The 57,671-nt window shown below is 30.2% G+C and carries 62 protein-coding genes and 1 tRNA gene (1 of these 63 running past the window's edge); 10 read left to right on the plus strand and 53 right to left on the minus strand.

Going from position 1 to position 57,671, the window contains the following annotated elements; genetic code table 11:
* Both OWM07_RS07470 and OWM07_RS07475 read left to right on the plus strand, forming a co-directional pair.
* Positions 1-402 (plus strand): HAD family hydrolase (locus OWM07_RS07470; protein WP_423303061.1); only part of this gene is annotated, 402 nt, incomplete at its 5' end.
* Positions 399-1,259, plus strand: a complete 861-nt coding sequence (locus tag OWM07_RS07475) for a DMT family transporter (RefSeq protein WP_423303062.1) — start codon at positions 399-401, stop codon at positions 1,257-1,259. The genes OWM07_RS07470 and OWM07_RS07475, both read left to right, overlap by 4 nt.
* A 4-nt stretch (positions 1,260-1,263) precedes the next feature.
* Here OWM07_RS07475 and OWM07_RS07480 read toward each other — a convergent pair whose 3' ends face one another.
* The 20 genes from OWM07_RS07480 to OWM07_RS07575 form a co-directional block, all read right to left on the minus strand.
* Positions 1,264-1,719 (minus strand): nucleoside deaminase, encoded by a 456-nt coding sequence (locus OWM07_RS07480; RefSeq protein ID WP_423303063.1) that lies wholly within the window; start codon positions 1,717-1,719, stop codon positions 1,264-1,266.
* The gene (locus tag OWM07_RS07485) at positions 1,712-2,422 is read right to left on the minus strand and encodes an RsmE family RNA methyltransferase (RefSeq protein ID WP_423303064.1); all 711 of its coding nucleotides are present in this window, start codon (positions 2,420-2,422) and stop codon (positions 1,712-1,714) included. The genes OWM07_RS07480 and OWM07_RS07485 overlap by 8 nt, the downstream gene beginning before the upstream one ends.
* The gene (locus OWM07_RS07490; protein ID WP_423303065.1) at positions 2,410-3,174 is read right to left on the minus strand and encodes a metallophosphoesterase; all 765 of its coding nucleotides are present in this window, start codon (positions 3,172-3,174) and stop codon (positions 2,410-2,412) included. Before OWM07_RS07490 ends, OWM07_RS07485 begins: the two co-directional genes overlap by 13 nt.
* A complete protein-coding gene (locus OWM07_RS07495) occupies positions 3,162-3,938 on the minus strand; it encodes a 50S ribosomal protein L11 methyltransferase (RefSeq protein ID WP_423303066.1) in 777 nt (258 codons plus the stop codon). The genes OWM07_RS07490 and OWM07_RS07495 overlap by 13 nt, the downstream gene beginning before the upstream one ends.
* Before the next feature lie 7 nt (positions 3,939-3,945).
* Positions 3,946-5,142: a hypothetical protein gene (locus tag OWM07_RS07500; protein ID WP_423303067.1), complete on the minus strand. Its 1,197-nt coding sequence runs from the start codon at positions 5,140-5,142 to the stop codon at positions 3,946-3,948.
* On the minus strand, positions 5,139-5,321 hold the full coding sequence (locus OWM07_RS07505) for a hypothetical protein (protein ID WP_423303068.1): 183 nt from the start codon (positions 5,319-5,321) through the stop codon (positions 5,139-5,141). Before OWM07_RS07505 ends, OWM07_RS07500 begins: the two co-directional genes overlap by 4 nt.
* A gap of 116 nt (positions 5,322-5,437) precedes the next feature.
* The gene (locus OWM07_RS07510; protein WP_423303069.1) at positions 5,438-6,409 is read right to left on the minus strand and encodes a DctP family TRAP transporter solute-binding subunit; all 972 of its coding nucleotides are present in this window, start codon (positions 6,407-6,409) and stop codon (positions 5,438-5,440) included.
* On the minus strand, positions 6,406-7,746 hold the full coding sequence (locus tag OWM07_RS07515; RefSeq protein ID WP_423303070.1) for a sigma-54-dependent transcriptional regulator: 1,341 nt from the start codon (positions 7,744-7,746) through the stop codon (positions 6,406-6,408). Before OWM07_RS07515 ends, OWM07_RS07510 begins: the two co-directional genes overlap by 4 nt.
* 21 nt (positions 7,747-7,767) lie before the next feature.
* On the minus strand, positions 7,768-9,930 hold the full coding sequence (locus OWM07_RS07520) for a PAS domain-containing sensor histidine kinase (protein WP_423303071.1): 2,163 nt from the start codon (positions 9,928-9,930) through the stop codon (positions 7,768-7,770).
* Positions 9,917-10,396 carry a tRNA (cytidine(34)-2'-O)-methyltransferase gene (locus OWM07_RS07525; protein ID WP_423303072.1) on the minus strand — a complete coding sequence of 160 codons (480 nt, stop codon included), beginning with the start codon at positions 10,394-10,396 and terminating at the stop codon, positions 9,917-9,919. The genes OWM07_RS07520 and OWM07_RS07525 overlap by 14 nt, the downstream gene beginning before the upstream one ends.
* A gap of 2 nt (positions 10,397-10,398) precedes the next feature.
* The gene (locus tag OWM07_RS07530; protein ID WP_423303073.1) at positions 10,399-10,665 is read right to left on the minus strand and encodes a transcriptional regulator; all 267 of its coding nucleotides are present in this window, start codon (positions 10,663-10,665) and stop codon (positions 10,399-10,401) included.
* Complete coding sequence (gene rsfS, locus OWM07_RS07535; RefSeq protein WP_423303074.1) at positions 10,652-11,011, minus strand: ribosome silencing factor; 360 nt, start codon at positions 11,009-11,011, stop codon at positions 10,652-10,654. The genes OWM07_RS07530 and rsfS overlap by 14 nt, the downstream gene beginning before the upstream one ends.
* Complete coding sequence (nadD, locus tag OWM07_RS07540; protein WP_423303075.1) at positions 11,011-11,649, minus strand: nicotinate-nucleotide adenylyltransferase; 639 nt, start codon at positions 11,647-11,649, stop codon at positions 11,011-11,013. The genes rsfS and nadD overlap by 1 nt, the downstream gene beginning before the upstream one ends.
* Before the next feature lie 11 nt (positions 11,650-11,660).
* The gene (locus OWM07_RS07545; RefSeq protein ID WP_423303172.1) at positions 11,661-12,893 is read right to left on the minus strand and encodes a glutamate-5-semialdehyde dehydrogenase; all 1,233 of its coding nucleotides are present in this window, start codon (positions 12,891-12,893) and stop codon (positions 11,661-11,663) included.
* 10 nt (positions 12,894-12,903) lie between these two features.
* Positions 12,904-14,046 (minus strand): glutamate 5-kinase, encoded by a 1,143-nt coding sequence (gene proB, locus OWM07_RS07550; protein ID WP_423303076.1) that lies wholly within the window; start codon positions 14,044-14,046, stop codon positions 12,904-12,906.
* A gap of 12 nt (positions 14,047-14,058) precedes the next feature.
* A tRNA-Gln gene (locus OWM07_RS07555) sits at positions 14,059-14,131 on the minus strand.
* Positions 14,132-14,264: 133 nt separating this feature from the next.
* On the minus strand, positions 14,265-15,308 hold the full coding sequence (locus OWM07_RS07560) for a multiheme c-type cytochrome (protein ID WP_423303077.1): 1,044 nt from the start codon (positions 15,306-15,308) through the stop codon (positions 14,265-14,267).
* 121 nt (positions 15,309-15,429) lie between these two features.
* Entirely contained in the window at positions 15,430-16,068 is a 639-nt protein-coding gene (locus OWM07_RS07565) for a response regulator (RefSeq protein WP_423303078.1), read from the minus strand.
* The gene (locus OWM07_RS07570; protein ID WP_423303079.1) at positions 16,065-17,090 is read right to left on the minus strand and encodes a sensor histidine kinase; all 1,026 of its coding nucleotides are present in this window, start codon (positions 17,088-17,090) and stop codon (positions 16,065-16,067) included. The genes OWM07_RS07565 and OWM07_RS07570 overlap by 4 nt, the downstream gene beginning before the upstream one ends.
* Positions 17,065-17,439 carry a hypothetical protein gene (locus OWM07_RS07575; protein WP_423303080.1) on the minus strand — a complete coding sequence of 125 codons (375 nt, stop codon included), beginning with the start codon at positions 17,437-17,439 and terminating at the stop codon, positions 17,065-17,067. The genes OWM07_RS07570 and OWM07_RS07575 overlap by 26 nt, the downstream gene beginning before the upstream one ends.
* Positions 17,440-17,515: 76 nt before the next feature.
* Here OWM07_RS07575 and OWM07_RS07580 point away from each other — a divergent pair, with 76 nt between their 5' ends.
* Positions 17,516-18,685, plus strand: coding sequence for an MFS transporter (locus tag OWM07_RS07580; protein WP_423303081.1), 1,170 nt, complete (start codon positions 17,516-17,518; stop codon positions 18,683-18,685).
* Here the strand turns inward: OWM07_RS07580 and OWM07_RS07585 are convergent.
* Genes OWM07_RS07585 through OWM07_RS07615 form a run of 7 tightly spaced genes read right to left on the minus strand, consistent with a single transcriptional unit; the run spans position 18,678 to position 28,788 of the window.
* Entirely contained in the window at positions 18,678-21,110 is a 2,433-nt protein-coding gene (locus OWM07_RS07585; RefSeq protein WP_423303082.1) for an AAA family ATPase, read from the minus strand. The genes OWM07_RS07580 and OWM07_RS07585 overlap by 8 nt on opposite strands.
* Positions 21,110-22,231 (minus strand): metallophosphoesterase family protein, encoded by a 1,122-nt coding sequence (locus OWM07_RS07590; RefSeq protein WP_423303083.1) that lies wholly within the window; start codon positions 22,229-22,231, stop codon positions 21,110-21,112. The genes OWM07_RS07585 and OWM07_RS07590 overlap by 1 nt, the downstream gene beginning before the upstream one ends.
* The gene (locus OWM07_RS07595; RefSeq protein WP_423303084.1) at positions 22,219-22,695 is read right to left on the minus strand and encodes a bifunctional nuclease family protein; all 477 of its coding nucleotides are present in this window, start codon (positions 22,693-22,695) and stop codon (positions 22,219-22,221) included. Before OWM07_RS07595 ends, OWM07_RS07590 begins: the two co-directional genes overlap by 13 nt.
* Positions 22,696-22,701: 6 nt before the next feature.
* Complete coding sequence (miaB, locus tag OWM07_RS07600; protein ID WP_423303085.1) at positions 22,702-24,021, minus strand: tRNA (N6-isopentenyl adenosine(37)-C2)-methylthiotransferase MiaB; 1,320 nt, start codon at positions 24,019-24,021, stop codon at positions 22,702-22,704.
* Complete coding sequence (locus OWM07_RS07605; protein ID WP_423303086.1) at positions 24,018-24,770, minus strand: hypothetical protein; 753 nt, start codon at positions 24,768-24,770, stop codon at positions 24,018-24,020. Before OWM07_RS07605 ends, miaB begins: the two co-directional genes overlap by 4 nt.
* A complete protein-coding gene (locus OWM07_RS07610; RefSeq protein WP_423303088.1) occupies positions 24,767-25,975 on the minus strand; it encodes a hypothetical protein in 1,209 nt (402 codons plus the stop codon). The genes OWM07_RS07605 and OWM07_RS07610 overlap by 4 nt, the downstream gene beginning before the upstream one ends.
* Positions 25,960-28,788 (minus strand): anaerobic glycerol-3-phosphate dehydrogenase subunit C, encoded by a 2,829-nt coding sequence (locus OWM07_RS07615; RefSeq protein WP_423303089.1) that lies wholly within the window; start codon positions 28,786-28,788, stop codon positions 25,960-25,962. Before OWM07_RS07615 ends, OWM07_RS07610 begins: the two co-directional genes overlap by 16 nt.
* A gap of 124 nt (positions 28,789-28,912) precedes the next feature.
* On the opposite strand from OWM07_RS07615, the gene OWM07_RS07620 reads away from it, so the two are divergent.
* Complete coding sequence (locus OWM07_RS07620; protein ID WP_423303091.1) at positions 28,913-29,821, plus strand: AEC family transporter; 909 nt, start codon at positions 28,913-28,915, stop codon at positions 29,819-29,821.
* A 38-nt stretch (positions 29,822-29,859) separates the two neighbouring features.
* On the opposite strand, the gene OWM07_RS07625 is transcribed toward OWM07_RS07620, so the two are convergent.
* Positions 29,860-31,206 carry a TrpB-like pyridoxal phosphate-dependent enzyme gene (locus OWM07_RS07625; protein ID WP_423303092.1) on the minus strand — a complete coding sequence of 449 codons (1,347 nt, stop codon included), beginning with the start codon at positions 31,204-31,206 and terminating at the stop codon, positions 29,860-29,862.
* A 413-nt stretch (positions 31,207-31,619) separates the two neighbouring features.
* Between OWM07_RS07625 and OWM07_RS07630 the strand changes: the two genes are divergently transcribed.
* A complete protein-coding gene (locus tag OWM07_RS07630) occupies positions 31,620-31,859 on the plus strand; it encodes a hypothetical protein (RefSeq protein ID WP_423303093.1) in 240 nt (79 codons plus the stop codon).
* Positions 31,856-32,068 (plus strand): DUF2283 domain-containing protein, encoded by a 213-nt coding sequence (locus OWM07_RS07635; RefSeq protein WP_423303094.1) that lies wholly within the window; start codon positions 31,856-31,858, stop codon positions 32,066-32,068. Before OWM07_RS07630 ends, OWM07_RS07635 begins: the two co-directional genes overlap by 4 nt.
* Before the next feature lie 194 nt (positions 32,069-32,262).
* Here OWM07_RS07635 and OWM07_RS07640 read toward each other — a convergent pair whose 3' ends face one another.
* The 15 genes from OWM07_RS07640 to OWM07_RS07710 form a co-directional block, all read right to left on the minus strand.
* A complete protein-coding gene (locus OWM07_RS07640; RefSeq protein ID WP_423303095.1) occupies positions 32,263-32,643 on the minus strand; it encodes a DUF3783 domain-containing protein in 381 nt (126 codons plus the stop codon).
* A complete protein-coding gene (locus tag OWM07_RS07645) occupies positions 32,636-33,379 on the minus strand; it encodes a nitrilase-related carbon-nitrogen hydrolase (protein ID WP_423303096.1) in 744 nt (247 codons plus the stop codon). Before OWM07_RS07645 ends, OWM07_RS07640 begins: the two co-directional genes overlap by 8 nt.
* A complete protein-coding gene (locus OWM07_RS07650) occupies positions 33,369-35,288 on the minus strand; it encodes a TRAP transporter permease (protein ID WP_423303097.1) in 1,920 nt (639 codons plus the stop codon). Before OWM07_RS07650 ends, OWM07_RS07645 begins: the two co-directional genes overlap by 11 nt.
* Before the next feature lie 63 nt (positions 35,289-35,351).
* Positions 35,352-36,356 (minus strand): TAXI family TRAP transporter solute-binding subunit, encoded by a 1,005-nt coding sequence (locus tag OWM07_RS07655; RefSeq protein ID WP_423303098.1) that lies wholly within the window; start codon positions 36,354-36,356, stop codon positions 35,352-35,354.
* A gap of 105 nt (positions 36,357-36,461) precedes the next feature.
* Entirely contained in the window at positions 36,462-37,460 is a 999-nt protein-coding gene (locus OWM07_RS07660) for an MBL fold metallo-hydrolase (protein WP_423303099.1), read from the minus strand.
* Positions 37,460-38,998 (minus strand): bifunctional aminoglycoside phosphotransferase/ATP-binding protein, encoded by a 1,539-nt coding sequence (locus OWM07_RS07665; RefSeq protein WP_423303100.1) that lies wholly within the window; start codon positions 38,996-38,998, stop codon positions 37,460-37,462. The genes OWM07_RS07660 and OWM07_RS07665 overlap by 1 nt, the downstream gene beginning before the upstream one ends.
* Positions 38,998-39,513 (minus strand): cysteine hydrolase family protein, encoded by a 516-nt coding sequence (locus OWM07_RS07670; RefSeq protein WP_423303101.1) that lies wholly within the window; start codon positions 39,511-39,513, stop codon positions 38,998-39,000. The genes OWM07_RS07665 and OWM07_RS07670 overlap by 1 nt, the downstream gene beginning before the upstream one ends.
* Positions 39,510-39,830 (minus strand): TIM barrel protein, encoded by a 321-nt coding sequence (locus OWM07_RS07675; protein WP_423303102.1) that lies wholly within the window; start codon positions 39,828-39,830, stop codon positions 39,510-39,512. The genes OWM07_RS07670 and OWM07_RS07675 overlap by 4 nt, the downstream gene beginning before the upstream one ends.
* Before the next feature lie 19 nt (positions 39,831-39,849).
* Entirely contained in the window at positions 39,850-40,344 is a 495-nt protein-coding gene (locus tag OWM07_RS07680) for a deoxyribonuclease IV (RefSeq protein ID WP_423303173.1), read from the minus strand.
* Between the two features lie 11 nt (positions 40,345-40,355).
* Positions 40,356-41,351 (minus strand): class 1 fructose-bisphosphatase, encoded by a 996-nt coding sequence (fbp, locus tag OWM07_RS07685; protein WP_423303103.1) that lies wholly within the window; start codon positions 41,349-41,351, stop codon positions 40,356-40,358.
* Between the two features lie 8 nt (positions 41,352-41,359).
* Positions 41,360-42,937, minus strand: a complete 1,578-nt coding sequence (locus OWM07_RS07690; RefSeq protein ID WP_423303104.1) for a SpoIID/LytB domain-containing protein — start codon at positions 42,935-42,937, stop codon at positions 41,360-41,362.
* Positions 42,909-44,018: a flagellar assembly protein T N-terminal domain-containing protein gene (locus OWM07_RS07695; protein WP_423303105.1), complete on the minus strand. Its 1,110-nt coding sequence runs from the start codon at positions 44,016-44,018 to the stop codon at positions 42,909-42,911. The genes OWM07_RS07690 and OWM07_RS07695 overlap by 29 nt, the downstream gene beginning before the upstream one ends.
* Before the next feature lie 52 nt (positions 44,019-44,070).
* Entirely contained in the window at positions 44,071-45,144 is a 1,074-nt protein-coding gene (locus tag OWM07_RS07700) for a hypothetical protein (protein ID WP_423303106.1), read from the minus strand.
* A gap of 10 nt (positions 45,145-45,154) precedes the next feature.
* Positions 45,155-46,369, minus strand: a complete 1,215-nt coding sequence (locus tag OWM07_RS07705; protein WP_423303107.1) for an S-layer homology domain-containing protein — start codon at positions 46,367-46,369, stop codon at positions 45,155-45,157.
* A gap of 11 nt (positions 46,370-46,380) precedes the next feature.
* Positions 46,381-47,571, minus strand: a complete 1,191-nt coding sequence (locus tag OWM07_RS07710) for a CsgG/HfaB family protein (RefSeq protein ID WP_423303108.1) — start codon at positions 47,569-47,571, stop codon at positions 46,381-46,383.
* A gap of 99 nt (positions 47,572-47,670) precedes the next feature.
* Between OWM07_RS07710 and OWM07_RS07715 the strand changes: the two genes are divergently transcribed.
* Positions 47,671-48,060, plus strand: coding sequence for a nuclear transport factor 2 family protein (locus OWM07_RS07715; protein ID WP_423303109.1), 390 nt, complete (start codon positions 47,671-47,673; stop codon positions 48,058-48,060).
* A 24-nt stretch (positions 48,061-48,084) separates the two neighbouring features.
* On the opposite strand, the gene OWM07_RS07720 is transcribed toward OWM07_RS07715, so the two are convergent.
* Together OWM07_RS07720 and OWM07_RS07725 are read right to left on the minus strand one after the other, a co-directional pair.
* Positions 48,085-48,432, minus strand: coding sequence for a cupin domain-containing protein (locus OWM07_RS07720; RefSeq protein ID WP_423303110.1), 348 nt, complete (start codon positions 48,430-48,432; stop codon positions 48,085-48,087).
* 1 nt (position 48,433) lies between these two features.
* A complete protein-coding gene (locus OWM07_RS07725) occupies positions 48,434-48,934 on the minus strand; it encodes a 50S ribosomal protein L11 methyltransferase (RefSeq protein ID WP_423303174.1) in 501 nt (166 codons plus the stop codon).
* A gap of 175 nt (positions 48,935-49,109) precedes the next feature.
* On the opposite strand from OWM07_RS07725, the gene OWM07_RS07730 reads away from it, so the two are divergent.
* Complete coding sequence (locus OWM07_RS07730; RefSeq protein ID WP_423303111.1) at positions 49,110-50,129, plus strand: aspartate-semialdehyde dehydrogenase; 1,020 nt, start codon at positions 49,110-49,112, stop codon at positions 50,127-50,129.
* 289 nt (positions 50,130-50,418) lie between these two features.
* On the opposite strand, the gene OWM07_RS07735 is transcribed toward OWM07_RS07730, so the two are convergent.
* Genes OWM07_RS07735 through murJ form a run of 3 tightly spaced genes read right to left on the minus strand, consistent with a single transcriptional unit; the run spans position 50,419 to position 52,960 of the window.
* A complete protein-coding gene (locus OWM07_RS07735) occupies positions 50,419-51,045 on the minus strand; it encodes an MBL fold metallo-hydrolase (protein WP_423303112.1) in 627 nt (208 codons plus the stop codon).
* 8 nt (positions 51,046-51,053) lie between these two features.
* Entirely contained in the window at positions 51,054-51,494 is a 441-nt protein-coding gene (gene dtd, locus OWM07_RS07740; protein ID WP_423303113.1) for a D-aminoacyl-tRNA deacylase, read from the minus strand.
* A complete protein-coding gene (gene murJ / locus OWM07_RS07745; protein ID WP_423303114.1) occupies positions 51,491-52,960 on the minus strand; it encodes a murein biosynthesis integral membrane protein MurJ in 1,470 nt (489 codons plus the stop codon). The genes dtd and murJ overlap by 4 nt, the downstream gene beginning before the upstream one ends.
* A gap of 259 nt (positions 52,961-53,219) precedes the next feature.
* On the opposite strand from murJ, the gene OWM07_RS07750 reads away from it, so the two are divergent.
* The gene (locus OWM07_RS07750; protein WP_423303115.1) at positions 53,220-53,513 is read left to right on the plus strand and encodes an integration host factor subunit beta; all 294 of its coding nucleotides are present in this window, start codon (positions 53,220-53,222) and stop codon (positions 53,511-53,513) included.
* A gap of 59 nt (positions 53,514-53,572) precedes the next feature.
* Here OWM07_RS07750 and OWM07_RS07755 read toward each other — a convergent pair whose 3' ends face one another.
* From OWM07_RS07755 to OWM07_RS07775, 5 genes are read right to left on the minus strand one after another with little or no spacing between them, the layout of a single operon-like run.
* Positions 53,573-54,196 carry a uracil-DNA glycosylase gene (locus tag OWM07_RS07755; protein ID WP_423303116.1) on the minus strand — a complete coding sequence of 208 codons (624 nt, stop codon included), beginning with the start codon at positions 54,194-54,196 and terminating at the stop codon, positions 53,573-53,575.
* Complete coding sequence (gene coaBC, locus OWM07_RS07760; protein ID WP_423303117.1) at positions 54,189-55,376, minus strand: bifunctional phosphopantothenoylcysteine decarboxylase/phosphopantothenate--cysteine ligase CoaBC; 1,188 nt, start codon at positions 55,374-55,376, stop codon at positions 54,189-54,191. Before coaBC ends, OWM07_RS07755 begins: the two co-directional genes overlap by 8 nt.
* Positions 55,369-55,590 carry a DNA-directed RNA polymerase subunit omega gene (gene rpoZ / locus OWM07_RS07765; protein ID WP_423303118.1) on the minus strand — a complete coding sequence of 74 codons (222 nt, stop codon included), beginning with the start codon at positions 55,588-55,590 and terminating at the stop codon, positions 55,369-55,371. The genes coaBC and rpoZ overlap by 8 nt, the downstream gene beginning before the upstream one ends.
* Position 55,591: 1 nt before the next feature.
* Positions 55,592-56,203, minus strand: coding sequence for a guanylate kinase (gene gmk, locus OWM07_RS07770; protein WP_423303119.1), 612 nt, complete (start codon positions 56,201-56,203; stop codon positions 55,592-55,594).
* Positions 56,196-57,065 carry a YicC/YloC family endoribonuclease gene (locus OWM07_RS07775; RefSeq protein ID WP_423303120.1) on the minus strand — a complete coding sequence of 290 codons (870 nt, stop codon included), beginning with the start codon at positions 57,063-57,065 and terminating at the stop codon, positions 56,196-56,198. The genes gmk and OWM07_RS07775 overlap by 8 nt, the downstream gene beginning before the upstream one ends.
* 76 nt (positions 57,066-57,141) lie before the next feature.
* Here OWM07_RS07775 and OWM07_RS07780 point away from each other — a divergent pair, with 76 nt between their 5' ends.
* A protein-coding gene (locus tag OWM07_RS07780; RefSeq protein ID WP_423303121.1) for a slipin family protein crosses the window boundary here: on the plus strand, positions 57,142-57,671 show its 5' portion. It continues 229 nt past the right edge of the window; 530 of the gene's 759 nt are visible here — the first part of the coding sequence; the start codon lies at positions 57,142-57,144; the stop codon falls past the right edge of the window.

Below are 57,671 nucleotides of genomic sequence, written 5' to 3' on the forward strand. Positions count from 1 at the left end.
AAAGGATTGACAGGTTTACAAATGGTTAATATTGTAGATAACAAAATGAGGATTTACACAAATAATGTTACAGGGTCACTTTATAATCAAAATTACAACCTTGCAGTTTTCACAAATAGAGGACATTCTTTACACTACCTATTATCTCATTTCGATTTAGATAACTTCTTCAAATACAAAATCACATCTTTTGATGTAAAAAAACCAAAACCAGATCCTGAAGGTTTATTCAAAATTATTAATTTCTTCAAAACTGAACCAGAAAGAGTTTTGTATATTGGTGATACCATAAATGACCTTTTAGCTGCAAAAAATGCCAAAGTTAATTTTATCTCTTTTAAAAATAAATTAGAAGACTACCCTGTAATATATGACCATTTAGAAATCTTTGATTGTTTATGACCTATCTAAAACTATTATTTGCCACTATATTCTGGGGTGCGTCTTTTACTGCTGGAAAAGTAGCAGTAAAATATCTTCCAGTTTTTACTGTCGCATTCTACAGATTTTTTATTAGTTCTATTATCTTGATATTTATTCTTAAAAAACTAAATATAAACTTTACATTTAAATTTTTTAAAAAATGTGTAATTGGTGGTATCACAGGTGTTTTTCTTTACAACTACTTTTTTTTAAAAGGGTTACAGCTTACAGACGCTTCGAAGGCATCAATAATAGTGGCTTCAAACCCTGTTATTACTGCTCTTATCACTGGGTTGTTTCTTAAAGAAAAGTTAAGTTTAAAAAACTATTTAGGGGTCTTATTGTCATTTTTTGGAGTAGTTTTTATTATTTCAAAAGGTGAAATTTCTACAATATTTTCAAATCAACTAAATTTTGGAGATATTCTAATAGTTTTTGCAGCTTTTTCTTGGTCAGCTTATACCATTTTTGGTAAAATTGCCTTAAATAAAATATCTGCTGTTGAATCTACTACTTACGCTATTTTGTGGGGAACAATTTTTCTTCTCCCTTTTTATATTAACGATTTGTTCAATTCAATAATGATAGTTAATCTTAAAGTAATAATATCTTTAATCATACTTTCAATTTTTACTACAGTATTAGGCTTTCTATGGTTTTACGAAGGTATCAAGGGGATAGGTGCCACAAAAGCTTCGGCTTTTATATTTTTAGTTCCAGTGTTTGGTTCACTTTTTGGGATATTAATTTTGCATGAAAAACTAAATCTATCAATGATATTTGGCGGTTTTATGACACTTTGCGGTGTTTATCTAACAAATAAAAATTTTAAATAGTTGTTTATCTAGATTTTCTAAAAAAGTTTTTCATAAGCTTAGCTATTTCTTTCTCATATAAACCGTATTTGTATTTTACTTTATGGTTTAAAAAAGGGGTATCAAAGACTCTAATATTGGAAATAACTCCACCAAATTTTGGCTCTAATACCCCAAAAATTACTTCATTAATTCTACAATGGACAATTGCTCCTGCACACATTATACATGGCTCACATGTAACATAGAGTTTACACTCATTTAATCTCCAATCATCTAACACTTTAATAGCTCTATTTAAAGCAATTATTTCTGCATGTAACAAAGCATTCCCAAATCTCTCTTTTATATTTCTACCAAAAGAGATTACTTCATTGTCCTTTACAACAACGGCACCAACAGGCACTTCCCCCTCTTCAAAAGATTCTAAAGCCTGAGAAATAGCAAGCTTCATAAAATAATTATCATATTCATTAAACATATTTACCGCAATCAAGATAACTTTTTATCAAACCAGCAAAAACTACACCAGCTGTTTCAGCTTTTAAAATACCATTTATTGGTGATAAAAAATTAAAACCTTTATCTTTCAAAATTAACAAATCACTTTCACTAAAACCACCTTCAGGTCCTATAAAAATTGCAACAGATTTAGCTATACGATCTGGCAAATTTTTCTCTTTTACTTTTTCATAAAAACATATTTTCTCATCAGTATTTACTATAATATCTTTTAATTCTTTGAAATAATAAAGTTCTGGCAAAAAGTTATAGCCTGCTTGCATTGCACCATTTATCAATAATTTTCTTAATCTTTCCAAAGTCTTATTTTCCAATTTGACAACACTATTTTCAGATTTTACAAGAATAACTTTAGTAACCCCCAACTCCCCATATTTTTCAACTACCGTATCAAGATATTCCCTTTTCATCAGCGATTGAATCACAATAAATTCATAAAAAGGGAAATCATACTTTTTTTCTTTAATAAGCTCAATTTCAACATACTTTTTAGAAACATTTTTAATTTTGTAAAAACCTTTAGAATTTTCTGTATAAAGAATTAGTTCATCATTACAACTCAACCTTAAAACATTTTTTACATAATGAGCTTCATTTTCAGTCAATTTAATTGTAGGCTGACATCTATCTAAGTTTAAATATAAAGAATTTAATCGATGCAATCTATTACCTCAAAATCAAATTCCCCAGTTTTATCATCTACAATTACACTTGATAAATAATATCCATAAACACAGCCAGTATCAATATTGATAGAAATTATTTCACCCAGATTATTCTTATTTACAAAAGGTCTATAACCTTTTTCAATTTTCATAACTGGTGTATGCCCATGAATAATAATATAATTTTCTATTTTTTTATCATAAAAATCTATTTCCCTTGTCCAGATATATGGAAAAAGAATTTCTTTTTCTTTATCTGTAACAATATCTAAGTGAAGCTTTGGAATAATCTCTGCATTGAGACATCCTGCATGAGAAATAAAATAGTTCTCAACCCCTTTTATTATCATAAATTTCTCAAATGATTTAATAAACTCCAGATATTCCTTATATTTCTTAACAAACTTATCTCTAACCTCAACACCCCTCAGATGTTGGTTATACAAATCTTCATCAAATGATCTCAAAGTAGCCTTACCACCATTATAAAACCAGTCATATTCATTGTATCTCCCAGTTTCTTCAAAATAATCTATCATCATATCTTCATGATTTCCTAGTAAAAAAGTGGTTTTATATGCTGATGAAAACTCCTTTACTAGATTTAAGACATCTTTAGAAAAATTGCCTCTATCAATCAAATCCCCAACAAATATATATTGATCAATACTATAATTCTTAATCAAGCTATTTAAAAGCCTATCCAAAGTCCTAACACAACCATGAACATCACCAATCACTGCAAACATCTTCTTAACCTCGCACCCCACCAACCATCTATCTCCAGCTCTTTATCAATATAAAAATTTGAAGGTATAAACTGCTTAAAGTATTCATTCTCCCCTTTAAGAATACCTGATAAAATAATATATTCTTTAGCCTTTTCTTCAAAAAAACTTATAAGTTCTATTAAAATTGAACTAATAATATTAGCCACCACTACATCCACTTTATAATCTTTTTTTAATGAATCTATTGAACCACACCAAAATATAATATTTTTCACATCATTATTATTACAATTTTCTACTAAATTATTAAATGTAGCGAAATCGTTATCACAAGCAAAAACCTTTTTTGCTTTGCATTTACTTGCCAAAATTGATAAAATTCCACTACCTGAACCCACTTCCAAAACAGTTTTTTCTTCAACTACATCTTCTAATAACCTTGCAGCAATTTTGGTCGTAGGGTGATCACCAGTGCCAAAAGCCATCGATGGATTAATAAATATCGTATTTTCATTTTTTTTATTAAAATCAAATGTATAAAAATAATTTTCAGTCAATTTCCCCTCTTTTAAAAACTCTTTCCATTTGTTAACCCAATCATCATCAATAATATATTCAGAAAATTCAATATTTTTATCATTAAGAATCGAAGACAAATTCTCCTCTGAATATAAAACAATAACTTTATCTCCAGCAAATTCTTCTTCAACTGCATACATATTCAAATCCTCATCAGCCATAACTACATCATAATCTTTAATATCAATAACATATTTAAACATATTAACCTCATACAAAATATATCGTTATGATAGAAAATAAGCCAGTATAAATCATTATTTTTAATAATAATTCATTAACTCGACTTTTTCCAATTCCTAATTTATCAATATAGTTTTGTATCAATAAATTTTCAATTAAACTGAAAAAACCCAATGTAACAAAGGATAAATATGCAAATCCAAAAACATACTTATTTAAACTAAATTCATTAATTATAATTTTATAGAAAGGGTATAAAATTATTATTACTGCTAATGGGTCTAAAAACTGAATTAATATATAACTAATTAATAGTAAAATAATGATAAATACATACTTATCTGAAAAGATAGACAAAAAAAGATTAGAAAGCCTATAATCATACCCACCATAAACTATTAATATATTAATAAAAAACAACATAATAAGCAGAGAAATAATCACTCCACTTCTTTCTAAAACCTCATTAATAATCAAAAGATTAATCTTCATATCCCATTTCCCACTGATCAAAATATAACAAATTGTAATTATAATCAGCACTAACATTATTTCGAAAATAGAATATGGAACAAAAATCATATATATAAAAATAAAAAATAAAAATGTAAAAAATATTATATCCAGAAGTTTAAAATTTCCCCTTTTAAAAAAGATAACCTTATTTTTAAATAGCAAAAAATAGCCAAAAATAAAGAAAATAAAAGATAGCAAGTAAAAATATAGAAACACAGATTTTAAAGACAGTTTTAATAAAAAAGAATATACCAAGATAGGGATTGATATTGGTGAAACAAATGCAAAAATTGAGAAAAAATGGCTAAATACTAAAATGTCATCATTTTTCATGTCACTATTTCTTTTTAAAAAACTAATTATCTGTTTATTAGAAATAACCGCAGAAGGTAAAAACAGCGTTGAGGAAAATAATATTAAAAATAATCGCAAAAAGTTTGACTTAATTTTTCCCAGAAATTTTAATACACTATCAAATATTCCATATCTTATCAAAATCAAAGATAAAAAAATATACAATGGTATAGATATAAGCTCTTCTGAGCCAATTATCCTTTCTACTGAAATAGAAATCAGATACTTTATCTGCTCATAGCTCAAACCATTTTTAAAAGCTAAAAACAATGAAATTAAAAAGAGAAAACTAAAAACATTCATTCGCAATACAAAAGCTGTAAATAAAAGTAAAGCTAAAACAGCAAGAGTCATTTCTTACCCAAAGAAATTAATATTATTAATAAAATCATCAAACATATTAATATAATATAATTTGTAGAAACAAAGCCTATAAATAATACAACAAACAGAACATTAATAATTTTAGATTGTATTGCCTTTTCATCTGAATAAGAATACATTTTGCCACCACTTATAGCTACCACTGACATAGCAATTAGTACAAAATAATTAAAAAAATGTATTATTTTAAACTTATATATATATTGGTTAATGATATTTAATGTTAAGAATATATAAAATAAATAATGTAATATTATTGATGTTTTTACTCTAATTTTAATACCTCATTAATTAAATTTTCATTTACTACATCATAAAAATATGGATAATACCCTTTATAATACTCTTCCCACTCTTTTAATAACAGATCATCTAATACTAAAATGTTTAAATTAGAAAAAGTTTTCATTCGCATAAAGTTGTCAATATTTTTCTCTTCTGCTAATTTATATTCATAAATTGTCGTTGATTCTACTGCATCTTTAATAATCTCTTTGTATTCATCTGATAATGAGTTCCAAAACTTTCTACTTGTAATAAAAGCATAACCCAAAAACCCGTTTTTAGTAACTGTCAGATATCTTTGATATTTATAAAACCCCTGAGTATAAATATTGCTAAAAGTATTTTGCTGACCATCAATAACTCCCGATTTCAAATAATCAACTACCACATTAAAAGGTTTTGTAATAGGTATTGCACCAGTTAAAGATAATGATTTGTTAATAATATAACTCCCTTGTGTTCTTATTTTTAACCCTTTGAGATCTACTGGTCTATAAATAGGTTTATCCCTCGTAGTAATAACCTTAAAACCATTATCCCAAAAAGCCAATACAACATAACCTTTCTCTAATGCCCTTTTTTTTAAATAATTGCCTACAAAACCCACATAGGTTCTGTGTATATGATCTATTGATTTAAACAGATATGGGATGTCAAACAGCTGAAACTCTTTGACATCATCAGCAATCTTAGAAAAACTTGGTATAGCAAACTGTATTATACCCTTTTTTAGAGCACCTAAAGCTTCCCTATCATCAAAAAGCACCCCATTTGAAAAAATTTCAATTTTTACTACACCTTTAGTATGTTTTTCCACTTGCTCTTTAAAATATTTAACAGCAAGCCCCTTTGGGCTATCATCTGATACAACATGACTTAACCTAAAAACTTCTGGATAAAGATTTAAAGAAAAAAAGATAACAAACAAAACCGATAAAAAAAAAGTTCTCATTTTCCTAAATATTTATTAAGCTTTCTATGTAAAGTAGAAGTATCAATACCAGCAATTTTAGCTGCTTCACTAATCTTGTTATTGGTAAAATTTAGTAATTGTTTTAAATATTCCCGTTCAAAATCCTCTTTAGCTTCTTTATAACTTTTTATAAATTTTCTCGTCTTTTTCAATTCTTCGGGTATATAATTTATTGTCAATACATCAGAATCTTCAAGTGCCACACAACGCTCTACAACATTTTCAAGCTCTCTGACATTTCCAGGCCAATCATATTCATAACAAAACTTATAAAAATCTGATGAAATATTCCTTATATTTTTATTAAATTCTTTAGCATATTTTTTAGTAAAATAATCAATGAGCAAAGGGATATCCTCTTTCCTTTCCCTCAAAGGTGGTATATAAATATTAATTACATTTAATCTGTAATATAAATCCTCTCTAAAATTCCCCTTATCCACTTCATCTTTTAAATTTTTATTTGTCGCAGCAATGATTCTTACATTTATGTCTATTAAATCAGAAGAACCTAATCTTTTTATGGTTCGCTCTTGAATTACTCTCAACAGCTTAGCTTGAAAATTTAATGAAGTTTCAGTAATTTCATCTAAAAATATGGTGCCATTGTTTGCCTCTTCAAAATACCCTTTCTTTGTAGAATAAGCTCCAGTAAAAGCACCTTTTTCATACCCAAAGAATAAGCTTTCATATAAATTTTCAGGTATTGCAGCACAATTAACAGGTAAAAATCTCTCATTTTTTCTATCACTCAAATTATGAATTGATCTGGCTATCAATTCCTTACCTGTGCCAGATTCACCAGTAATCAAAATATTACTATTTATTTTAGATACTTTTTTAACAAGTGATAAAATATCCATCATCTTTTTGCTTTTTGCTATGATATTTTCGATACCATATATCTCACTGATATTTTTTTGTAATATTTTTACCTCAGTTTTCAGTTTACTATTTTCTATAGCTTTTTTAATTCTAACAGATATTTCCTCCAAATCTTCAAACGGTTTAGTAATGAAATCAAAAGCACCTCGTTTAATCGCTTCCACAGCCTTTTCTATTGAAGCATAGGCAGTCATCAAAACAACTGTCATATCTGGATATTCTTTCAAAACATAATCAAGGACATCCAATCCGCTCATCTCCGGCATCAATATATCAGTGATAACTACATCAGGCATAATTTTATCAAGGTTTTTCAAAGCTTCAATTGGAGATTGAAATTTATAAATTCTTATAGAATTATCATCCAAGAAAAGTGCTTCGAAAAAATCTAAAGTATATTTCTCATCATCTATTATCAAAATCTTATTCATCATCCCCCCTTATACAATTATTTAAATATAAATTGCAAATTCAGTGTAATTGTTCAACTCACTTTCTACCTCAATTTTCCAATTATATTCATCCACAATACTTTTAACAATAGCTAAACCAAGTCCTGTGCCTTTGCCAACCCCTTTTGTTGTAAAAAATGGATCAAATATTCTCTGTCTAATCTCCTCAGGTATCCCTTTGCCATTATCTCTAACTTTTAAAACTTTTCTTCCATTTTCCATATAAAATGTTATATCAACTTTGCCGCCTATTTCAACGGCATCAATAGCATTTGAAATAAGATTTATAAGTAATTGATGTAATTTTCCTTTATTTGCTTTAATAGTTGTATCACATTGAATATCTGTATTTACAACAACCTTTTTATCCTTAATTTTTGATCCCAAAATTTTTATTGCAAAATCTAAAGAATCCCTAATATCTACATTAGAAATATCACTATCTTTATGTCTGGCAAATGCAAGCAAATTACTCACTATATTTTTGGTATCCTTACTTGCCTCAATAATTGTCTTAACAAGCTTTTTTTCATAACTATCATCGGGCAATCTTCTCTCTAAAAGCTGTGCAAAGTTTAAAATACCTACAAGTGGGTTATTTATTTCATGAGCTACACCACCTGCCAACAGCCCAAGTGCAGATAATTTTTCCCTTTCAATCAATTTTGATTCGAGCTCCCTAATCTTTGTCATATCACGAATAATCATCAAATAATGAAAATTATCATCATTTGTTAGTTTTAAAATCGATAATCTAACTGGGATATTTATATCATTCTCAATATAAGTATCAAAATTTTCTATTATATTCTCATCATTAACCCTTTTCCACATATTTTCATTTTTAAGATAAAGTTTTATATTTTTACCTACAATATCATCTCCAAACAATTCATAAGCTCTTTTATTACCTGTTAAAATTCTAAAATTATTATCAAATGTAATTATCGCATCAGGTATATTTTCTAAAATATTTCTTAAATAATTCTCATTTTCCTGAACCTGCAACTGCAAAGTTATTATATCAGTAATATCCCTTATAAGCTCAACCACAGCAATAACATTATTGTTTTGATCTAACAAAGGCGATAAAATAACATCAAAATAATGAATATTATTTTCAGATTTATACTCTTTTCTAAACGATTCTATCTTTTTATTCTCAATAACACTTTGCATTTTGCACTCTTTGCAAACCTTCTCCTCATTCCAAATTATTTTATAGCATTCAGTAACACTCCCCTTTTGTGAATAACCTTTTATTATACTATTTGCCCAAACACACTCATAATTACTATTTATCAATGCAACACCTTCTCCCAATGCTTTTACGATACTTTCAAACTTTTCATGCTCGATTTCAAAAAGTTGTTCAATCTCTTCTCTTTCGTAATAAAATTTACCCGCATAATATCTTATTAAAATTAAAACCAGGATAAACAAAATACCAACAAAAATATCCTCAATAGAAACCCTTTCCATTTTATTCAAAATACGAAAATAGCTGATTTTCTCTGAAAATATATAAATTGAAGTGTTTTTAAATAGACTTGCTTCCGAAACTATATAGTCTCTATTGGCAAAACTATAGATAAAGTCCCCTTTTTGAAAAAATTTTTCATCAAATATTTTATCACTACTATAAAATACATCTTCCCCTTTTCTAATAACAAAATTGAAGTTTTTAGGTATGACAAGTCTTACAATTTCTTTTAAATTATAAATTTTAAAAATGTCATAATCATTATATTCATCTTTTACATGAAAAAATAAATATGGAATTTCACCAATAAATATTATTTGACGATCATCTACTTCCTTCAAAGTATTGATTAAATCTAATATTACTTTCCCGGTAGAATCGTAATAAACTGAATTTTTTTTAGTAATAATAATATTTTTTTCTTTGACTTGTTCACCTGCATCAATTTGTTTTGAAATTTCTTTCGCATCCAAAAGAAATTTTACATATAAATCATCAATATTTTTCTTAACTTCATCTAATAAAGAATTTTGATATGAATATGCGAAATACAATAATTTTGAATTACTTTTATAATCAACAAAAATCAGTGACCCAAAAATAAATAACAAAAATATTAACAAAAAGAGTAAAATCTCATAAGTTTCAAAATATTTGAAATATCTTCTAAGTAAGTCCATCAAACCCAAGTTTTTCCAAAATATGATAAACTACAATAGCAACAGAGTTTGATAAATTCAAGCTTCTCATCCCCTCTTTCATCGGAATTCTATAAAGTCTATCTTCATACTTTTTTCTGATATCTTCTCTCAAACCATAGGACTCATTACCAAAAATAAGTATCGTTTTATCAAAAGAAAAAGAATTTGAATCTATTATTTTATTATAATATTTTTTCCCAAATTTTGAAATAAAGTAATAGTTATATGTCAATTCTTCATATTCTACAAAAAAACTTTCAATAGTTTTAATCCAACACCAGTCAAGATAATTCCAATAATCCATTCCAGCTCTTTTTAGATATTTATCCGAAATGGTAAATCCGAGCCTACCAACAAGTAATAGTTTAATCCCAGTTATTGCACATAGTCGAGCGATATTTCCCGTATTATAAGGTATTTCTGGCTCAAATAGTGCCACTATCATTGCTAAATCTTAAACTCCGGTTCACTAATAAATGTTGACTTGCAACTTGGACATTTAGATGGCTTTTTAAAATGTTTTAAATTTGTAAACTTAAAACCACATTTTTTACAAACAGGATTTTTAACCTGAATTTTTACTCTCCCTTTTGAAATCTCTTTCAAATGTTCTATAATCTCTTTTTCAGGAAGAGATAATATCTTAGAAAGCTCTTTAACAGTAAAATAACCCTCTTTTAATTTATCTATTATCTCCTGTCTAATTGTTCCCACTATTTACCTCATTTGCTATTGATATCCTATCACAATCACCCCAAATAGATTCTAAATCATAAAATTTTCTTGTATCATCAGTCATTAGATGAATTATCACATCACCAAAATCTATACAAACCCATCTTGATCTACCAAGACCATCTACGGCTATTGGCAACAAATTTTTTTCATGCTTCATTACATATAAAAGCTCATCAGCAACAGCTTCCAAATGAACTTCAGATGTACATGTACATATAATCATATAATCTGCAATTGTTGAAACTGTTTGAATATTATAAATTACTATGTTTTCACCTTTCTTATTATCCAACACTTTATAGATTAATTTTAAAGTTTCCATCACACCTCCTGATATAATTTATTTTCTTTAATATAATTGATTACAACATCTGGTAAGTAATTAAAAATTGAACCATCCAAAAATTTTTCTCTAATCTCAGTGCTTGAAATTGGGATCTCTTCAATTTCATACAAAATAATATTACCATATTTTTTATCGTCAAATTTCGGAAAATAAACAATTCTCTTTTTTAATTCATCAGGGATTTTTTTTAGCATTGTATTAAAAGGCATCTCTTTCCTGTTTGCTACTATAAAATTAGCCAAATCAAATAATTTATCCCAATTTTGCCATGTTTCAATTGTTGCAAAGATATCACTACCTGTTAGAAAATAAAGGTAATCATCTTTATACTTTTTTCTAAAATAACGCAATGTATTAAAAGTATAAGAAATTTCATCAGATTTCAATTCATAATCTGAAACATAAAAATTCCCTTTAAGGCAACATGTCAGCGCTAATTTAACCATTTCAAATCTCTTTTCTGGCTCAACAAGCCCAAGATTTTTATGTGGTGGTATTTTTGCAGGAATAAAGTAAAATTTATCAACATTAAAATCTTTATAAACTCTCTTTGCAAGTTCCAAATGACCGTTATGAATAGGGTTAAAAGTCCCACCAAATAAAACTATTCTCAAAATATTAGCCTCTACTCTCTAATATGACCGTTGCCATAAATTATGTATTTTGTAGTAGTCAAATCATAAGCCCCCATTGGACCTCTGCAATGCAACTTTTGAGTACTGATACCTATCTCAGCCCCCAATCCAAATTCACCACCATCAGTAAATCTTGTGGAAGCATTTACATAGACTGCAGCAGCATCAACCCTATCTAAAAAAAGTTGGGCTGTAGTATAATTTTCTGTAACTATGGACTCAGAATGTGAAGATCCATATTTATTTATATGCCATATAGCCTCATAAACATCATCAACAACTTTTATTGATAAAATCAAATCTAAATATTCTGCCTCCCAATCCTTTTCATCAGCTGGATTTACATCAATAATTTTTCTAACCTTTTCACAACCTCTAAGTTCAACACCATATTTTTCATACTCACTCTTTAATTTTGGCAAAACTTCATTTGCGATATCTTTATGTACAATCAATGTTTCCATAGCATTGCATACACCTGGTCTTTGCACTTTTGCATTTATAGCAATGTTTATAGCTTTATCTATCGATGCATCTTTATCTATATAAACATGACAAACCCCTTTGTCATGCTTAACGACAGGTATCAAACTATTTTCCGTAACAAATTTTATAAGCCCTTCACCACCCCTTGGCACAATCAAATCAATATAATCTTTAGCTTTTAGCATATCTAAAATATATTTCCTTTCAGGGTCTTCTAAAATATAAACAATATTTTCATCCACACCTAATTTCTTTATCGCATCCTGTATAATTGAACCCAAAATCTTATTTGACCTTAAAGCCTCTTTCCCTCCCCTTAATACAGTAGCATTACCGGATTTTATGCACAAAGCAGCTGCATCTACAGTAACATTTGGTCTTGATTCATAAATTATGCCCACTACCCCTATTGGCACTCTAACCTTATAAATTTTCAACCCATTTGGTCTTTTATAACCTTTCTCAACAACTCCCACAGGGTCATCTTGTCCAACAATCTCCATAACCCCTTTAATCATAGAATCTATTCTTTTATCATCCAGCAATAATCTATCAAGCAAAGCGCCACTTAGACCAGCCTTTTGTCCGAACTCCAAATCGATCTGATTCTCATTTTTTATAATATCTCTGGACTTATCAATCATTTCTGCAATCATTTTCAAAATTTCATTCTTTTTTGCACTTTCAAGATACATTAATTGATACGATGCTTTTTTTACCTTTTCTAAATCAGCTATAAAATCCACTTTAACCCTCCAAAAAATCTGCTAAAACGAAATCATCTCTATGTATAACTTCATCACTAATTTTATATCCTAAAATATCAACTATTTCCGATGTTTTTTTCCCTCTAATTTTATCAACTTCTTGATAATTATACCTCACTTTGCCTCTACCTATTTCAACCCCATTTTTATCAACAACCTTTACTATATCACCAATATTAAACTTCCCTTTAACTTCCAATATACCACTGGGTAGTAAAGAAGTCTTTTTTACTATCAAAGCATTTTTAGCTCCATCATCGACCACTATATCCCCTTTTGGGATTGTTGCATAAGCAATCCATAATTTTCTCTTTTTTAAAGGGTCTTCTAAATGAGAAAAATAAGTACCTATCTCCTCACCATTTATAAATTTTATAATATTTTCAGGACTTTTTCCATTTATTATACCTACATAACAACCTGCATTAAGAGCTTTTTTGGCAGCCATAATCTTCGACTTCATCCCACCAGTTCCAACATTAGAAATAGAATCCCCTGCCATATTCAATAACTTACTATCAAAATACTTAATCTCTTTTATAAGTTCAGCATCAGGAAACTTTGTTGGGTCTTTAGAAAAAAAACCATCTACATCAGACAAAATTAGCAACAGCTCAGCACCGATCAAACCAGATATTAATGCAGATAAATTATCATTATCTCCAAAGGTATCAACAAATTTTATTTCTTCTATAACAACTGTATCATTTTCATTTACAATCGGAATCACATTATTTTTGAACAACTCCCTAATAGTATATTTTGCATTTAGATACCTTCTTCTATTTGCAAAATCATCTTTAGTTATTAATATTTGTGCAACTTTTATTCTAAATTTTTCAAAAGCATCTTCATAAAATTGTATCAACTTAGGCTGACCTATTGCTGCACATGCCTGCCTGACAGATATATCCTTTGGTTTTACACTTAAGCCAAGCTGTTGCATCCCTGCAGCTATTGCACCAGAACTAACAATTAAAATATTTTTAATACTTTTTTTAAGATCAGAAATTACTTCAGCGAGTGAATAAATATATGATTTATCAATATAACGACTATTGTTAGTTAAAAGATTGCTTCCGATTTTAATTACTAAGGTTTTTATTTCAGGTAATTTTCTCATAAAATAATTAAGCTGGGGCGGCAGGATTCGAACCTGCGAATGGCGGATCCAAAGTCCGCTGCCTTGCCAGCTTGGCTACGCCCCAATATTTAATTCGAGCCCTCTTAATATATAAAAAAATGTTTCTTGTCAAGAAATTTTACTTTTGATTTCTTATTTTTTATTGTTGAAAAAATAAATTAAAACCCCCCTTTATAAAAGGGGGGTTTTATATACCATTAATGTATCATTTTTGCTTTTCTAGCTGCCCAATCTTTAGTTTCTCCAGCATGGCAACCTGGAATTAAACAAGAAAACTCTAATGATAATTCGCTTTTAGCAAATTTACCATCTTTTGTGAACATATTATAATTTGCAGATGTGTTAATTTTGAAAAGATGAGATCTAACATCACCTACATATTTAGCCTTTTTGATTGCAGATTTTGCTGCTTTTGGCATGTGACAGCTAATACAATCGACCTGATTTTTACCATGAACAGTTTTAGCAAATTTTGATGCTACATCATCATGACAATCTGCACATTTAGTTTTTATGCTAACAGCAGCTTTTGCATGAGGATCATGACATTCAACACAAGTCAAATCTTTATGTGCACCAGCTAACAATTCATTATACTGTTCATGATGTCTGATAAATCCTTTACTAGCTGGTATCTTATCCGCTGAGCCTCTAATATGGCACTTACCACAAGCCTTTGCACTTTTATCTACTGTAAGTTTTGCCACTTTAGGATTTTCTATATGTGCAGATGCAGGGCCGTGACACTCTTCACACTGAATCCCATCTAATGACCATGTACCTATCATACCAGGTTTTCCATCTTGATGCCCTTCAGGCGAATAGTTTGTCATATGACAAGGGCCACACTTATAAGGCTTTATTTCTCCTGCATGATAATATGCCCATGATCCATCTTCAAGATTATATTGAGTTTTCATTTTATTCCCTTTTTTATCTGTTGTTATAATATAACCATCCAATCCTATATAACGAGCTTTCTTTGTCTTACCACCAATCACATAAGAAATATCATCCCAAGTATAACCTTTAGGTAATGGCAAGCCAGCTTTTTTAGCAAGTTCAGCTTTTCTCAATTTGTATGGATGGCCAGATTCTACAAACAGATTATAGATCTCCTCATGACAGGATTTACAAACTTCTGAGCCTACATACCCTACCCCTTTTTTCTTTTCTGAAGCAAAACCCAAAAGAGAAAAAATTAGCAAAAAACTAAAAATAAAAAAAATAACCCGTTTCATAAATACCTCCTTTTATTTTTTGGAACTACCCATGCTAATAATATCTTATGATATGTAAAGGAAATCCAGATAAGAGTATTTCTCTTGTTAGTATTTTTGTGAAATAAAATTCACATATATATTAATCAATTATTTCCTGAATACACTTTAAAGCTTTTATCCCTGTTTCAGTTATTAAATAATACCCATCTTGTTTAATTATTAAATTATTTTTTAATAGTATCTTTAGATGAAAATTCAACTTTGTATGATCACTAAAATCTAATTTTCTAACAATTTCCATAAATTTCATCCGTTTTTCTTTAAGCAACAATTGCACAATATTTCGCCTAATATTATTTGAAAGACAATACAAAATTTCATCTAATTCATAACACATACATTCTTTATTTATAAATTTTAACTCTTCCAATGTTTTCATTATCTTGACTAAAAGTTCATCAAATTTAAAAGGCTTTGCAATAAAATCATTCGCCCCATTTTTAATTGCATCTACTGCTAAATCATAAGTTGGAAATGCAGTCATTAGAATTATCCTTATTAACTTATCTGTTGTTCTTATCCTTTTCACAAAATTTACACCATCTATTTGAGGCATTAAATAATCTAACAATAACACCTTTGGATTTTCATATTCTAATATTTCTAATGCTTTATCAGGATCAGAACATGTAAATACTGTAAAATCTTGATCTTCAAATAATTCTTTTAAATTATTAAGCAATTGTTCATCATCATCTAAAATCAATATTTTATTCATCTTTGTTTCCTCGGTAACCTAACCCTAACTATTGTTCCTTTTCCAACCTCAGATTCAACTTTTATTTCTCCATTATGGAGTTTAGCAATATTATAACAAATATACAATCCCATACCAGTACCTAAATTAGGCCCTTTTGTAGTAAAAAATGGATCAAAAATCTTATCTAAAATATCTTGAGGAATTCCCGTACCATTATCTACAATCTCTATAAAAACATTCTCCTTATCACAATATGCAATAACTTCAATTAAGCCATTATCATCAATAGCATCAAAAGCATTCAAAATCAGGTTTATAATTAATTCCTCTATTTTATGAGGGATACACTCAAAATTACAATCCTCTTTAACAAAAATTTTGATTTGTTTCTTCCTTTTATGATTACCTATAAATATTAATGAGTTATTAACGATACTATCTATATTTACATTTTGAAACTTTAAATTATCATTTTTAGAAAATAACAATAGTTCCTTAGCAATAAGTGAAGCTCTATCAATATTTGCCTCAAGCATACACAATTTATCAAGTAACTTAGAATCTTGAGGGACTTTTTTTCTAATCAGCTCCAATGTTAATGATGCATTTGTCAAGGGTGTATTTATTTCATGTGCAATCCCCATAGCCAACCTTCCCAAAGAAGTTAATCTTTCATTTAAGGCTATATTCTTAAGCTTTTGCTCAACCTTTTTAATAAATTCAATATCAAAAATTTTTAAAAACCTAAATAAAAAGAAAAAAATCAAAATAGCAACAAAACTCCTATACACAATCACATTAAATAAGCCTATTTTACTATCTGTGGAGAACAACCCACCTACCAATGAATAAATAATAAATAAAATTCCACATATTCTTAAATTATAATACGCATCATACAGGCTCTTTTTATAATTTATCGAAATTATAAACATTGAAATTCCACTCAAAAAAGCTGCAGAAAACCCCAAAAATAATCTTATTAAAAATTCACTGTCAAAATAAAGAGATAAATTATAAATAGCAAATCCCAAAAACAATATTAATAAAATTAATAATGTAGTTTTTTTTTCTATTTAAGTTAATTTTCAAAAGATACAAAAAAAGCTTTACTGCAAATATCAATAAAAATGAATATGACAAATACAATAAAAGATATTTAAAAACATACCATTTTTGCAATTCTTGATTAATCATAAATTTCATATTAAAAAACAGATATAGCTCGATCCACTCATGAAAGCCATGTATAATTGCAAAAATAGCTAAATAGTTTAAATCGTAAAGAAAATCCAATTTACTAAAACTTTTATCTTTTAATAATATGGAAAAACCTAATACAAAAAAAGACAAACCATAAAAAATATAAATAATAAACTCATAAAACATAATTAATCATATTTTATATATAAATATAAGTCAATTTTTTGTTGACAACTGAACTAAAAGTAATATTTTTGCTGGCATGCATAAATTAGGTTTTTCAAAAGAAAGTCTAAAAATGTATATTTTTTTGCTGCTACTCACTTTAGCAGCTTATTCAGGCCTGCAGGGGTGGAGAACTCTATTTAATAATTTTGCTGTTGAAGTAGCTAATCTCAATGGTTTTCAAATCGGGATAATTCAGGCTGTTAGAGAAATCCCAGGATTTTTAGCGTTATTGATAATTTATCTTTTATTAATTTTTGCAGAACATAGACTCGCTTCTTATTCAATTATAATTTTAGGTATTGGTATTGCATTGACAGGGTATCTTCCTACATTTTACGGAATTATATTAACTACTATAATCATGTCTTTTGGTTTTCATTATTTTGAAACCCTTAATCAATCATTGACATTACAATATTTTTCCACATCAGAATCACCACTTGTTTTTGCAAAACTCAGATCCATAGCATCTCTAACAAATATAGCAATTGGTGTCTTACTATTTATTATTGCAAGATATTTTTCTTATAAAACTATTTTTTTAGCTATTGGTTTAACTATAATACTTTTAGGTTTATCTACTTTATTTTTTGATCCCACAAGAAAAGACCTACCTGTCCAGCGAAAAAAGATGATATTCAGAAAAAAATATTGGTTATTTTATACTCTTACCTTATTTGCAGGAGCAAGAAGACAAATATTTGTTGCCTTTTCTGTTTTCTTGCTTGTAAAAAAATTTCATTACTCAGTTGTTGAAATTTCTGCACTTTTCGTTTTGAATAATCTAATAAACTATTTTTTAAACCCATTAATAGGAAAGGCAATAAATAAATTTGGTGAAAGAAAAGTCTTAAGTTTAGAATATTTCTCACTTATATTTATATTCCTTGCTTATGCATATTCAAACTCAAAACTTGTTGTAGGATTTATGTATGTGCTCGATCACATATTCTTTAATTTTGCAATAGCTATCAGAACCTTTTTTCAAAAAATAGCTGACCCAAAAGACATTGCGCCAAGTATGGCTGTTGGTTTTACTATAAATCACATTGCAGCAGTTATCTTTCCTGTTATTGGTGGTATTTTATGGAGTATAAGTTATAAAATATCTTTTATTATGGGTGCAATCTTAAGTCTAATCTCATTAATATTTACTCAATTAATTGATAAAGAAATAAATAAATTTAATGCCTCTACTAAGTGATTCTCAAAACTTCACCATAAAACTTGTTCATAAGTGATTCTTTACATGTAAATAAGAAGATTTGACGATATTTAGATATCTCTTTTAAAGTTTCAATAAATAAATTTTCTCTTTCCTCATCAAAATTAGCAGTAACTTCATCAAAAAATAGCGGTAACTTGAACTCGTCATCTATAAAGTCAATAAATGCAAGCCTTAAAGCCAAAAATAGCTGATCCCTTGTCCCTGTTGATAATTGACTGATATCTTTTATTTGATAATTCAAATCCTCTATAAAATAGTGCCCGCTATAATCTGTTATGATTTTCTCATATCTATTTTTAGTAAAACTTGAGAAATAATTAGATGCACTCTTTAATATTTCAGGTTGATATTCCTTTTCAAAACGCTTTAATGTATTATCCAGAATAGAATAAGCACCTAAATATTCCAGATACAAATTTATATTTTCACTGAGCATATTTTTTAATCTTTCCAATCTTTCCTCTTTCTCACTCAAATCGGTTTTATCTATAAAAACATTTAGTTTACCTTCAATTTCAGATTTAGACTTTAATAATTCCTCAACTTTTTCCTGATTAGTTATAATTTTTTGATCTATTCCCTTTATCTCACTTTCTAAATAGTATTTATCAACCCCTTCAATCTTTTTCATATATTCAATAAAAGTTATTCCAAATAGACTTTCAAATTTATGTTGTCTTGCTTTAAATTCCTCCTCCATCTTTAAGAGCTCTTTTTTGTGCTCAAACCCTTCTTTAATTTCATCTACTGATTTTACATTTAATATTTTAAAAATATCATTTAACTCTTCTTTCAACCAATCTTTTCTAATTTGTAATCTACTCCTTTTTTCCATCAAAATTTTCCTATCAGTTTCTAACTTCTGCTTATAATTTGATTGAGCTAATAATGTTTTTATAACCGAATTAAAATCAGATTTTTCCAAATCTATATTTAGCTCCAAAGACAGTTGTTTAAACTTTTTAAATTTATCAAGCTTTACATTTACTTTCTCAATCTCATCCAAAATTTTTTTCCTATTTTCCAAATCATTTAATAATTCTAAAATCTCTTTTTTCTCATCAAAACCATATTTAGATATTTCATCTTCAGCATTTTTTATTGTATTTTTGACTTGGTTGCATTCATTTAATAAATCTTTTGTTTCTTTATTTACCAATCTGTTTTTATAGAAAAGAAACGATATTATTGATGTAAAAATAAATACAAACCCTATTTTAAGCCAATTATTATCTTTAGTAAAAAATACTGATAAAACTGCCAATAAAACTAATACAACTATTATTAATCTATTCATCTTTACATTTTTCAAATTTAGATTAATATTTTTTTCAATCTCGTTTAATTTGGCAAACCCATTATCCCTTTGCTTTATTAATTTTAATAGTTCATCCTTGGATGGAAGGTCTTCAAAATCTTTTTTGTGTTTAAGTTCATCAAATTTATCTTTTAGTTCAGCTTCATTAAAATCACCTATTTCTGCTTGTAAATTAACCATCTCTAAAAGTTTCTTTTCATCTACCATAAGGCTATTTTTTTCTATGAGCTCGTTTAAAGTAGAAATTTCGATTTCAATATTATTGAGATCTCTATCTATATCTTCCAATTCTTGATAGAGTTTTTCTACTTTTAAGTAATCTTTTTCGCTAACTAAAACTGATTTTTTTAAACTAACAATTCTCTCTTCAAGATATTTTGTATCTAAATAGTAGTCAAATGGTGCTAAAAGCTCCTTTTTTGACTCTAAATCTTTTTTCAATTTATAAATTTCATTCTTATATGTATTAATTTCCCTTTCTAAAGTATTTAATAAAGCATATTCTTCATCAAAATCAGCTATACGACTTTTTAACTCCTGTATCTCTTTTTCTAATTTTGCACACTCGAGCAACAAACTATTTATTTTAGGATTTTTACCTCTCTCTTTAAATAAAGAGCCTATTATTTTTTCCAAATCTTTCTTTATTGTTGAAACTTTTAAAAAATCCTTTAAGCCTGTAGCCTGCAATAAAAAATCTTTTTTACTATCTAAATGGGTTAGATAATCAAATGATATTAATTCTTCAATATTTACCGAAAAACTGTTTTTAAAAGTAAGATAATCCACCTTACTTTGTATATTTTTTAAAATTAAATCATCAGGAAGCACTTTTACATTTGATTTTTCGATATAAATTTCACATTTTGAGCTATTTATTTCAAAATCAGCTTTTGCTGTTATAAACTCGATAAACCATGGTTTTGCATTTTTTTCAAAAGGGTAAAACAAATATCTAAAAAGATTTAAAAGTGTAGTTTTCCCTGATTCATTTGCACCAAATATAACATTTAAACCCTTATCAAAACTAAATTCAATATCGAATACATTATCTACTTTGGCACTTAGCTTACCAATAAACACTATTTCATCAACCTCGATATCAGCAAATTAAAAGCCTTCTTTTTTACTTTCTCGATATTAACATCTAAATCATACTTATTTATAACTTTTCTCAATTTATCATTTATGCTAAATTCAAATTTCCTAAATTCCTCTTCTAATATTTTGTAAAAAGGTGTGTTAAGCTCTTCACTTTCGGCTTTAACTATCAAACTGTCTATATCAATATCAACGATATTTTGCAGATTATCGAGCAGTTCACTTTTATTCAAAATCAAATTTTCGTAAACATCTGCATTAATTTCCCCTGTAAATATAACTTTGTAAAATAAATTATCATTCTCCAAATCCATTAACAAGGTTTCTACATCATTAAAATTAAAATGAGTATTTACATTTAACACCTTTTCATCAATATAAAAATTTAAAGGGTGCTTTTTAACGGCAAATTTCTCATTTTCACATTCTACTATATTTACATATCTTTGCCCCACCTCATTTTTTCTAACTGGCAAAGGTGAGCCAGGATATGAGACAATTTTATTATCAAACTCATGTAAAAAATAGTTATGTATATGCCCCAAAGCAAAATAACAGTTAGCCTCAAATTTACTCAATTGATCTATGGAAATAGGGAAATAATTTTCATGATCACTAACTAGATCGACCAGATTACAATGCATCAAAACAACAGAATTTTTATAAAAGTAATCTTTGTCCAAATTATTATATGGATTTTTAGAAGGGTTTTTATAATCAAAAGAACATCCATATATTTTTATATCGCCCTCTGCAAAAGAATTTATACCTTCATTATCAAATACTTTAAAGTTTGGTTCCGATAAAATAAAAGACAAAAAGGTTTTAGAATATAAATCATGATTCCCAGCTATATAATAAAAATTAATATGAGAATTTTGTTTAATTAGTTTTTTAAATAGTAATCTATATCTATATTCGATATAATTATTATTAAAAATATCACCACATAGTAAAACAAAATCAATATTTTCTTTTTCGATAATCTCACTAATGTTATTTAAGAAATTTGAATAAATATAATATGAATCATACTCTTTTAAAAAATCTAAAGGGCGTCCTAAATGTAAATCAGCTAAATGAAGAAACCTTATACATCCCAAAAAGTCGTACCCTGGTCAGTAATAATCTCTTCTAATAAATCTACATTTTCTTTCTTGATACAATCTTTTGTAAAGCATTTACATTTAGTTAAAACAACATCTTCAATAAACACAGGAGACTTTGTCCTAAGTGATAAAGCAATAGCATCAGATGGCCTACAATCAATACATTTTACGCTTTCACCGTTCAATAAATACAAAGAAGCTTTAAAAATACCATCATCATAATCTTCTATTATAACTTTTTCTACTTTGACATTTTCTAAAGCGGCTAAAATACCTGAAATAAAATCATAAGTCATAGGTCGTGGAGGGACAATACTATTTAATTCTGTATAAATAGCTTCAGCCTCAAAAACACCTATTTTGATAGGTAAATAATACCCATCCATCGTTTCAAGAATTAAGATATATCTTGAAGTTAAAGGATCTTTAACTACACATTTAACAGTTGCTTCTTTCATTAAAAATTACCTCCCAACATATTCTAACACTTTAGCTAATAATGAATTTTTCTTAGCCTCAACTATTTCAACTTTTACAATATCACCTATATTTAATTTATGATTTGATAAAATATTTACAACCTTATTTTGCCTATTTCTGCCAGAAAATTGATTTTCATCTTTTTTACTTTTACCTTCAATCAAAACTTCTTGAATCTTGCCCACATAAGATTTATTTATCTTTTCAGTAATTTTAGATTGTAAGTTAAGCAATTCATTCAATCTCCTGCTCTTTTCTTCATCACTAACATTATCATCAAAACTGCTTGCCTTAGTTTTTGGTCTTGGAGAATATTTAAATGCAAAGATTGATTCATATTTAATCTCACTAATAGCTTTTAATGTCTGCTCAAAGTCATCATCTTCTTCGCCAGGAAAACCTACAATAAAATCAGAAGAAAGTGCCAAAGAAGGGATAAGCTCTTTTGCTTTAAATACCTTTTCTTTATATTCTTCATAAGTATATTTTCTGTTCATCAGCTTTAAAATTTTATTTGAACCAGCCTGCAACGGCAAATGGAGATATTCACACACCTTATGTAAATCTCTCATGGCAAAAATTAACTCATCATCAAAATCTTTTGGATGAGAAGTTACAAATCTAATCCTCTCCAAACCATTTATATCATTTACAAGATATAAAAGTTGAGGGAAATTAATCTTTTCATCCAAACCCTTACCATAAGAATTTACATTCTGACCAAGCAGAGTAACTTCTTTGACACCATTATCTACCAAATATTTTATTTCATCCAAAATTTCAGATGGTTTTCTACTCTTTTCTCTTCCACGAACATAAGGAACAATACAATAAGAACAAAAATTATCACACCCTTTCATTATTGTTACAAAAGCGGAAACCTGTTTGCTCCTTGAAAAAACAGGGATAGTTAACTCATCTTCACCTTCATTGGTATCACAAATTCGCTCCCCTTGCTCCACCAAATCGATTAATGAATGCAATCTACTTATAGCAGATGTCCCAAAAACCAAATCTACATAATCAAACCTTTCGAGAAACTTTTCTCCATCTTGCTGTGCTACACACCCACAAACAGCAATCTTAAAATTTGGATTTTTTAATTTTATTTTTTTTAATCTACCCAGTTCACTTTCAACTTTATGATAAGGTTTTTCTCTTACACTACAAGTATTTATAACAGCAAAATCAGCACTTTCAACATTTTCAGTCAAAAAATAGCCTCTTTCCTCAAATACTGCAGCAATCCTTTCAGAATCATATTCATTCATTTGACAACCAAAGGTTTTTATAAAAAGCTTCATTTAGCCTCCATTTTTTGGTTATTTAATAATAAACTGTTCAAAATTTTCAATTCTTTTTGTGCTTCCTGATACTTCGGATGGGTTTTATCTACCTTAGACAACCAGTAAATAGCATCGTTAATATATGTTTTATCCTCACTCCCCTTATGGGACATAATATATATAAATCTTTCTTCCCCTATTTTATATGCAAAATCCATCTTTAATTTTTTTACTCTTTCATCTTCTACACCTAATTTTTCCAAATACTCATAAGCACCTATATAATCACCTTTTGCAGATAAAGTAAGAGCTTTATCAATGTATTTTTGTGGTATAATTTTCTCATATTTTGAAATCTCAAAATTTAATTCCTTCAAAAGCTTATCAACTTCTTCTTTAATAGGCACATCTGGAGGGATATTTATCAAAAGTTCATACGCTCTGGCAATTCTATCTTTAGCAGTTTCATAATCCTCTATAAAATATGCTTTTTTAGCTTCTTGATAAAACTTTTTTGCTGTTTTAAAATCATTTTCAGCTTTAATAATTTTATATACTTTTGATTTTAGTATTAACGATTTTTTATTAAATTTATAATAACTCAAAGATTTTAAAACTTTTTCGTAGGCTTCATAATACTTTTTTTGCTCATAAAGTTTTTCTGCTTCTCTATAATATTTATAAGTTTCACTTTTAAGATAAAATATTATCGATGCAACAGCAATTACAATCAATAACAACAATAAAATAACAACCCTTAACTTCATTTCATCAGCTCTTTAAGTCTTTCAATAATTTTTGGATCTTTAATCTTCTTATACACAACCTTTGCAGATTTCAAATCATTCAACAGCAAATAAGCCAGCACCTTGTAATAAGCTGCTTCATCACTTTTATCATCCGACAGCATCAGTATTATCTCTTTAGCCTTTTCATCCGCTAATAGATTTTCTGCAATCTCATATCTATTTTTGCAGTCTTTTAACTGTGAAATCGATACAGCATCATACTTATAAGCAGTGTATCCATATTTACACTTTATTTCTTTTGACTTTTTACTCCACAAAATATAGCTTTGTTTAAAGCTTTTCTTATCACCATTTTCAAGCCTACATGCTAAAGAAACATCAAAATATTCTTCACCCTTTCTATCAAAACATTTATCTATCAAATCGCAGTCAACAGATAGCCCCAATCTTTTTTGTGCATTATAAGCTCTACAATAATTAATATTTGAAACTTTATATTTTTTTCTATTTATTTCAAAGCTTTTCAAAAAAGAATTATAATTTTTTAATTCCCATACCCTTTCCAAAGCTAAATTTACCATATCGCTATCTTTGTACACTTTGTAAATATCCCAAAAAATGTCATAAATTTTATTTTTATAGAAAAACAGAGCAAAATGTTTCTTCAGCTTTTTATCCATTTTCTTGATATTAATATATTTAAAATGCTTAGCAGCTTCATTGGGTAAATCTTTAAGTTTAACCAACAAAGTCAATCTCAAATCATAATTCATTTTTATTTTTAGCGCTTTATTAGAAATAGCTTTATCCACATTGCATTCTGTTTTGAGATAACCTTTCAAAGTATATAAACTAAAATTTTCCAACAAATAGCTTTTACCTTTTTCACAATCATTTTGAGATAAGATATAGACTTTATCCTGCTTAATCTTGCTGTAATCCAGCCTTTTATCTTCTACCTGCAATAAGTCATCTATCAGTTTTGATGCTTGAGTATAATTTTTTTCTTTCATATATATCTGATACAGCAAATATTTAGAAAATATTATTTTTTTATCATCTTTTGCATTTTTTAAATAATCTTCTAAGCTAACTTTTGACAAATCAAAAAGATGATCTTTGAAAGCGGATACACCCAATAAATAATCTGTAATATCCTCATCAGCATGCACAAAAGAAAAAGAGCATATCAATATTACAACTACAATTAATCTTTTAAACATTCTGCAACAACCTCAACTGGATGTAATACCTTCTTATCAGAGATATGCTCAATCTGTATTCTACATGTTGGACAATCTGTCAATACACTTTCACAACCTGATTTAGAAATTTTTTGAGCCAAATCCCTACCTATATCCATACTCAAATCATAGTTGTCAGCACTCATCCCCCAACTTCCTGCTATTCCACAACAATGTGAATTCAAATTAACCACATCCAAACCAATCTTACCTTTTAATAACTCCAGTGAGCTATTAGCATATTTTTGCACTTTTAGATGGCAAGGCATGTGATAAGCAAACTTTTTATCAACATTTTCAAAATTTAATTTCTCAATATTATCATTTATCAATTTGGTTATATGCACCATTTTATTTTTTATTTCATGAATTTCATCATTATTTAGTAAATAACCCCACTCTTTCATCAGCGAAAGCCCACAAGATGAGCAAGACACAACAATATAATCCACATCTTTTATCAGATTACCCCATTTATTCAGATTCTTCTCAACACTTTTCCTAGCTTTATTTACCATCCCCTTAGTTAACATTGGCAAACCACAACAATGTTGATCAGGAACTAATACCTTAAAACCTAATTTTTCTAACACTTTAATCGTTGATAAACCGATATTTGTCTCAATATACCCTGCATAACAACCAGAAAAGTAAAGCACAGAGCTTTCACCAGCTCCAACTTCTCTATTTACCTGCTCAAATAAAGATTTTGTATCAAACGCGATAAACTCACGCTCTTCAGCCAGACCAGTAAACAGTTCATTCAGCTTTCTGCTAATACCTGGCTTCATAATTTTGGCCAATAAAGGGGATATTTTTCTTGTATATCTTGCAGCTAATTCAACATTCACAAGCAATTTTTTTGTAATATCCGTTCCATATTTTTTTACATATTGACTTCTAGCTTCCAAAGCTATTTTAGGAATATTTACATTTGAAGGACACTCCCTTTCACAGCTTCCACAATTTACACAATGATCTATCACATATTGGAAGGCACTCTCATATAATGATTTATCATCAATAGCTCCACTAATCAAAGCCCTCAAAATGTTTGCCTTTGCCTTTGGAGCAGCTGCTTCATCCCTTGTAAATTTATAAATTGGGCACATTCTTGTTGCTGTGGTAACTGTTGTACATTTCGAACATCCATGACACTTTTCCACTTCATTAACAAACCCTTCTTCCCACACCAACAATTTATCTGTTAGATCTTTACTTCTATAATCTTTACCAAACCTTAAAAACTTTTTCATTTGATAAGGGTCAGAGTTAGTTATTATTTCAGGATTTAAAATATTCCCTTCATCAAGAATTGATTTTACAGTTTTAAACAGAGGATAAATTTTTGGATACTGTTTTGAAACATAATAACTTCTAATTCTTCCATCCCCATGCTCTCCTGATATTGCGCCACCCAAAGAATTAACAAGCTCGAAAACTTCATCAGTTAATATTTTTAAATAATCAATATCATGTGGATCTTTCAAATTTAAAAGAGGTCTTGTGTGCAAAAGACCTTTAGCAATGTGTCCATAGATTACAAAATCAATTTTATGTTTTTCCAATAAACCATATAAACCTTGAAAATATTCCACCAATTTATCAGTAGGGACAGCCGCATCCTCAATTAGTGCCAAAATCTTCTTTTCCCCTTTTAACTTATACAATATTGGCACTGCAGCTTTTCTTATAGCCCAAAACTTATCCTTTTCTTCCTGGCTGACGGCAAGAAAAGAGCTGTTTGTCAACCCCTCTCTATCTATCAAATCTTTGGCATTTTTAGCCAGCATCTCCACTTCATCTTTATCATAAGAATCAAACTCAATTAACAAAACATTATCCACACCATCAGGAATTTTATCTTTCAACTGCTCATCGTTTTCCTTTGCAATTTTAAGCAAAGATTTATCCATAATTTCGATGCCACTCGGTTTCATAGGAAGTATCATTTGCACAGCTTTTGCACTTGAAATAATATCATCAAAATACGCTACAACTAAACCATCAAAAGTAGGTTTTGGTATAATTCTAAACTTGAGTTTTGTTGCAATACCTAAAGTCCCTTCTGCACCGCAAAACAACTTATTCAAAAATAAACTATTATCCTTTACAAGCCCTCTTAAATTGTATCCAGTAACATTGTATTTGACCTTTGGGTATGCTGATTCAATATCATCACTATATTTTGTATAAAGATGATAAAGTTTTTTAAATTTATCATCCAGCTCATCAAACGATTTTGAATATATTTCATTTAAGTTAATCTTTTCTCCACTACTCAAAATTATATCAGCATCAAGCACATAATCAGAAACATTTCCATACTTTACAGAGTGAGCACCACTGGCATTTGTACCAAACATCCCACCAAACGATGCATATTCTCCACTAGATGGGTCAGGTGGGAAAAAATAACCTTTATCTTTTAAAATTGCTTCAAGCTCACCAAATCTATAACCAGGCTCACATACAAAATACCCTTCATCCAAATTTAATTCTAATATCCTGTTCATATACTTTGTAAAATCTATAACAATACCTTTCCCAATGGCAGAGCCACAAAGCCCACTTCCAGCTCCTCTTGGATGAACAGTCAATCCATACTTTTGAGCAAATTTTACAATATTAACTACATCTTCTTCATCTTTTGGATAAACTACGCATGATGGCTCAACTCTATAAATACTACCATCAGTAGAATGCATATACCTTCTAAGTTTATCCGTATAAACATCCCCTTTTACAGACTCATGAAGTTCATCAAAAATATTATCTGTTAAGTATGGCATTGTCATCTCCTTACAATTTAGCTGTTGTGGTTAGCTAAAATATAACCATTAAACCACAAAAGTAAAGTTTAACATTAACCAAAATTAGATTGAATATTCATATTTTATCAGATAAATTAATTTTATGTTAAATAACATACTACCAATTTTTTTAACAATACTTTTTGGAAATTTTTTAAAAAAAGTAAAACTAATCGATGAAATTTTTATCTCAAAAGCAAATAAGCTAATTTTTTATATCCTTCTTCCACTTTTACTCTTTTACAAAATAGCAAAATCCGATTTTAATAAGACCTTTGACATAAAATATATTTTAATCATGTATTTTTCTTTTATTATTTTGATTATTTTAGCAATCCCGATTCTCAAGTTATTAAAAACTAATAAAAGTGATATTGGCACATTTTTGATGAACAGCTTTAGAGGAAATTATGCTTATGTGGGCTTACCTGTGAGCTACTTTAGTTTTGGTGATAAGGGGCTGGTTATAGCAAGTATTTACATGGCATTTATAGTGCCTGTTGTAAATTTACTTTCAGTTATTGTCCTTTCATTCTCATCCGAGAAATCATCATCAAAGAAAGAAGTATTTTATCAAATAGTCTTCAACCCTTTGGCAATAGGTTGTATATTTGGCATCCTTTTTTCGTTATTAAAAATCGATATACCCATTGCTATTGACAGATTTTTATCAATAAACAGCTCTGCAACTCTCCCATTAGCCCTGCTTTCTATCGGTGCAACAATCAATCTACAAAAATTAGGCAACTCTTTTAAGTTATCACTAATAAACACATTATTTAAGCTAATTATTTTACCAGTACTAGGTTTTATAATTTTATTTTTGACAAAAACACCTATAAGTTTGCATGCAAAAATTATGATAATTCTATTAGCAGCACCTGCTGCAACAGTAAATTTTGTATTAGCAAAAGAAATGGGAGGAAATGAAAACTTAAGCGCAAGTACGATTATTCTATCAACAATACTTTCCTTTTTCAGCTATTTAGTTTACTTAACATTATTACAATAAAAAAAAGGGGTGCAAAAAGCACCCCCAAATATTAAAAATTATACTTCAGGTAAATTCTTCAAAGATTCCTCTATCAAATCTTCAGGGTATTCGTAATCTTCTAGTTTACCATCAAAATAAGCATCGTAAGATGCCATATCAAAAAATCCATGTCCGCTGAGGCAAAACAGCAATGTTTTCTCTTCACCAGTCTCTTTACACTTTAAAGCTTCTTTTATAGTCGCTGCAATCGCATGAGCTGATTCTGGTGCAGGGACAATCCCTTCCAATTGTGCAAAAAGTGTCCCATATTGAAAAACTTCAAGCTGTTTTACAGCAGTAGCAGAAATCAAACCATCTTTATAAAGCTTACTTACGATAGGTGAATCACCATGATATCTCAACCCACCAGCATGAATTGCAGGTGGTTCAAAATCATGACCCAAAGTAAACATAGGCATGATAGGTGTCAATTTTGCCACATCACCATAATCATAGGCATATTTACCTTTTGTCAATGTTGGACAGCTTGCTGGCTCTACAGCCACAGCATCCACATTTTTACCACTAAATTTATCTGCCAGAAATGGAAAAGCTATTCCACCAAAATTTGACCCACCACCACAGGATGCAAATATCATATCAGGATAATCACCTACAATTTCAAACTGTTTTTTAGCTTCTAAACCAATTACAGTCTGATGCAACAAAACATGATTTAAAACACTACCCAAAGCATAATTTGTATCGTTTCTACCTGCAGCTTCCTCTACCGCCTCACTAATTGCAATACCCAAACTACCATTCGAGTCAGGATTTTTTTCCAAAATTGCTCTACCACTATTTGTAAATTCAGAAGGGCTTGGAATTACTTCAGCTCCAAACATTCTCATAAAAGATTTTCTATAAGGTTTTTGATAAAAGCTGACTTTCACCATATAAACTCTACATTCCATATTAAACATTTTGGTTGCAAAGGCTAAAGCGCTACCCCACTGCCCTGCTCCAGTTTCTGTAGTAAGCCTTTGAACACCCTCCTTTTTATTGTAATATGCTTGAGCCACAGCAGTGTTTGGTTTATGACTTCCTGCTGGTGATACCCCTTCGTATTTAAAATAAATTTTTGCTGGTGTCCCCAAATACTCTTCTAACCTTTCTGCCCTTATCAATGGTGTAGGTCTCCATAACGATAAAATTTCTAAAACCTCTTCAGGGATATCTATCCACCTTTTATCGCTCATCTCCTGTTCAATCAAACTTTCAGGAAAAATAGCTTTCATCTCATCAAAAGTTACGGGTTTTTTTGTAAAAGGGCTTAAAGGTGGATCCATTGGTGTAGGCAAATCAGCCAATATATTATACCACTGTTTTGGCATCTCATCAGTTTTTAAATATACCCGTTTCATAATACCTCCATCTTTTCTTAGTTAAATAATGTTTAACCTACAATATAAAAAAAATCAATACCAAAGACTTTTTGATATAGATTAGAAGAGCTTATATATTCTAAAAAGTTTATCTCGAGGTAATTACTAGAGGCTGTTTTATAACTGTAGCTCAAATTACCAGATCGCTTCGTCAGCTCTCGCTTCCTAGCGATGACAAACTGATTATCGTCATTGCGAACGAAGTGAAGCAATCTCCTGCGTCAACGACATAAAAGAGATTGCTTCGTCGCTATACTCCTCGCAATGACTGAGAAATTAGTCTTTGCGAGCGTTAGCGAAGCAATCTAATGAGCTTATTTCTTACATTAATTTTATAAATGTTTTTTTACTAATATTGATTTTATTATAGTAATTTCTTATAAATAAAATAGATGGAGAAGCAAGTGATAATAAAATTTACAAGGCATGCTAAAAGAAGAGCAAAACTTTATAAAATACCAAAAGAATTAATTGTCAATATTCTGAAAAATATTGACACTTCTCAAGGTGAGCATGAAATAATAAAATATGTTGAAGGGTTTAAATATCCATTAAAGATTGTTTTTGTTGTAGAAAATAATATATTAACAGTAATTACAAATTATCCATTAAAAAGGGGGTATAAAAAATGAAAGTATATTATGATGATGCTGCAGATGCTATTTATATAGAGCTTAATAATGTAGAGCCAGATGGGGTTATTGAATCTGATAATGGTATCAATCTTGATACTGACTCTGAAGGCAGAATTGTTGGAATTGAAATCCTAAATGCATCTAAAAAGATAGATTTGTCTTCTCTCCTTACTTACTCTTTTGAGGTTAAAAAAAAGGTGGTTTAACAAAATCCAAAAATCTCTTATAATTCCTTATTCATTATAAATTGAATGTATATATAATCACAATTAAACTTTGTTAAACAATCTGCTCCTTATCACTCTTTTCTAACTTTGTTAACATAATTTGCAACATACAATGACTGCCTTTGTCTTTGCTAGCCTCAGCGATGCAATCTCAAAAATAATAAATTTTTATTTTACTTATTATTATTTCTATTTTGCATATACCTTTTTACTTCTTCCCTTTCTTTAACAAGGTGGTCTAACAGCTCCTTTAATCTCCAATTTAAGTTATGCTCTGTCACCATACAAAAAAGTGGCTTTGGCAGATCAATCTTTTTATAACTTTCTATAAAATCTATTATCTCATTTTGCTCAGCACCTGCAAACATTATCAAAACTTCGCTATGAATATCCCCTTTTTCAAAATTGCCATCACCATTTAAAATTTCTTTAACCAGTAAATCATCCTGATCTCTATATGCAAAAATATAGTCAAACCCTTTTTGTGAACATAAATTTTTCAATAAATCTTTTTGCTCTCCATCAAGGCCGCATGCCAAAATTTTTTTATTCATTTTTTCTCCTCATCGGTAGTTTATTTCGCACCTCATCGACTAAATTAATATCAATTTCTGCAACAATAACTTTATCAACAAAGTTTTTAGCATCAGCAACCACTTTACCCCAAGGGTCTATTATCATAGAGTTTCCACCAAATACATCGCTCCATGTATTGCCAATTGCATTACAGCAAACAAAATACAATTGATTTTCAATAGCCCTTGCAATGGATAATGCCCTAAAATGCTCTACCCTTTTTGCAGGCCACTCTGCAGGCAAAAAAACAATCTTTGCTCCACCATTTCTTAAGTGATAAAATACCTCACAATACCTCAAATCAAAACATATCGCACATCCTGCCGTTACCCCATTTATATCAAATGTATAATAACCATCACCAGGAAAAAAATATTTATCCTCATCCATTAAAGGGAAAAGGTTTACCTTGTCATATACAAAGTAAACCTCTTTTTTATACTTTACAAAAAAAGAATTATATCTTTTGCCATCTTTAAAACACAAAATCGAACCCATATAAATATTTTTTTCACTTAAATCTTGCAGTACTTCAAAATGATTTTCTGCCTGCTTTTCTATATGCTCATAATTAAAACCTGTAGTAAACAATTCCGGTAAGAGAAAAATATGGTTTGAATAATCAGAAGTGAGTGTATTTACCTTTTCTATATTTCTTTGAACATCTTCTTCTATTTTTATCTGAACACAACCGATATTCATTTTATCTTGCATTTTCAGCTCTTTTAATAGTAAATTTTTGTAAAAGTATCAAAGCGATAAATCCAGCAAAACCAATTATTGTCAAATATCTATGAGGAAACAATAGAAAATAAGCTACAACACCAAATAATATCCTTTCAATAATATTCAACTGGCGTAATTGATACCCCTCAAAAAATACCACAAAAGCATATAATCCCAATGTAGCACTAATCACCGTTTCGATTACATTGATAATAGGCCCTTCGAATAAGAGCGGAGTATATACAAAAAGCAATGGAATAATATAAAGCCCTTTAGCAAGCTTCCAGGCTTCAAAACCGGTTTCCAGAGGTTTGCTCCCCGCAATTCCAGCTGCAGAATATGCAGCAAGACAAACAGGAGGAGTAACATTTGCATCCTGAGAATACCAAAAAATTACCATGTGAGCAGCTATTAAACTAACTCCAAGCATTGTTAGTGCAGGAGCAGCAAGAACAGCCAACACAATATATGAAGCTGTAACAGGAAGCCCCATCCCAAGAATTAATGAAGCAAGAGCGATAAAAATAATAGTCAGTAAAACACTACCACCAGATAATGATTGAATTAACATAGAAAATTTAATCCCCATACCAACAAGCAACACAATACCAATAACAATACCAGAACAAAGAAGAATAATACCTGTTGTCACCATGTTTTTGGCTCCAAGAGCCAATCCATCCAAAATATCTTTTATCCCCATTCTTGTTTTTTTGTTAAACCAGCTTGATACCACAATTGCAGCAATCCCAGCACAGGCAGAATATGTAGGAGTGTATCCATACATTAAAAATCCCATTAAAACTATAATAGGTATAAAAAATTGCCAACCCTCTTTTAAAACTTCAGAAATCTTTGGAATTTCTTCTCTTGGCAGAGGTTTCAAACCGATTTTTTTAGCTCTTATATGGACAAAAAAAGCAACTGTTAAAAAATACATAATTGCAGGGATAAAGGAAACTGCAACAATTTTTAAATACGGAATCTGCGTCCACTGGCTCATAATAAATGCACCAGCACCCATAATTGGTGGCATCAACTGTCCACCAGTAGATGCAGCAGCCTCTACCGCAGCTGCAAATTTTGGAGAAAAACCTGTTTTTTTCATCATAGGGATTGTAATAGAACCTGTTCCAACTGTATTTGCAACAGCACTACCAGATACACTACCCATCAAACCACTTGCAAAAACAGCCATCTTCGCTGGTCCACCTATACTCCTACCCATTATAGCCACTGCCAGCTTAATAATAAAATCACCAGCACCTGATTTAATCAAAAATGCACCAAAAAGAACAAAAAGAAAAACAAATGTTGATGATATTGTAGCAATGGTACCAAAGATACCATCAGGAGCAAAGTACATTCTATATAAAAGTCTTTGAACATTCACACCAGGGAAATTCCATAAGCCATTAAAATATTTACCAAAATAAAGAGCATAGCCGAGAAAAAATGCTGCTAAAATAGGTATTACCAAACCAGATGTTCTTCTTGTTACTTCAATTAATAAAACAATTGCAATAGCTGCTGCTATCAAGTCAGGTAAAATAGGCACTTCGTTTCTTGCGTGCAAAGCATTTTCAAATAAAACGAGATAAACCCCAACCAAAAAAGATAAAACCGCTAAGATAATATCTATTTTTAAAGTTTTTTCAGGATGTTTTTTTGACATAGGGTATAGCAAATACCCTAAAAATAATAAAAAGCTGTAATGCAAAGCGTTTCTTTGAATCTCAGGCATAATTCCAACAGTGTTTACCCACAAGTGAAAAAGAGATGTAATAATACCAACGAAATAAACAATTTTGTCTAAAGTATTAGATAATTCTCTTTGGACGGTTATAACCTCACCGCTGAGATCCTCTTGTGTTTTTTTATTTTCCACTTGGCTCATTTAATCCTCCAAAAAGTAAAGAAAAGGTGGCCAACTAGTTAGGCCACCTGATATAAGATATTTTTATGGAAGCAAGTTTGCAGGTATTTTAATACCTTTTTCTTTATAGAATTTTGCAGCACCAGGATGCAATGGTACTGGCAATCCATCAATAGCTTTATCAAGGCTCATAGCTTTTGTAGCTTTGTGAATATTATGTAAGAAAGGTAAGTTTTCATAAATTGTTTTAGTTATAAGATATACTGTTTCTTCAGGTAAATCAGGTCTTACAGCCAAAAAGTTTGGCTGAGCGATTGTATGAATATCTTTATTCAAGCCTGGATATGTACCTTTTTTAATTATATACCTTATCCAAATAGGATATTCTTTTCTAATTTTTTCTAACTGCTCATCGGTAAACTCTAAAAGTACAACTTTTTTAGCACCAAGCTGAGCAAACAACTGTGTAACAGCTGATACAGGAGGGCCAGCTGGAGTATTCATACCTACGATTCTTCCATCCATCATAGCCTGAGCCGATGCATTATAACCTAAAAATTCTGGGATAATATCTTTTCCAATTTCGATACCTAAAGCTCCTAAAATAACTCTACCTGAACCTTCTGTACCACTACCTCTTTTACCTATGGAAAACTTTTTACCCAACCCTTTCAAATCCATTATGTTTCCAGTTTTTGAATATTTTTTAAGTAATGAGAAATGCTCCACATTTAACCAAAGCATTGTAATTGATCTAAAATCTTTAACGGGTTTTCCTTCATAAAGCCCTTTACCATTATAAGCCATAGCACCAAAAAGAGCCTGTAAAATAGCAAGATCAGCTTCTTTGTTTTTCAACATCTGAATGTTTTCACCAGAACCAGCAGAATTAATAGCAGTCGCAGTAATCTTATACTTTTTAGCCAATTTAATACTGATTAAAGTACCAATTGCAACGCCTACAGGATAGTAAGTACCACCTGTTGTTGCAGTAGCGATAATTAAGTTTTTGTCGCTTGCTTTTGACTCAGAAATACCAAATGATATCAAAAACACAAAAACTAAAAGAACACTCAATAGCTTCTTCATACTTCACCCCCACATTTTAAATATATCATATTATTTTTAGACTTTATTTTCAATATTTAGATTTCAAAAAGTGATAATATCTTTTAATATACTGATTAAATATTATTATTTAGTTTTAATTATCTTTCCATCGATATCACTGTATAGTTTTGAAAAAAATCTTTCTTTATCTCTTTCATATTTAGGAGCAAAATGTAAAAATTTTACAAACTTTGCACCACTTACTTCAAAAATCATTTTGGCTAACTCTACTGTTAAATGTTTTTTATAAATAGCATCCAAAACATCATCTTTTAAAAACATAGCTTCAATCAATAAAACAAATGTATTTTTAGCAAAATTGACAGCTTTTTTGAAATTTTCATAAGTTGGAGCAATATCTGTAATAAAAGTGATATCCTGAGGTTCTTTGTAAATTACCAAATTTTGTTCGAGCTCTTTTAAAGATACCTTTTTTATCCCCTCAACAGTTTCAACATCAATCTCTTCCCTCAAATCAACGCAATTTCTCAGTTTAGACTTTAAAACTGTAAGCCAAGGGCCTGGAATATATCCAAATTTATCAAACACATCTTTCTTTATATTTACATGTTTTTCTTCTTTTATCCTATATCCAACAGAAGGGATACCATGATCAAAAAACTCATACTCTAAAATAAAACCATCTTCTAACTCTATCCTGTCAGCAACCAAATCACAATATTCTGGGACAAAACCATTCGCAGCATCAAACAAAGCACAATTTATTTTTCCATCTAAACCAAGCTCGAAAACTTCAATTTTAAAAGTGTAGTTCTTTATCAAATTCCAGGTATAGGCATCAAGCTTACCTTTAACATTTTTAATAATCCCAGGTGGGCCAAAAACTCTCACTTTTTTATCTGAGCGCAACATCCCTCTTAATATTCTATCAAATCCATAAAAATGATCTATATGTGTGTGACTAACAAAGATATCAGAAATACTTAATATTTCAGAATTTTCTATATTACCAAGCCTGCCACAATCAAGTAAAAAAGCCTGCCTTTTGTAAATATTTCGCACAAAAAAAGCTGTATCTTCAAAAGGTGAATTTACCTGCTTTATTGTAAAATTATGGCGCATTAACTTTCTCTAATCAAAAAATCAGCTATTTTTGCTAAATTACTCTCAACTGTTTTAGTGGTTTCAATTGTCAAATCTGCCAGCTCTTTAGTTTCAAAAGAGCTCTTTTGAGCTTGAAGCAGCTCTAATCTACCATCACTAACAGTTTTTTTACTTTCTCGCTTTTTTAGTCTATCAACAATTATCTCATCAGGTGCAGTAAACAATATCTTTTTATAATTTATATTTTTTTCATCCAGTTTATCAAAATAATCTTTTTTAGAAAAACTACCATCAATGATAGCTGGCCTGCAAACACTATTTTTCAATATCACATTTTCAGCTAACCTTTCATATACCTTTAGGCTAAATTCCTTTGAATAAATCCCTTTTCCAAAATCCTCTAATACTTTTGTCTCTGGATTTAATCCTGCTATTCTTTTTCTTTCAATATCCGTATTGAAATATGAATAAAAGTATTTATCACTAAAAGCCTTACCATTTTTTGACTTACCAGAACCCATTATCCCATAAAATACCAGATTTACATTATCATCCATATTTAAAGCATAACTAAAAGCTGCATCTACATGCCTATCCAGTGAGTTTTTAACATTTGCATAATTTTCCCAAGTTTCCCCTTTTTCCTCAAGCAAAAAGCAAGTCACTTTTGCTCTCACATAGGCTCTATAACATTTGTAAAAATTAAGCAATTTCTTACTGTTTTCATCATCAAAAACTGAGAAAAAGCCTGCTATCAAAGAATCAGATAGGTCAATATATCCATTAATATCCATTTCCATAGCCAAAAAAGCTATTTCAGATACCACATCGTTATATCTAAACCTTTTGTTAAACTCTATACAATCGATAAGCCCTATCTCGTCATTATCAAAATAGACATGCTCCAATCTCAAATCACCATGACCATCTTTGATAAATCCACCTTTCAGTCTATTTTCAAAAAGTGATTTATTCTCCTCAAGAAAATTGAGTGTTTTCTCTTTGATATAATTATAAATTTTTTCATCTAATAAACTGCCCACATACTTTTCTGTCTGCATGAAATTTTCTTCACAATTATACTTTATCACATCAAAACTTCCAAATTCTAAAGCCTTTTCAACTGGAGTTTCGATTTTTTTAAACAACTCCGCAATATTTTTACCAACTTTATAAGCCAACTTTTCATCCACCAATCCATTTTGTACTCTATTACTAAAAAAATCCTCGTCTTTAATTCTTCTCATTTTGAGCACATAATCGATAGCAAACATAGTATTTGTATGTGGAACTAACCTCATCTCTTTTCCAAATCTTGCTATTTTCAATACATCGAGATACACATCTTTAGAAAATCTTGAATTTAATTCTTTTTCTAAAATACAAAAATTTCTTCTACTTTTTGACAATCTATAATCGAGAAAACCAAAATCTACTGGTTTTTTAAGCTTGTATACATAATCATCAGTTATCATTGCATAAGATATATGAGTTTCTTTAATTTCCTTAGGTTTAACCAACTCTTTTAAAATAATAGCTTCTGGTGATAAATCCATTAAACTATCTCCGCATTGTGAACTTTTTCCAACTGCATCAAGCCAAATTTATGACCATCTTCATCAAGGCCTATAATACAATCCTTTGGAACAATCACTTTATACCCTCTACTTACAGCATCAGCAACAGTGTACATTACACAGATATTTGTCACAAGCCCTGTAACGATTAGCTGTTCAACACCCAAATCTTTCAAGATTTCATCTAAATTTGTGTTAAAAAAGCCTGAATACCTTGTTTTTTCAACAACAATATCACCATCTGAAGGTTTTAACTCTTCAACAACTTCAGCACCCTTTGTCCCTTTTACGCAGTGATGTGGCCAGATTTTAAACTCATCATCATCTTCATCATGAGCATCACAAACATAAATAACTGGATACCCCTCTTTTCTTGCTTTATCTATTTCTCTTTTAATATTTGGGATTATACTCTTAGCATTTGGCACCTGCAATGGAGCACCTTCTAAAACAAAATCGTTTAACATATCGATAATTATTAATGCCTTTTTCATTTTTGCCTCCTTAGAGACTTTAAAATATCAAGCTGGTTTTTATAACTTTTATCCTCATCAAAAGGGGTTTCCAAAATGCCCAAAACACCATCTAACCTTTCATCATTCACAAGTTTCTCAAAAAATTCTAAACCTAATAAACCTCTACCGATATAGGCGTGTCTATCTATTTTTGATCCACACTCTTTATTTGTATCATTTAGGTGAAAAACTTTTATTTTATCTTTAAAATTAGTAAAAAAAGTATCAATTACTTCATCATATCTGTTTTTTAAATCATACCCTGCCGCATACATGTGGGCAGAATCAAGACACACACCAATCTTTTCAGGAAATTTAGAATTTTGAATTATATAATCTATGCTCCCATTTATAACCTAAATTTGAGCCTTGGCCTGCTGTCACTTCAAGCAATGTCATAACATTAAAATGATACTCAGAATAAACTCTGTCAATATTTAGAACTATTTTATTTAACCCTTCTTGCTCGCCAATTCCTAAATGAGAGCCAGGATGCATTACATAAAAAGGAACATTCAGTTGATCACATCTTGACAACTCATCAATAAAACATTTAACTGACTTTTCCTCTGTCTCTTTTTTCGGAGAACAAAGATTTATCAAATAGGCACTATGGGCACAAATTCTATCAAAGCCTAAATTTTCTGCAAAAACTTTAAATTTATTTACATCTTTATCTGAATATGGCTTAGCAACCCACCTATTTGCATTTTTTGTAAAAATTTGTAAACACTCACAACCATCACTTTCTGCAAGTTTTAGGCTGTTGAAAACACCACCAGAAATTGATTCATGAGCTCCAAGAAGCATGAGGCCCACTTTTAGGCCTCACCCCTCATAAATTTTAAATAAGTCTCCACTTCCCATTTAGAGCCAATAATTAACGGTGTTTTTTGATGCAAACTCTCTGGTTGGATATCCAAAATCATCTGCTCTCCATCAGTTGCAAGCCCACCAGCTTGCTCAACAATGTAAGCAAGAGGATTGGCTTCATAAAGCAATCTCAATTTACCTTTTGGATTTTTGGAATCCCCAGGGTATAGAAAAACACCACCTTTGAGCAAATTTCTATGAAAATCTGCTACAAGTGAGCCAATATATCTTGAAGTGTACTGTCTCTCTTCTAAATTCTTAATATATTCAACATATTTTCTTATCTTTTCATCCCATCTATGATAATTTGCTTCATTGATAGAGTAAATTTTCCCTTTTTCTGGTATTTTGATATTTGGGTGAGACAATAAAAATTCTCCAACAGATGGATCTAAAGTAAAACCGTTAACTCCATTTCCTGTTGAATAAACAAACATTGTGCTTGAGCCATAAATTACATACCCTGCACCAATTAAATTTCTACCTTTTTGTAAAAAATCTTTTTCACACCCATTTTCACCTTCACTTACTCTCTTATATATACCAAAAATTGTTCCAATACTAATATTTACATCAATATTGCTTGATCCATCCAAAGGATCAAACACCACTACATATTTTCCTTTAGGATATCTATCAGGAACATGTATTACATCATCCTCTTCCTCACTTGCCATGGCACATACTTTTCCAATATGGTCAAGAGCCTCGATCATCTTTTGATTTGCATAAACATCAAGCTTTTGCTGCTCTTCACCATGAACATTTACAGAATCTGCTTTTCCCAAAATATTAATTAAACCTGCTTTATTCACCTCGCGACTTATAATTTTTGCTGCAAAAGCTATCTGCTCTAAAATTAAAGTAAAATCGCCAGTAGCTTCTGGATATTTTCTCTGTTCTTCAATTAAAAATCTGCCAAGACTTGTAACCCCTTTTTGCATTTAACCCCTCACCACATTTTTTTTATAACTGCACCTTCATAATAAAAATTTAATATTTCGTCAAACCTTTTTCCTGCCTCTCCCAATGCTTTTCCACCCCACTGGGAATAACCAACGCCATGACCAAAACCACCACCTTTAAAAACTATTGAATTACCAACTTGTTGAATACTAAACAATATATCATACAACTTTGCAGCTCTTCTTACAGTTGTGTAAGTCCTAAGTACCTTTGTCCCGCCTGAGTGGTTAATTTTGACTTTTACAACTCTACCAGCAGGTGTAGTTTTGTAGGGTGAAATTGAATATATTGTCCCAATATTTACACCTTTCCTTCTCAAATAATTCCCAATTTCGTTTAAAGTTATTTTTTTAGTCCATCTACCCATCTTCTCCTTAGCACTATAAGGGTCAGGCTTAGCACGCATGTATGGATAACCTGTGCCAAAGATATATTTTGGATCATCGATATACCAACCGGTGCTCGCCGTAAAAAATGACAAAATAGGCCTATCGCGGTATGTCAACACCAAACCAGCAGTCTCCAAGACTGCCCTAACCCCCTTTTTTGTTTCGTTTTTTATACCGTTATAGGCTTGATCACCTTCATTATCTACAACATCATAGCTCCAGTCTTCTCTATGCAATTTTTGATAAAGTGCATAAGTCCTTGCAGCTACTGCTTGAGCCTTTAAAGTCTCTAAAGGCCAGCTGCTTGGAGACTCACTTGTAACAACACTTTTTAAATAGTCTTCAATATTTAATATATTGATAACATATAATTTACTCTTGGAGACAAAAATTTTAAAATACCCACGATATCCTCTATATCCATCCTTTTTTAAAAGATATAAATATGAACTGTTAGGATAAATATAAACCGGCGAATAAAGCTGTCTTCCGTTTAAAATTACCATTTTTCCACTTAGATAAACACTAACAACCCCATTGATATTTAAAATTAACCTTCCTGAACTGTCCTTAACTGATATATTACCTTTTATTTTAGCTGATTTGCCTTTGAATAATCTTACCCTAATATCTGGAGCACCTTTAATATTTACAGGTGGCAATTCAAACTTCTTCTTAGGGGATACTAATGGTTTCTTTGTATATCTCTCCACAAAAAATGAAGCTGTATAGCGAAAGCGTCCAAAGGGGTAATATTGCAAATATAGTTTAAAATATTCTAAAGCCTTTTTTTCATCTCCAAAATCATTGTAAAGTAGTGCTAACTTGTATAAAGCGGTTTCACCTTGTGGTAAATCAGGAAATTTTCTAAATATTTCTTCATATATTTTTGCAGCTTCTTCAGGCTTATCCATGTAATGAGCAAAAAGTGTTGCCTTTTGAAGTAAAGCATCAGCAACAATATATCTATTGTCAGTTGCTTCAAGAGCAGTTTCAAAAAATTCTAATGCGTCAAGATATTTGCCCACCTCAACATAATATTTCCCCTCGGCAATGGATTGCCTTGCAAAAAGGATATCAGATACATTTGCATTATTATTTTCTGCATAAACAAATGAAACAAATATAAAAAATAAGACTGCTAACTTACTGCAAAATCTGAACATCAATCTCATACTCACTAAATTTTACTACTTTATAATTTGGTCTGCTATTAATTGATGCAGCCAAGTATAAGGCCTTTTCAGGATACTCTACTACTAATGTGTTCATCCCTTGTTCATTAACTGATAATACCCAACTTACATACTGAATAAAGTTTTTAAACTGCATCATCTGCTGCATATCATTAACATTTGTCAAAACAAGACGAATTTTTTTAGCAGAACCTTTAATTTTATTTACAATAGTACTAATCAACTCATTTGAAACTTTCCCACTCATATCTTCTATCATTTTATATGTAGCATCTTCAACAGTAGGCCCCATACCTCTACCAGAAATATAGCCACTAGCTAAAATTACCCTTTGCCCATTCCTATTTGTAATCAATCTATAAACTAATCTACCTGTTACAATATTGTAAGGCAAACTAACACCATAACCCACATTTTTACCTTCGCGAGCTGTCAAAGTTGTAGTAATTTTACCCACAAGCATAACATTTGATAAATATTGATATGCCAAGTTTCTTATCATTAGAAAATTATTTGTTCTTAATGCTGTGTCCAGTTGACTAACAGAAAAAGTGCTACCTGATGCAATATCTATCACTTCATAACCTTGAACCGATAATTCATTTATCAATTTTTCACTTAAAGGGTTAGATTCCTCAACTCTCCCATCAGGCATTACAAGTGGTAAAATTACTGAAATTGCTGTATTTCTTGAAATAGCTCCCAAAGCCTCTTTTGCTTTATTTGGCACTATAAAAGCCGAAATTTGAACCCAATAAACACCTTGATTTTGCCCTTCTTTAAGAATTTGAAAACCTTTTATAACACCTTGAGTTTCAGACTTTATCGCTTCATCAACCAAAACGGCATTCTGAACAACACTTTGAGCTTTTACTTTGACTCCTGCTGCCTGTTCTAAGGCAAACCACTTTGCTCTTGCTATAGCCTGCAATCTTGCTGTTTGAATATCATTATTTACTATTTCTGCTTCTCCATAAGACTGTACAAAAATACCCTGCTCTCCCATCGCAAAGACAAAAACAGGAATTAATAAAAACAAAAAAACAATAATTTTCTTCATAACTTACCCTCAACTAATAGCTTTAATTTAAACAGAAAGTAGGGCAAAAGCCCTACTTTAATACAAATACTACTTTAGCACCTTCTAAGAAATTTGTTTTCTGATTAGATGAAAAAATAGCAGTGGCATCATCACCAGATACCTTTACATCAGTAAACTTCACAACACCTACTGCCTTTACAACAAGAGGATTTTTAACCCCTCTTTCTGAAAGAATAGCTTTTGCCTTACCAATTTCGTTTGTGTAATCACCACACCCTCTTTGTGCTAAAATATCTTCAGCTATCTTAGTTGGATCATAAATTATTTCACCTTTTTCATTCAAAATTCTATTTATTAATGCTGGTCTAAAGTTTGTGCCAGTAGTATCTACAATTAACCCATCATAAACCTGTGGTGCAGGAGGTACAACCTGAGGTTGAAATGCTGGAGCAGGTGGAACTGCATTAAATATAGCTTGTCTAGCATTTGGATCCTGAAACATTGTAGTAACAAAAGATTTTGTGCCCACCTCTAAACAAACATAACCAACACCCTGGCTCATATCATAATATCTACCACACTCTCTTGCTCCCTGTAAAAAGCCTTGAACAGTTGATCTTATAACATCATTTACTAACAAACCATTTTGAACAGTCGTATCACCAGCAACTGTAACACCCTGAAGAACCTCTAATAAATCTCTCTGAGCTACAACCTTTGCAGCCCTTAATGCTGCATATCTTCTCTGTCCAGCCTCTGATTCACCTATAACTCTAATATATCCAGTTGCAAATGCAGCTTGAGGATTTGTTATTGGCTGTGGTAATGGTGGCATACCACCCATCATTTGAGGTTGAGGCTGCATCATTTGAGGATTATATTGACCACCTCCATAAGGTTGTTGCATAGGCTGTTGCATTGGTTGCTGCATCATCTGTCCACCATATTGACCCGGTTGTTGCATCATTTGTTGATTATTTGGTTGTTGATAGTTTGGTGCCTGTTGATTATATGGAGCAGGTTGCTGATAAGCAGGGTTATACGGTTGATTATAAGGTTGATTATATGTCTGTGCAAAAACAGACAAACTAAACAGCATAAATATAAATAGTAATATAGCATACACAAATTTATTTACTCTCATCACCGCCTCCTTAATAAACATTCAAAGTCTGTCTCAACACTCTAATAGCCAATAGAGCTTCAGCACCATCAACATTATCATCTGGCCTAAATTCACCAGATAACTCTGTTTCCATCAAACCTCTTGTAACAACATTCATTACAGCATTAAACCATGGTGCTGTAGGGCTAACATCTGGATAAGGAGAATTTTCCTGCCCAAAATACTTTCTTGGTAATGATTCATCACTAGTCAATTTAACCAATACATCTTCTAAAATTAGTGCAAACTCCTTACGAGTTAATGGTTTATTTGGGAAAAACAGATAAGCCTTTGTCGTCTCATCATATATTGGAGAAAGACCTCTTATATTCCACTTAAGTATTGTTTCAATCTCTGGTCTAAATGGATGGTTTAAAATATCAGCAGGGATAAATTCTGGTTTCATTTTTGCAATTTGCGATTTTACAGGTATACGCCCTTCCATAATCTTTTCAATTCTAAGTTCATCCACTAAAAGTGCGGCGAAATCCGCTCTTGAAACCTCATCTTTTACTGCAATCTTTTTACCTACATCACCTACTGTAATTCCAGCCATAGCCCTTACGATCTTGTCAGTTTTCTTCCACATTGCATTTGCAGGAGCATGCCATTTACTTTGCCTTGACATATTCAAAACATTTGCAAAAGAATCCCTTGCTTTTTGAAACTCTTCACCTTTGAGATAAGCAACACCCATAAAATATTCTAGAGCCTCAGGCCCTTGATAATAAGGTAATTTGTTAAAATTAACATCTTTTTCTATACTTTTAGCATCATCATAAAAATCTTTTGCATCTTCTAACCAATCCTCTAAACGCAATTCAGTATAAGTTCTTATACCTGTAACATAATAAATATATTTTTGATCTTTATTCTTTGCATATTTTTTAGCCTTCTTTAAACTTTCAAGACTTCTTTCTACCCAAACCTGTTTTTCACCCATATCAGCTTTACTATTTGCTATCATTGCCAAAGTTAAAGATTTTCCTGCATAACCAGGAGAATATTTTGGATCACATTGAATTGAACGCTCAAATTTTATATTTGCATTGTTTATGTCACCTTTTTCTATCAATTCCATCCCAGTAAAATAGTTATGCTCTGGATTATCAGTTGGCGAATTACAAACAGTTTTAGGTTTAGAGCAGCTAACAAACATAAACGCAACTATCACACTTAAAACTAATAATAATTTTCTTCTCATTTTATTACCCCCTAAAATAGTTTTTTCATCAATCCTTGACCTTCTAATTTAGCCCTTAGAACTAAAGTACCAATTTTAAGCCTTTTTCTATGTTGCTCATCCCCCTCTATTTTTACCCAACACTGATTTTCATCAACCTGATCAGTAACAATTAATTCAACAGGGATTTTTGCTTTACTACAACTATGTGTTCCTTTGAAAGGATCTCTAATTTCCATAAAATCATAAGCTATTAACTTTTGCCCTGGTTTAATACCGTTTGCCCTACCAAGATTTACAAGAGCCACCTGCTTATTTCCTCTCAATTGAATTATATAACCTTTTATGGCAAACAGTTGTGATAATTCAGGTTTTATATCCAAAGCAGCTTCACCCATAGCTTTTTTAGCTGCAGTAATTATCAATTCTGGATTAAAATTTGGTTGTTTACCTGCAAGTTCTCTGCCTTTAACTTTTTTAGATGCAATAATTCTACCTGTGGCAACATCTATAATTTTTACAGTCATTTCTACATTTACATTCCATCCCTCTGTAGTTGCTTCTAAAATAGATAAAGCAAGATTTGCTAACGCATTATCTGATTTCTTCTTTTTAGAAGGTGGTACATACTCTGCTTTAATATTATCAACAGAACCAGTAATAATATAACTAACACCAGCAATTTTACCTAATTGAACTAATGTATTGGGATCTGCAACATTCATCTGAAAACCCTGCTCTTGCATAACCTGTTGAATATTAGATCTTGTAAAAACCTCTACACCACCCATATTTACAACAATATCTTCAACAGCACTTTGTGCATACGCCCCTATATTAGGTGATATCTGTCTCATAAATGTATTTATATCTTTTGAATATTTAACTTTTGTTTTGCTAGCTCCAACATAACCAACCCCAACAGCACCAGGCGCAACAACAGCTCCAGCAACACCCCCTTCTACATGAGTCCTAGTACCTTGACCTCTAATAGAAGTATTTGAACCTGTCATTTTCCCAAAAGTAGTATTATTTTGAAAATCTACTACCGCTACTCTTAGCTGCCTTGTTTCATACTGAGCTCTACATACTTGAGGAACCTGCACCTGCTCAGTATCTGCAGGCACTATTGATAAAGCCATAGGATCAACTTTTGGTGTCCCACAAGAAACAAGAAAAATAATAACTGTTACAATAAGTAAACAAAGACAAATTTTCCTCATAACCCACTCCCTCTTTATTTTTTATTCATTTTATAATATAAAGTATAACACATTATATCACAAAAATATATTTTTTTTAAAAATTTTTAGGAGTCAATTATGAATGAAAAGTCACTTTGGGAATTTTTAGAAAAACACTTAAACGCCATCTACACAGGTGATTTTAAAACCTATGAAGAAACAACACACAAAGACCTCACTTTATACGAATGGTTTGTAGCTCCTCATAGAATAGAAGGTTTAAATTTTCACAAATTTATGATGGAAAATAACTGGGCAAATACTCATGACGGTTTTAATATTCATCTCACAGATAAAAAAGCTCAAATATATAATGATACAGCTATACTTACCTATACATTAATAATTTCCTACAAAAATGAAGGGAAGATAGAGCATAAAGTCGTAAATGAAACAAGAGTGGTAATAAAATTTGGCAACACACTAAAAGTAGTCCATGTACATAAAAGCCCAGGGAAAGAGCAATAATGCTCTTCCCCTCTTCTCTTTTAATTAATACTCCCCTTTTGATGGAACAATACAAATAAATTCAAAATCCTCTTCCCCAGCATTTAAAAATTGATGTTCAATATTGTTTGGGACAAAAGCTATTGATCCTTTTTCCACATTATACTCTTTTCCATCCATATATAAAATCCCTTGTCCACCAATTACATAATTAATGTGTGGCCAATCATGTGAATGCCTCGGTGTTTTTCCCCCTTTTTCAATTCTAAAAACTCTCATCACATAATCATCCCAGCCTTCATTTTTTCCAATTGCTACTTTTTTAAATACCTTTTCAGCTTCTTTCATATTCATTGCTACTTCTTCCTTATCCTTTAAATGACCAACAAACATTTTAACCCCCTTTTTTCATTAAAAATGTAGTATATTCTTCACCATAAAAACCTTTAACCAACTCAAATCCACCATTACAATATATTTTTCTGATTTCATAATTTTCCTCTATGGGTATACCAGATAAAATAAGAAATCCATTTTTATTTTTCATCCAATTAAAAATATACCCCTTTAAATTAACAATGATATCAAAATAAATATTTGCAATTATAATATCATAATTACCTTTAATAGCTCTTTCATCAGAACATATAACAAAACAGTTTTTAACATCATTTATTGCCGTATTTTCTTTAAAATTCTTACATGCGTCAAAAGATATATCATAACCCACCACTTTTTTTGCACCTAAAATACTAGCATAAATACTCAAAATCCCTGTACCAGAGCCAATATCCAAAACAGATTTATTATTGAAATCAATATAATCCATAAATTTTAAGCAACTTAAAGTGGTCTCATGCTCACCACTGCCAAATGAGGATACTTTTATCCTTATCTTTTTTTTTCAAATTTAATACTTTTATAGAATCCATATAAATCTATTATCAATAAAAATTCAAATTGCAACAAATTACTTTATAACACCGTTTTTATATATAAAAAGTCTAAATTAACTTTGACTTAGATAAAAAATAATAATATTAAATAAGAAACTTAATTGGGGGGTTATTATGGCCTTACAAAAAAAGGAAAAATATAATGTTGCTATTGTTGGTGCTACTGGAGCTGTTGGGCAGGTATTTTTACAAATCTTAGAAGAAAGAAATTTCCCAATTGATGAATTAAGATTACTTGCATCAAGTAGATCAGCTGGCAAGAAGGTAAAATTTAAAGGGGAAGAGTATACAGTTCAGGAATTAACTCATGATAGTTTTGAAGGGATAGATATTGCTCTTTTTTCCGCTGGAGGTGGCAGAAGTAAAGAGTTTGCTCCATCAGCAGTAAAAGCAGGTGCCGTGGTAATTGACAACAGTTCTGCTTTTAGAATGGACAAAGATGTTCCATTGGTTGTTCCTGAAGTCAACCCTGATGATGCTTTTAAACATAATGGGATAATTGCAAACCCAAACTGTACTACTATTATTATGGTCGTAGCATTAAAACCTCTTCATGATTATGGTAAAATCAAAAGGGTGGTAGTTTCATCATATCAATCAGCTTCTGGCGCAGGTGCAAAAGCAATGCAAGAGTTGATGGATCAAACAAGAGCTTGGGTAAATGGAGAACCTCTAAAAGTAGAAGCTTTTCAACATCAACTGCTTTTTAATGTAATACCACACATAGATGTTTTTATGGAAAATGGATACACTAGAGAAGAGATGAAAATGTACAACGAAACTAAAAAAATCATGGGTGATGATTCTATTGAAGTAACAGCAACCTGTGTAAGGGTTCCAGTTTTGACAGCACATTCAGAAGCTGTAACTGTAGAAACTGAAAAGAAAATAACAGTAGAAAAAGCAAAAGAGCTTTTTAGTAATGCTCCAGGTATACAAGTATTAGACAACCCAGAAAAAAATGAGTATCCAATGCCACTTTTTGTATCAGGTAAAGACGATTGTTATGTAGGTAGAATCCGCGAAGATATTTCAAAAGAGAATTCTTTAAACTTCTGGGTAGTAGGTGATCAATTAAGAAAAGGTGCTGCCCTTAACGCGGTTCAAATAGCAGAATTACTTATTTCAAAATAAAAAAATGGGAGCTTTACGCTCCCATTTCCTATATTTTTTAAAAATGAGGCTATTGCACAATAAACTATATTTTTGCTAACAAAGTAGTTTTGAGGTTGATTCTCCCGCCATTAACTTAACATCTTAATAATTATATATCAATAACATAATATACTCAAAAAATTATAAACTCAACTTCTGCCAATAAATGGCTGGGTCGCAATAACCCAAAAATGCCGTCATTGCGAGCGTCAGCGAAGCAATCTAAATTCTTAAAACTAATACTATTGTGCAACACCCTCAAAATATATTAACCTAATCTTACAAAAGCATTCATTTTCTTTTCATAACCAATAGTTGATGATGGGCCATGCCCTGGATATACTGTGACATCATCATCTAATATATATAGTTTATTTTTTATACTGTTTTCTAAAGTATTAAAATCTGCATAAGGAAAATCTGTCCTACCAACCGAATCTTTAAAAAGAGTATCACCTGTAAAAACCGCTTTTGCATCATCAAGATATAAAGATACACCTCCAGGGGAATGCCCTGGTGTATGTAAAACCTTTAATTTAATATCTCCAAATGTTAATAATTGATTATCCTCTAAATAATTATCGATATTGCTTGATTTTATGCCAAAGATACCAAACATCGAAGCATGTTCTACAGCATTTTTTAATAAAAACTCATCACCTTCATGCATGTACAGAGGGATATTGTATTCACTCTTTAAATCTTCAATAGCACCAACATGATCGAAATGTCCATGGGTATTAACAATTGCTAATGGTTTTAGTTCATTCGAATCTATAAAACTTTTTATTTTCTCAAAATCACTACCTGGATCAATAATAATTGCATCTTTGTTTTTTGAAATTATATAGCAATTTACATATAAATCACCAACAATAATTATATCTATTTTCATATCACACCTCATTGTAATATTATTGTTACCGGACCATTATTTAAAATATCCAATTTCATACTTGCAGCAAACACACCTGTTTTTATTTTATCATCACCTAAAATTTTCTTACATTCCTCAACAAATTTTTCATAAAACTCTTTTGCTAATTCAGGCTCCATCGCCCCAGTAAAATCAGGCCTTCTACCCTTTTTTACAACCCCTGCCAATGTAAATTGACTGACAATCATCATCTCACCATCTATATCTTTTACGCCCAAACTCATTTTACCATTTTCATCACTAAAAATCCTCAAATTTGCACATTTATCAGCAAACCATTTTATTTTATCATGATCATCACCTTTTTCAGCACAAAAAAGTACCAAAACCCCCTTACCTATGTTAGAGTAAACTTCTCCATCTATAAAAACCTTACAACTATCCACCCTTTGAACAACACACTTCATCTCAACACCTCTTTAAAATTTATTTTAAAAACTTGTAACACAACTAAATAAAATATAATAGTCAATAATATTATCAATAAAACATGCACTCTTTTATGATATAGATACAAAATAAAAATACTCATCAAAAAGTTGGATAAAATAATTTTTAATATATACCAATTATATTTCGAGAGAAAATCTTTAAAACTGTACAACTTCTTTTGAGAAATTAATTTAACATAAATTATTGTTCCTATAAATGCAGACAATGACGAAGCCAGCGCAATCCCAGAATGCTTAAAAGGCTTTAGTAATAACAGTGAAAAAATAATATTTGAAACAAGCAAAATTGCTGAAATCTTCACAGGAGTTTTAGTATCTAAAATTGAATGAAAAATTTTTGTAAAAGTCATATTTAAAGAAAAAAATAGCAACCCCAAAGAATACATTTTCAATGCATTTGCAGTATTAACTGTATCATTAAAGTTAAATTGATTTCTCTGAAATACAATTCTTATTATATCGTCCGAAAGTAAAATTAAGCCTAAAGATGCAGGTAAGATTATTAGGAATATAGATAATATAGATTTTGAAATAATCTCAAAACGTCTAATTGAATCGTTTTTACTCAACTCTGTCAATGAAACTGTGCCTATAGTAACAGAAAATAGCCCAAAGGGAAATTGAAAAAGCCTATTTGCATAATAAAGATAAGATATACTTCCAAAAGGTAAATAGGAAGCTAATACTCTACCAACCAAAAAATTTAATTGATTTATCCCAACACCAAAGATAGATGGTACAATTAATAAAAATGTCTTTTTCACATCAGAAATAGATTTCTTATCAAAACTAAATTTAAATCCAAATTTGTAAGAAAATAATAAAATATATCCAAGCTGTATTAAACCACCAAAAAAAACACCCCAAGCCAAAAAGTAAATATTTTTTGAATAAATATATGATAGATAAATTGAAGTAATCATAGCTAAATTAAGTAGTGCAGTAGAAGAATAAGGTATAAAATAACTACCTCTCAAATTTAAAAAAGATGAAAAAAGTGCCGAAACACTTACAAAGAGTAAATATGGCATAACAATAATCAAAATGTTTGATGCAACACTAATTACTTCTTTATCCCCTATAAAACCAGGCATAAAAAGTAAAATAATCTTGTCTGAAAACAAAGAAAAAATAATTATAAAAATCGCTATAATAGAGGATAGATAAATGACCATGTTCGAAAGATAGCTATATCCTTCATACTCGCTCTTTTTTAATTTACTCCCCAAAATAGGGACAAAAGCTGAAGATAAAGCACCTTCCGCAAACAAAGCTCTAAAAAGATTAGGAATTGCAAAAGCTACAAAGAAAGCATCGGTGAGTGCCGACGCACCAAATACAGCAGCAATAAATATATCTCTTAAAAAACCCAATATCCTACTTGTAAAAACACCAAAAGCAGAACGAATTACACTACCCAAAAAACCTCTCACTAATTACCATCCTATATTTAATTATTTTACTTTTATATATTTAACAAAAAAAATAACAACTATTTTCTACTTAAACAATATTTCTTTAAATATTACAATAACTTAAATCTTGTTCATTGTGGCTTAACATAACAATACTGTTAATTCAATAACACAATAAATAAAATTTTGACTTTACTATACATTTTGATTAGGTTATAATGACAATAAGTTATAGGTAATTTTCTAAAACTATGGAGGTTATACCATGACAAAGTCTCAATTGATCGAATTAATTTCAGAAAAATATTTAAAACTTACTAAAAAGCAGATAGAATTTATTGTAAATGGTGTTTTCAATACAATTAAAGAAGCACTAAAAAATGGTGAATCAGTCGAAATAAGAGGTTTCGGTAGCTTTAAGGTTAGACAAAAAGAAGCTAAAATCGGTCGCAATCCTAAAACTGGTGAAACTGTTCAAATCCCTGCAAAAAAAGTCCCATATTTTAAACCAGGTAAAGAAATTAAAGAACAATTAATCGAAAAACCAGCTAATAAATAATTTTTCTTTAGCTTTATAAAAATTTTTTAGATGTTGCCACTTGATGTGGCAGCATTTCTTTATAATAAACCCATCTCTTTCATTACTAATTGCAAATCTTCCCATGCTAATTTTTTCATCTTTGGATTTCTTAATAAATAAGCTGGATGAAAAGTTGGCATAACTTTTATCCCTTTGTAATCCCTAAAACTACCTCTTATTTTGCTAATCGCAGTGGTTGTATTCAACAAAGCACTTGCTGCAATACTACCTAAACATATAATATATTTTGGCTTTATTATCTCAATCTGCCTATGTAAATAGGGGATACAAGCTGATATTTCATCATTTAGTGGGGCTCTATTATTTGGAGGTCTACATTTAACAATATTTGCTATATAAACATCATCCCTTTTTAATTTCATCGCTTCAATCATTTTTGTCAAAAGTTGACCTGCTCTACCCACAAAAGGTCTTCCTTGCTTGTCTTCGTCAGCGCCAGGACCTTCACCTATAAACATTAATTCCGCATTTGGATTGCCTTCACCAAAAACAAGATTTGTCCTGTTTTTACTTAACCTACATTTATTACAATCTTTTACCTCTTTTAAATAAAAATCATACAATTCATTTTCACACTTAATATTAGAATTTATAAAAATCTCTTCAATTCCGAAAACTTCTTTTAAAAATTTTTCACTCATTTTTCTCACGCAAAATATTATAAGCTACATCCACAACATGTTTTGCTATAAGATATTTTGACTGTTTAGATAATCTTATATTCTCACCATTTTTTAAAAATATTGTAACTTCATTTTCATCTGCCCCAAAACCGATATCACTCCTTGAAACATCATTTACCACTATCATATCAAGCTTTTTTCTATTAAGTTTTTCCATAGCATTATTTATTAAATCATCAGTTTCAGCAGCAAAACCTACAACTACTTGTTTTTCATTTTTTACTTTAGAGACTTCATAAAGAATATCCTTGTTTTTTACCAGCTCCAAAAGCAGAGTTTCATCATTTTTCTTAATTTTTTTATCAGAAATATTTTTAACCCTATAATCTGCCACAGCAGCAGTCATGATAAGTATATCATATTCAGAAAATCTTGAAATTACTTCATTATACATCTCTTCAGCACTTCTAATCTTTACATAAGAAAAGGGTGAAAGATCTAAACAAACATCGCCTGCAACAACAAATACTTCTCCTCCATTATCTTTTATATACTTAGCAATATTATAGCCCATTTTCCCACTAGAATAGTTTGAAATAAATCTGACAGGATCAATCCCTTCTTTTGTAGGTCCTAAAGTAACAAGAAATTTTACACCTTTTAATTTTTCCTCTACTACAATATTAAATATTTCTTCAGGTTCTATAAGCCTACCTTTACCTTCTGTTTTACATGCCAGCTCACCTTCATCAGGTTCAAATACAAAGTAGCCCAACTTTCTAAGCTTAGCTATATTTTCCTGAACAAAAGGGTTTTCATACATATTAGTATTCATAGAGGGGAAAATGTATACAGGCTTACTCTTTACAACCAACATTGATGAAGTAACTAAATTGTCCCCTATCCCATTTGCAATTTTAGATATAGTATTTGCGGTACAGGGAGCAACAATTATTTTATCAGCCCATTCAATAAGATCTATATGATCAATCGAATCAGGCTCAACATCTGTAAGAAAATCATCAATGTAAACCCTGTTTTTAGTTAAACTTTCAAATGTTAGTGGGGTTATAAATTTTGTAGCATTTTCAGTCATCCCCACCTTGACATTATGACCAGCCTTAATCAGTAATCTACATAAATTTGGTATTTTATATGCAGCTATTCCGCCTGTAACAAAAATTAAAAAATTACTCATCCTTTTCTTGTTCCTCTTCAAAAATGATCTTATTATCTATAATTTCTGCCAAAGCAATCGTAATATTTTTATGATAACCCTCCACCTGTGGTGGAACAGTATCCTCTTTTCTTTCATATAACTCCCTAGCTCTCTGACTAGCTAATAAAGAAAGTTTAAATCTACTTTTCACATCATCTCTATTAACACCCTTTTCAATATTCAAAAACGCCATATTAAACCTCCATATCTATTAATTCTTCTATATTTTCTATATCTTTAGTCTTCAAATGTTCTGATAGATAAATTGCATTCAACTCCTCAAATGCAATATTTAAATACTTATTAACAATAAGATAATCATACATTTTATAAAATTTAATTTCTTCTAAAGCGTTTTTCATCCGAATGTTTATATTCTCAATTGTTTCGGTTCTACGATTTACTAATCTGTTTTTCAACTCTTTCATACTTGGAGCTACTATGAATATGAATACAGCATCTGAATATTTTGCTTTTATCTGTCTTGCTCCTTGAGGATCAATATCTAATATTACATCATAACCACTGCTTAAATATTCTTCAATTAATTTTTTAGATGTGCCATAGTAATTTCCATGTACCACAGCCCATTCCAAAAACTCTTCATTATTAATCATCTTTTTAAACTTTTTTTCATCAATAAAAAAGTAATCCTGACCATCTACTTCACCAATCCTTGGTTCTCTTGTAGTATAAGAAATAGAATACTTTAATCTATCTTTATATTTGCTAATAAGTTTATTACACAAAGAGGTTTTACCTGCTCCACTTGGAGCACTAACGACAAATAATTTTGTTTTATACAATGTTCTGCACCTGCTCTCTTATTTTATCAATTTCTACTTTTGCTTCAATAACCACACTCTTAATATCTGATAAAAGAGCTTTTGAAGCAATAGTATTAAACTCTCTATGTAGTTCTTGAGCTATAAAATCCAACTTTTTACCCATTTCACCTTCTGTATCTAAAACTGACCTAAATTGCAAAATATGAGATTCAACTCTAACTAATTCTTCATTTATATCAGATCGTTCCACAAGTAAAGCAACCTCTTGGGCTATTCTATCTTCATCAACTTTTATTTCTAGCTCTTTAAGTCTGTTTTTAAGCTTTTCTATACCAATTTTATAATTCTCATCAGTCATTTTATCAATATTTAACTTAAATTTTTCTAACAAGTTTATTCTCTCTAATAAATCTTCCTTTAATTTTTCACCTTCAACTCTTCTCATTTCATCAACTTTTTTCAATGTCTCATCAACAGCTTCAATTATTAGATCACCTATTTCAGAGTAAATCTCTTCATTATCTTCATAACTAATCACATCAGGAAACTTTAGAATATGGTCAATCCTTATATCATCAATAATTTCACTTTCCATTTGAAGCTCTCTCAATATAGACATGTATGAAGCTAACAGATTTCTATTCAAAATTGGATTATTAATTACTTTTTTTGGTGTAACATCTATAAAAACATCAACTTTGCCCCGTTTTATCTCCTTCTTAATTAAATTTTTTAACCCAATTTCTAAAAATATAAAGTGTTTTGGAAGTCTCAAATTAATTTCACAATATTTACTATTCAAAGTACGCATCTCAACACTTATATCAGCTAAATCATTACTTTTAACCACCTTACCGTAACCAGTCATACTTTTAACCATTATTTACTCCATCAACAAAATTCTTGCTAACAACTTTAAATCAGCATATATAATAGATTATTAAGAGGAGGTCAATATGTTTAACCTAATTACAGTGTTATTTGTTTTACTAATAGTATTAATAGCTAATTCAGTAAAAATTCTAAAGGAATATGAAAGGGGTGTAGTATTTAGACTTGGAAGATATGTAGGAGTCAGAGGCCCAGGATTAATTATACTCATTCCTATTTTAGAAAAAATGATAAAAGTAAATTTAAGAACTATAGTAATGGATGTTCCACCTCAAGATGTAATTACAAAAGATAATGTTTCTATAAAAGTAAATGCTGTGGTTTATTTTAGAGTACTACACCCAGATAAAGCAGTACTTGAAGTAGAAGATTACTACTATGCTACAAGTCAAATTTCACAAACAACATTGAGAAGTATTCTCGGCCAATTTGAATTAGATGACTTACTTTCTAATCGTGAAAAAATAAACATGGAACTGCAATCAGTTATAGATAAACACACAGATCCTTGGGGCATTAAAGTTAGTGCAGTTGAAATGAAACACATTGATTTACCTCAAGAAATGCAAAGGGCAATGGCAAGACAAGCAGAAGC

The organism is Deferribacter thermophilus, assembly GCF_049472675.1.
Lineage (GTDB): Bacteria > Chrysiogenota > Deferribacteres > Deferribacterales > Deferribacteraceae > Deferribacter > Deferribacter thermophilus.

Excerpts from the sequence above, each read along its gene's own strand:
- OWM07_RS07475 (WP_423303062.1), top strand. The coding sequence starts at position 399 with ATGACCTATCTAAAACTATTATTTGCCACTATATTCTGGGGTGCGTCT.
- OWM07_RS07480 (WP_423303063.1), bottom strand. The coding sequence starts at position 1,719 with ATGTTTAATGAATATGATAATTATTTTATGAAGCTTGCTATTTCTCAG.
- OWM07_RS07490 (WP_423303065.1), bottom strand. The coding sequence starts at position 3,174 with ATGTTTGCAGTGATTGGTGATGTTCATGGTTGTGTTAGGACTTTGGAT.
- OWM07_RS07495 (WP_423303066.1), bottom strand. The coding sequence starts at position 3,938 with ATGTTTAAATATGTTATTGATATTAAAGATTATGATGTAGTTATGGCT.
- OWM07_RS07500 (WP_423303067.1), bottom strand. The coding sequence starts at position 5,142 with ATGACTCTTGCTGTTTTAGCTTTACTTTTATTTACAGCTTTTGTATTG.
- OWM07_RS07505 (WP_423303068.1), bottom strand. The coding sequence starts at position 5,321 with ATGTCAGTGGTAGCTATAAGTGGTGGCAAAATGTATTCTTATTCAGAT.
- OWM07_RS07510 (WP_423303069.1), bottom strand. The coding sequence starts at position 6,409 with ATGAGAACTTTTTTTTTATCGGTTTTGTTTGTTATCTTTTTTTCTTTA.
- OWM07_RS07515 (WP_423303070.1), bottom strand. The coding sequence starts at position 7,746 with ATGAATAAGATTTTGATAATAGATGATGAGAAATATACTTTAGATTTT.
- OWM07_RS07520 (WP_423303071.1), bottom strand. The coding sequence starts at position 9,930 with ATGGACTTACTTAGAAGATATTTCAAATATTTTGAAACTTATGAGATT.
- OWM07_RS07525 (WP_423303072.1), bottom strand. The coding sequence starts at position 10,396 with ATGATAGTGGCACTATTTGAGCCAGAAATACCTTATAATACGGGAAAT.
- rsfS (WP_423303074.1), bottom strand. The coding sequence starts at position 11,011 with ATGGAAACTTTAAAATTAATCTATAAAGTGTTGGATAATAAGAAAGGT.
- proB (WP_423303076.1), bottom strand. The coding sequence starts at position 14,046 with ATGAGAAAATTACCTGAAATAAAAACCTTAGTAATTAAAATCGGAAGC.
- OWM07_RS07560 (WP_423303077.1), bottom strand. The coding sequence starts at position 15,308 with ATGAAACGGGTTATTTTTTTTATTTTTAGTTTTTTGCTAATTTTTTCT.
- OWM07_RS07565 (WP_423303078.1), bottom strand. The coding sequence starts at position 16,068 with ATGAATAAAATATTGATTTTAGATGATGATGAACAATTGCTTAATAAT.
- OWM07_RS07575 (WP_423303080.1), bottom strand. The coding sequence starts at position 17,439 with ATGTTTTATGAGTTTATTATTTATATTTTTTATGGTTTGTCTTTTTTT.
- OWM07_RS07580 (WP_423303081.1), top strand. The coding sequence starts at position 17,516 with ATGCATAAATTAGGTTTTTCAAAAGAAAGTCTAAAAATGTATATTTTT.
- OWM07_RS07595 (WP_423303084.1), bottom strand. The coding sequence starts at position 22,695 with ATGAAAGAAGCAACTGTTAAATGTGTAGTTAAAGATCCTTTAACTTCA.
- miaB (WP_423303085.1), bottom strand. The coding sequence starts at position 24,021 with ATGAAGCTTTTTATAAAAACCTTTGGTTGTCAAATGAATGAATATGAT.
- OWM07_RS07605 (WP_423303086.1), bottom strand. The coding sequence starts at position 24,770 with ATGAAGTTAAGGGTTGTTATTTTATTGTTGTTATTGATTGTAATTGCT.
- OWM07_RS07610 (WP_423303088.1), bottom strand. The coding sequence starts at position 25,975 with ATGTTTAAAAGATTAATTGTAGTTGTAATATTGATATGCTCTTTTTCT.
- OWM07_RS07615 (WP_423303089.1), bottom strand. The coding sequence starts at position 28,788 with ATGCCATACTTAACAGATAATATTTTTGATGAACTTCATGAGTCTGTA.
- OWM07_RS07620 (WP_423303091.1), top strand. The coding sequence starts at position 28,913 with ATGTTAAATAACATACTACCAATTTTTTTAACAATACTTTTTGGAAAT.
- OWM07_RS07625 (WP_423303092.1), bottom strand. The coding sequence starts at position 31,206 with ATGAAACGGGTATATTTAAAAACTGATGAGATGCCAAAACAGTGGTAT.
- OWM07_RS07630 (WP_423303093.1), top strand. The coding sequence starts at position 31,620 with ATGGAGAAGCAAGTGATAATAAAATTTACAAGGCATGCTAAAAGAAGA.
- OWM07_RS07635 (WP_423303094.1), top strand. The coding sequence starts at position 31,856 with ATGAAAGTATATTATGATGATGCTGCAGATGCTATTTATATAGAGCTT.
- OWM07_RS07640 (WP_423303095.1), bottom strand. The coding sequence starts at position 32,643 with ATGAATAAAAAAATTTTGGCATGCGGCCTTGATGGAGAGCAAAAAGAT.
- OWM07_RS07645 (WP_423303096.1), bottom strand. The coding sequence starts at position 33,379 with ATGCAAGATAAAATGAATATCGGTTGTGTTCAGATAAAAATAGAAGAA.
- OWM07_RS07650 (WP_423303097.1), bottom strand. The coding sequence starts at position 35,288 with ATGAGCCAAGTGGAAAATAAAAAAACACAAGAGGATCTCAGCGGTGAG.
- OWM07_RS07655 (WP_423303098.1), bottom strand. The coding sequence starts at position 36,356 with ATGAAGAAGCTATTGAGTGTTCTTTTAGTTTTTGTGTTTTTGATATCA.
- OWM07_RS07660 (WP_423303099.1), bottom strand. The coding sequence starts at position 37,460 with ATGCGCCATAATTTTACAATAAAGCAGGTAAATTCACCTTTTGAAGAT.
- OWM07_RS07665 (WP_423303100.1), bottom strand. The coding sequence starts at position 38,998 with ATGGATTTATCACCAGAAGCTATTATTTTAAAAGAGTTGGTTAAACCT.
- OWM07_RS07670 (WP_423303101.1), bottom strand. The coding sequence starts at position 39,513 with ATGAAAAAGGCATTAATAATTATCGATATGTTAAACGATTTTGTTTTA.
- OWM07_RS07680 (WP_423303173.1), bottom strand. The coding sequence starts at position 40,344 with ATGCTTCTTGGAGCTCATGAATCAATTTCTGGTGGTGTTTTCAACAGC.
- fbp (WP_423303103.1), bottom strand. The coding sequence starts at position 41,351 with ATGCAAAAAGGGGTTACAAGTCTTGGCAGATTTTTAATTGAAGAACAG.
- OWM07_RS07690 (WP_423303104.1), bottom strand. The coding sequence starts at position 42,937 with ATGAGATTGATGTTCAGATTTTGCAGTAAGTTAGCAGTCTTATTTTTT.
- OWM07_RS07695 (WP_423303105.1), bottom strand. The coding sequence starts at position 44,018 with ATGAAGAAAATTATTGTTTTTTTGTTTTTATTAATTCCTGTTTTTGTC.
- OWM07_RS07700 (WP_423303106.1), bottom strand. The coding sequence starts at position 45,144 with ATGAGAGTAAATAAATTTGTGTATGCTATATTACTATTTATATTTATG.
- OWM07_RS07705 (WP_423303107.1), bottom strand. The coding sequence starts at position 46,369 with ATGAGAAGAAAATTATTATTAGTTTTAAGTGTGATAGTTGCGTTTATG.
- OWM07_RS07710 (WP_423303108.1), bottom strand. The coding sequence starts at position 47,571 with ATGAGGAAAATTTGTCTTTGTTTACTTATTGTAACAGTTATTATTTTT.
- OWM07_RS07715 (WP_423303109.1), top strand. The coding sequence starts at position 47,671 with ATGAATGAAAAGTCACTTTGGGAATTTTTAGAAAAACACTTAAACGCC.
- OWM07_RS07720 (WP_423303110.1), bottom strand. The coding sequence starts at position 48,432 with ATGTTTGTTGGTCATTTAAAGGATAAGGAAGAAGTAGCAATGAATATG.
- OWM07_RS07730 (WP_423303111.1), top strand. The coding sequence starts at position 49,110 with ATGGCCTTACAAAAAAAGGAAAAATATAATGTTGCTATTGTTGGTGCT.
- OWM07_RS07735 (WP_423303112.1), bottom strand. The coding sequence starts at position 51,045 with ATGAAAATAGATATAATTATTGTTGGTGATTTATATGTAAATTGCTAT.
- dtd (WP_423303113.1), bottom strand. The coding sequence starts at position 51,494 with ATGAAGTGTGTTGTTCAAAGGGTGGATAGTTGTAAGGTTTTTATAGAT.
- OWM07_RS07750 (WP_423303115.1), top strand. The coding sequence starts at position 53,220 with ATGACAAAGTCTCAATTGATCGAATTAATTTCAGAAAAATATTTAAAA.
- OWM07_RS07755 (WP_423303116.1), bottom strand. The coding sequence starts at position 54,196 with ATGAGTGAAAAATTTTTAAAAGAAGTTTTCGGAATTGAAGAGATTTTT.
- coaBC (WP_423303117.1), bottom strand. The coding sequence starts at position 55,376 with ATGAGTAATTTTTTAATTTTTGTTACAGGCGGAATAGCTGCATATAAA.
- rpoZ (WP_423303118.1), bottom strand. The coding sequence starts at position 55,590 with ATGGCGTTTTTGAATATTGAAAAGGGTGTTAATAGAGATGATGTGAAA.
- OWM07_RS07775 (WP_423303120.1), bottom strand. The coding sequence starts at position 57,065 with ATGGTTAAAAGTATGACTGGTTACGGTAAGGTGGTTAAAAGTAATGAT.